The 57,671-nt window shown below is 72.5% G+C and carries 41 protein-coding genes and 1 tRNA gene (2 of these 42 only partly in view); 27 read left to right on the top strand and 15 right to left on the bottom strand.

Features of this window, described 5'->3' with window-relative positions; genetic code table 11:
• Window positions 1-384, top strand: partial view of a DUF4118 domain-containing protein gene (locus HD601_RS21100; protein ID WP_184825174.1) — the 3' portion only. 360 nt of this gene lie to the left of the window's left edge; the window shows 384 of its 744 coding nt (coding positions 361-744); the start codon falls outside the window, past its left edge; the stop codon is at window positions 382-384.
• Window positions 385-403: 19 nt separating this feature from the next.
• On the opposite strand, the gene HD601_RS21095 is transcribed toward HD601_RS21100, so the two are convergent.
• Together HD601_RS21095 and HD601_RS21090 are read right to left on the bottom strand one after the other, a co-directional pair.
• Window positions 404-880 carry a GNAT family N-acetyltransferase gene (locus HD601_RS21095; protein ID WP_184825172.1) on the bottom strand — a complete coding sequence of 159 codons (477 nt, stop codon included), beginning with the start codon at window positions 878-880 and terminating at the stop codon, window positions 404-406.
• Window positions 881-1,236: 356 nt separating this feature from the next.
• A tRNA-Leu gene (locus HD601_RS21090) sits at window positions 1,237-1,310 on the bottom strand.
• Window positions 1,311-1,402: 92 nt separating this feature from the next.
• On the opposite strand from HD601_RS21090, the gene HD601_RS21085 reads away from it, so the two are divergent.
• The 4 genes from HD601_RS21085 (at window position 1,403) to HD601_RS21070 (ending at window position 6,555) form a co-directional block, all read left to right on the top strand.
• Entirely contained in the window at window positions 1,403-1,999 is a 597-nt protein-coding gene (locus HD601_RS21085; protein WP_184830101.1) for an ANTAR domain-containing response regulator, read from the top strand.
• A gap of 1 nt (window position 2,000) precedes the next feature.
• On the top strand, window positions 2,001-3,158 hold the full coding sequence (locus tag HD601_RS21080) for an ABC transporter substrate-binding protein (RefSeq protein WP_184825170.1): 1,158 nt from the start codon (window positions 2,001-2,003) through the stop codon (window positions 3,156-3,158).
• A 146-nt stretch (window positions 3,159-3,304) separates the two neighbouring features.
• Window positions 3,305-4,585: an ABC transporter substrate-binding protein gene (locus HD601_RS21075; protein ID WP_184825169.1), complete on the top strand. Its 1,281-nt coding sequence runs from the start codon at window positions 3,305-3,307 to the stop codon at window positions 4,583-4,585.
• Window positions 4,586-4,827: 242 nt separating this feature from the next.
• Window positions 4,828-6,555, top strand: a complete 1,728-nt coding sequence (locus tag HD601_RS21070) for an amidohydrolase (RefSeq protein WP_184825167.1) — start codon at window positions 4,828-4,830, stop codon at window positions 6,553-6,555.
• Window positions 6,556-6,735: 180 nt separating this feature from the next.
• On the opposite strand, the gene HD601_RS21065 is transcribed toward HD601_RS21070, so the two are convergent.
• The 6 genes from HD601_RS21065 to HD601_RS21040 all read right to left on the bottom strand — a co-directional run bounded on the left by HD601_RS21065 (window position 6,736) and on the right by HD601_RS21040 (window position 12,389).
• On the bottom strand, window positions 6,736-7,521 hold the full coding sequence (locus HD601_RS21065; protein WP_184825165.1) for an ABC transporter ATP-binding protein: 786 nt from the start codon (window positions 7,519-7,521) through the stop codon (window positions 6,736-6,738).
• On the bottom strand, window positions 7,518-8,561 hold the full coding sequence (locus HD601_RS21060; RefSeq protein WP_184825163.1) for an ATP-binding cassette domain-containing protein: 1,044 nt from the start codon (window positions 8,559-8,561) through the stop codon (window positions 7,518-7,520). Before HD601_RS21060 ends, HD601_RS21065 begins: the two co-directional genes overlap by 4 nt.
• Window positions 8,551-9,540, bottom strand: a complete 990-nt coding sequence (locus HD601_RS21055; RefSeq protein ID WP_184825161.1) for a branched-chain amino acid ABC transporter permease — start codon at window positions 9,538-9,540, stop codon at window positions 8,551-8,553. The genes HD601_RS21060 and HD601_RS21055 overlap by 11 nt, the downstream gene beginning before the upstream one ends.
• Window positions 9,541-9,559: 19 nt before the next feature.
• Complete coding sequence (locus HD601_RS21050; protein WP_184825159.1) at window positions 9,560-10,945, bottom strand: ABC transporter permease subunit; 1,386 nt, start codon at window positions 10,943-10,945, stop codon at window positions 9,560-9,562.
• 182 nt (window positions 10,946-11,127) lie between these two features.
• Window positions 11,128-11,877 (bottom strand): DUF554 domain-containing protein, encoded by a 750-nt coding sequence (locus HD601_RS21045; RefSeq protein WP_184825157.1) that lies wholly within the window; start codon window positions 11,875-11,877, stop codon window positions 11,128-11,130.
• Between the two features lie 8 nt (window positions 11,878-11,885).
• Entirely contained in the window at window positions 11,886-12,389 is a 504-nt protein-coding gene (locus HD601_RS21040) for a PaaI family thioesterase (RefSeq protein WP_184825155.1), read from the bottom strand.
• A 61-nt stretch (window positions 12,390-12,450) separates the two neighbouring features.
• On the opposite strand from HD601_RS21040, the gene polA reads away from it, so the two are divergent.
• Together polA and HD601_RS21030 are read left to right on the top strand one after the other, a co-directional pair.
• Complete coding sequence (gene polA, locus HD601_RS21035) at window positions 12,451-15,141, top strand: DNA polymerase I (protein ID WP_221441175.1); 2,691 nt, start codon at window positions 12,451-12,453, stop codon at window positions 15,139-15,141.
• Window positions 15,142-15,281: 140 nt separating this feature from the next.
• Window positions 15,282-16,913: a lytic murein transglycosylase gene (locus HD601_RS21030; RefSeq protein WP_184825153.1), complete on the top strand. Its 1,632-nt coding sequence runs from the start codon at window positions 15,282-15,284 to the stop codon at window positions 16,911-16,913.
• Window positions 16,914-17,321: 408 nt separating this feature from the next.
• On the opposite strand, the gene HD601_RS21025 is transcribed toward HD601_RS21030, so the two are convergent.
• Window positions 17,322-18,584 (bottom strand): lipopolysaccharide biosynthesis protein, encoded by a 1,263-nt coding sequence (locus tag HD601_RS21025; protein WP_184825151.1) that lies wholly within the window; start codon window positions 18,582-18,584, stop codon window positions 17,322-17,324.
• 183 nt (window positions 18,585-18,767) lie between these two features.
• On the opposite strand from HD601_RS21025, the gene HD601_RS21020 reads away from it, so the two are divergent.
• The 12 genes from HD601_RS21020 (at window position 18,768) to HD601_RS20965 (ending at window position 37,294) form a co-directional block, all read left to right on the top strand.
• The gene (locus HD601_RS21020; protein WP_184825149.1) at window positions 18,768-19,394 is read left to right on the top strand and encodes a hypothetical protein; all 627 of its coding nucleotides are present in this window, start codon (window positions 18,768-18,770) and stop codon (window positions 19,392-19,394) included.
• Window positions 19,391-22,204, top strand: a complete 2,814-nt coding sequence (locus HD601_RS21015) for a YhgE/Pip domain-containing protein (RefSeq protein ID WP_184825147.1) — start codon at window positions 19,391-19,393, stop codon at window positions 22,202-22,204. The genes HD601_RS21020 and HD601_RS21015 overlap by 4 nt, the downstream gene beginning before the upstream one ends.
• A 161-nt stretch (window positions 22,205-22,365) precedes the next feature.
• Window positions 22,366-24,234 (top strand): MmpA family trehalose lipid delivery protein, encoded by a 1,869-nt coding sequence (locus HD601_RS21010; RefSeq protein WP_184825145.1) that lies wholly within the window; start codon window positions 22,366-22,368, stop codon window positions 24,232-24,234.
• A 31-nt stretch (window positions 24,235-24,265) separates the two neighbouring features.
• On the top strand, window positions 24,266-24,409 hold the full coding sequence (locus HD601_RS21005; RefSeq protein WP_184825143.1) for a hypothetical protein: 144 nt from the start codon (window positions 24,266-24,268) through the stop codon (window positions 24,407-24,409).
• A 13-nt stretch (window positions 24,410-24,422) separates the two neighbouring features.
• A complete protein-coding gene (locus HD601_RS21000) occupies window positions 24,423-25,667 on the top strand; it encodes a glycosyltransferase (protein WP_221441174.1) in 1,245 nt (414 codons plus the stop codon).
• 190 nt (window positions 25,668-25,857) lie between these two features.
• Complete coding sequence (locus HD601_RS20995) at window positions 25,858-26,451, top strand: class I SAM-dependent methyltransferase (protein ID WP_246400389.1); 594 nt, start codon at window positions 25,858-25,860, stop codon at window positions 26,449-26,451.
• Window positions 26,448-31,025 (top strand): alpha-(1->3)-arabinofuranosyltransferase, encoded by a 4,578-nt coding sequence (locus HD601_RS20990; protein WP_184825139.1) that lies wholly within the window; start codon window positions 26,448-26,450, stop codon window positions 31,023-31,025. The genes HD601_RS20995 and HD601_RS20990 overlap by 4 nt, the downstream gene beginning before the upstream one ends.
• Complete coding sequence (locus HD601_RS20985; RefSeq protein ID WP_184825137.1) at window positions 30,953-31,525, top strand: type 1 glutamine amidotransferase domain-containing protein; 573 nt, start codon at window positions 30,953-30,955, stop codon at window positions 31,523-31,525. Before HD601_RS20990 ends, HD601_RS20985 begins: the two co-directional genes overlap by 73 nt.
• Window positions 31,525-32,511: a TIGR03557 family F420-dependent LLM class oxidoreductase gene (locus HD601_RS20980; RefSeq protein WP_184825135.1), complete on the top strand. Its 987-nt coding sequence runs from the start codon at window positions 31,525-31,527 to the stop codon at window positions 32,509-32,511. The genes HD601_RS20985 and HD601_RS20980 overlap by 1 nt, the downstream gene beginning before the upstream one ends.
• A gap of 153 nt (window positions 32,512-32,664) precedes the next feature.
• Window positions 32,665-34,563 carry a cell envelope lipid trafficking protein PgfA gene (gene pgfA / locus HD601_RS20975; RefSeq protein WP_184825133.1) on the top strand — a complete coding sequence of 633 codons (1,899 nt, stop codon included), beginning with the start codon at window positions 32,665-32,667 and terminating at the stop codon, window positions 34,561-34,563.
• 271 nt (window positions 34,564-34,834) lie between these two features.
• Window positions 34,835-36,388, top strand: a complete 1,554-nt coding sequence (rpsA, locus tag HD601_RS20970; protein WP_425503423.1) for a 30S ribosomal protein S1 — start codon at window positions 34,835-34,837, stop codon at window positions 36,386-36,388.
• 159 nt (window positions 36,389-36,547) lie between these two features.
• A complete protein-coding gene (locus HD601_RS20965; protein ID WP_184825128.1) occupies window positions 36,548-37,294 on the top strand; it encodes a hypothetical protein in 747 nt (248 codons plus the stop codon).
• On the opposite strand, the gene HD601_RS20960 is transcribed toward HD601_RS20965, so the two are convergent.
• Complete coding sequence (locus tag HD601_RS20960; RefSeq protein WP_184825126.1) at window positions 37,291-37,944, bottom strand: hypothetical protein; 654 nt, start codon at window positions 37,942-37,944, stop codon at window positions 37,291-37,293. The two genes, HD601_RS20965 and HD601_RS20960, sit on opposite strands and share 4 nt — an antisense overlap.
• 257 nt (window positions 37,945-38,201) lie before the next feature.
• Here HD601_RS20960 and coaE point away from each other — a divergent pair, with 257 nt between their 5' ends.
• Window positions 38,202-39,386: a dephospho-CoA kinase gene (gene coaE, locus HD601_RS20955; RefSeq protein ID WP_184825124.1), complete on the top strand. Its 1,185-nt coding sequence runs from the start codon at window positions 38,202-38,204 to the stop codon at window positions 39,384-39,386.
• Between the two features lie 79 nt (window positions 39,387-39,465).
• On the opposite strand, the gene HD601_RS20950 is transcribed toward coaE, so the two are convergent.
• Complete coding sequence (locus tag HD601_RS20950) at window positions 39,466-40,950, bottom strand: ATP-binding protein (protein ID WP_184825122.1); 1,485 nt, start codon at window positions 40,948-40,950, stop codon at window positions 39,466-39,468.
• Between the two features lie 59 nt (window positions 40,951-41,009).
• Here HD601_RS20950 and uvrB point away from each other — a divergent pair, with 59 nt between their 5' ends.
• Window positions 41,010-43,121 carry an excinuclease ABC subunit UvrB gene (uvrB, locus tag HD601_RS20945; RefSeq protein ID WP_184825120.1) on the top strand — a complete coding sequence of 704 codons (2,112 nt, stop codon included), beginning with the start codon at window positions 41,010-41,012 and terminating at the stop codon, window positions 43,119-43,121.
• A gap of 421 nt (window positions 43,122-43,542) precedes the next feature.
• Window positions 43,543-44,595, top strand: coding sequence for an IS110 family RNA-guided transposase (locus HD601_RS20940; RefSeq protein WP_184822322.1), 1,053 nt, complete (start codon window positions 43,543-43,545; stop codon window positions 44,593-44,595).
• A gap of 149 nt (window positions 44,596-44,744) precedes the next feature.
• On the opposite strand, the gene HD601_RS34965 is transcribed toward HD601_RS20940, so the two are convergent.
• Complete coding sequence (locus HD601_RS34965) at window positions 44,745-48,533, bottom strand: S8 family serine peptidase (RefSeq protein WP_184825118.1); 3,789 nt, start codon at window positions 48,531-48,533, stop codon at window positions 44,745-44,747.
• A gap of 149 nt (window positions 48,534-48,682) precedes the next feature.
• Here HD601_RS34965 and HD601_RS20930 point away from each other — a divergent pair, with 149 nt between their 5' ends.
• A complete protein-coding gene (locus tag HD601_RS20930) occupies window positions 48,683-49,642 on the top strand; it encodes a helix-turn-helix domain-containing protein (RefSeq protein WP_184825116.1) in 960 nt (319 codons plus the stop codon).
• A gap of 250 nt (window positions 49,643-49,892) precedes the next feature.
• Window positions 49,893-51,032: a TerC family protein gene (locus HD601_RS20925; RefSeq protein WP_184830098.1), complete on the top strand. Its 1,140-nt coding sequence runs from the start codon at window positions 49,893-49,895 to the stop codon at window positions 51,030-51,032.
• Window positions 51,033-51,241: 209 nt separating this feature from the next.
• Here HD601_RS20925 and HD601_RS20920 read toward each other — a convergent pair whose 3' ends face one another.
• On the bottom strand, window positions 51,242-51,901 hold the full coding sequence (locus tag HD601_RS20920; protein WP_184825114.1) for an MBL fold metallo-hydrolase: 660 nt from the start codon (window positions 51,899-51,901) through the stop codon (window positions 51,242-51,244).
• A gap of 10 nt (window positions 51,902-51,911) precedes the next feature.
• The gene (locus HD601_RS20915) at window positions 51,912-52,664 is read right to left on the bottom strand and encodes a maleylpyruvate isomerase family mycothiol-dependent enzyme (RefSeq protein ID WP_221441171.1); all 753 of its coding nucleotides are present in this window, start codon (window positions 52,662-52,664) and stop codon (window positions 51,912-51,914) included.
• Window positions 52,665-52,848: 184 nt separating this feature from the next.
• Between HD601_RS20915 and uvrA the strand changes: the two genes are divergently transcribed.
• Together uvrA and HD601_RS20905 are read left to right on the top strand one after the other, a co-directional pair.
• A complete protein-coding gene (gene uvrA, locus HD601_RS20910) occupies window positions 52,849-55,713 on the top strand; it encodes an excinuclease ABC subunit UvrA (RefSeq protein WP_184825112.1) in 2,865 nt (954 codons plus the stop codon).
• A gap of 71 nt (window positions 55,714-55,784) precedes the next feature.
• Entirely contained in the window at window positions 55,785-56,354 is a 570-nt protein-coding gene (locus tag HD601_RS20905) for a Rieske (2Fe-2S) protein (RefSeq protein WP_184825110.1), read from the top strand.
• Between the two features lie 243 nt (window positions 56,355-56,597).
• Here HD601_RS20905 and HD601_RS20900 read toward each other — a convergent pair whose 3' ends face one another.
• Entirely contained in the window at window positions 56,598-57,428 is an 831-nt protein-coding gene (locus HD601_RS20900; RefSeq protein ID WP_184825108.1) for a mechanosensitive ion channel family protein, read from the bottom strand.
• Between the two features lie 222 nt (window positions 57,429-57,650).
• Between HD601_RS20900 and uvrC the strand changes: the two genes are divergently transcribed.
• Window positions 57,651-57,671, top strand: partial view of an excinuclease ABC subunit UvrC gene (gene uvrC, locus HD601_RS20895; protein ID WP_184825106.1) — the 5' end (the start) only. It continues 1,977 nt past the right edge of the window; 21 of the gene's 1,998 nt are visible here — the first part of the coding sequence; the start codon lies at window positions 57,651-57,653; its stop codon lies off the right edge, out of view.

The raw sequence follows: 57,671 nt of genomic DNA, 5'->3' as shown, positions 1-57,671 counted from the left end.
TACCTGGCCGGCGTCGTGTCCTCGGCCGGGCTGGTCGCGTCCGGGTCGGCGCCGCCGTCCGCCATCGTCGAGCACGTCGCCCGGCAGATCGCGTCCGTCCTCGACGTCGACGGCGCCCGCTTCGAGCCGGGTCCGGGCCATGGCCGGGTCTACCCGCGGCTGAACCGCGACGGCTCCGTCGCCCGCGACGGCACGGTGCTCGACGTCGACACCGACGGGCTGCCGGTGCACGACGAGATCGAGCTGCCCGTGGAGTCCGGCGGCGTCGTGCGCGGCCGCTTCTACCTGACGGCGGCCACCCGGGTCAGCCGGCCCGGCCTCGAGCAGCGGCTGGTCGCTGTCACCCTGGCCGAGCAGGTCGGCGCGGTCGTCGTCACCTCCTGAGGCACCCGGGCCCGGCGGCTCAGCCGGCCAGGTCGATGACCAGGTGTGGACGGCTCCAGCCGATGCGTCCGTACGGCTCGATGACGGCGACGTCGCGCGCCCCGCAGCGCCGGTAGAACCCGGCCGACGGCGGGTGCGACACGATGTGGACGCGGGTCAGGCCCTGCGCCCGGGCGTGGGCGACGACGTCGTCGATGAGCAGCCTGCCGATGCCGAGCCCCTGGGCGGCCTCGGCGACGAACATGAAGTCGAGCTCGCCCTCGCCCGGCTCGCCCCGTCCGGGGACCTGCAGGGTCGCGAACCCGAGGATCGCGCCGTCCGGGCCGTGGGCGACGCGGGTCAGGTGCCGCCCGATGTACGCGGCATCGATGGTCTGGTTCGCGACCATCACGCGGTACTCGCCCTCGTACGCACGGGCGGTGCGCACCATGGCCGTCAGCTCCGCGGTCTCCTCGACGGTCGCGTGGGCGATCTCGATCTGCAGCGTGCTCGTCATCGGTCCGGCTCCCTCGTCATTTACTGATACCCGGTAGGGGTACCTTAGGTACGGGGGAGGGGTAGCCGCAAGAGGGGGATCGGGTCCGGCTCCACGGGTGCCGGCCAGAGCTGGGGGAGTAGCGGTCCGCTAGCCCTGGATCAGCGACCGCCACGGGCGATTCCGCGTCGCAGAGCTCACCGTAGTGGAACCCGCGCATCAGCTCGACCAGGTCGCACGCGAGGGTGACCAGTGCGATGCGGACGGCCGGCCCTATGGGCATTGGGTGCGCCGCACCCAGCCGGCCGACGTTCAGCGTCGCCACGCTGGACGGCGTATCCATGTACGCCGACAGATCCGGAAGTGAGTCACAGGGGTAGCCCGGGCGGGACTCGAACCCGCAAACAACGCATTTTGAGTGCGCCGGCTTTGCCAATTTGCCTACCGGGCCGCTCGCTCACGCTCGGTCCGTGGCGGCAGGTGCCCAGCCTACCTTCATCCGTAACATGCGCCGAGTAGGCTTCGCGGGTGACCGAAACGCCGATGCCAAGCGCTCCCGCTCGACGTGTCCTCGTGGCCGAGGACGAGTCGCTGATCCGCCTCGATCTCATCGAGATGCTGGGTGAAGAGGGCTACGAGGTGGTGGGAGAGGCCGCCGACGGTGCCAGTGCCGTCCGGCTGGCCGAGGAGCACCGCCCCGACCTCGTCGTCATGGACGTGAAGATGCCGGTGCTCGACGGCATCTCGGCCGCGGCCCGCATCGTCGAACAACGCATCGCCCCCGTGCTCATCCTCACGGCCTTCTCCCAGCGCGACCTGGTCGAGCGGGCCCGCGAGGCGGGGGCCATGGCGTACCTCGTGAAGCCGTTCAGCAAGGCCGATCTGGTGCCGGCCATCGAGATGGCGCTGTCGCGGCACGAAGAGATCACGCAGCTCGAGAACGAGGTCGCCGATCTCAACGACCGCCTCGAGACGCGCAAGCTGGTCGACCGCGCCAAGGGCATCCTGCAGACGAGGTACGGGCTGAGCGAGCCCGACGCGTTCCGGTGGATCCAGAAGGCCGCCATGGACAAGCGCACCTCCATGCGTGAGGTCGCGAAGGTCGTCCTGTCCGACTCCGAGGGTGAGCCGAAGAGCTGACATGACACGTCGCGCGGGGTGGGCCGCGCCGACGGCGGTCGCTGCACTGCTGCTCTCGTCCTGTGGCATGGTCGGCGCCCTGGGCGACGACGACGCGGGCGCGCAGACGGCGACCGTCGGCGTGCTGGTGCCGGCGAGCGGCTGGCAGCAGGCCGACGGCGAGGCGGTGCTGGCAGCGGTCCGGGCCGCGGTCGAGGAGACGGCGGGCGACGTCGGCGGCTGGACGGTCGAGGTGGTCGCCGTCGACGAGGGCGAGAAGGGCGAGGCGGCAGCCGACGCCGTCACCGAACTGGTCGACGGTGACGCGGTCGCCGTGATCGGCGGGCTGACCACGCCGGGGGTGCGGGCCGCGCAACCGGTCCTCGACGACGAGGACGTGCTGTTCGTGTCGCCGGCCGACGTCGTCCCCGAGCACACGCTCGGCGCCGACCCGACCGCGCCGCTGCGCCCGTACCGCTCCTACTTCCGCACGGCCGTGGGCGAGGAGCCGCCCGCGGCGGCGCTGGCCCGCTACGCCGTCAGCGGCCTCGGAGCCGAAGCGGTCGCCGTCGTCGACGGTGGAGACCCGGCCGAGGCACGCGCGTTCAGTGCGGCCGTCGACGACGCCGGCGGCACGGTCGTGGCCAGCGGCGCCGACGCCGCCACCGTCGTCGCGAAGGCCGAGACCGAGGGCGCGACGGCCGTCTTCGTGGCCGGCGACCACGAGGGGGCGGCGACCGTCGACCGGCAGCTCCGCGCGTCCGGGCTCGAGGCCACCCTGCTCGGGGCGACGGCACTGAGCGGCGACCCCGACGACGGCGGCGACGACGAGGACCGCCCGCGCGACGGGGCGGTCCGGGCGCAGCCGGCGCAGCTGGACGCGACGGCGGGGGTGCGGTCCGGGCGGCTGGCCGAGGACATCGGTGCCGCGCTGGGGGAGTTCGGCGCGGCCGCCTACGACGCCGGCACGGCCGTCGGGACGGTGCTGGCGCGCTGTCTGCCGCCGGCCAGCTCGGCGTCGTCGGCGCGGCGCGGCTGCCTGGGCGAGATGAGCCAGCTCGACTTCGCCGGCGCCACCGGTGAGGTCGCCTTCGACGAGTTCGGTGACCGTTCCGGGGGAAGTGTCCGGTTCAGCGTGCTGCGGGACGGAGCCTGGCAAGTCGTGGGTGTTGACGGGTGATGTCCAAGGTCACAGTGTCCTAACAAGATGATCCTGGTTGGCCACGAGTACTACGTTTGGGCCCCTGCACCGCATAAGTTGCGGGAATCATCGCAGACCAGACCGGCGCCCGGGTACGGCGGCCGGCTCGGCGAAGGAGAAATCTCATGACCCGCACATCGCGACTGTGGCGGTCTCTTGCCGTCGCCGGAGCGGCCTCGCTCATCCTGGCCGCTTGCGGTGGCGACGACGACGGCGGTTCGGACGAGGAGTCGCCCGCGGCCGGCGGCGACGGCGGCACGGCCACCAGCGACGAGCCCCTGAAGCTTGGCACGCTGCTCCCCGAGACGGGCAACCTCGCCTTCCTCGGCCCGCCCGAGTTCGCCGGCGTCGACCTCGCCATCTCGGAGATCAACGAGGCCGGAGGCGTGCTGGGCCACGACGTCGAGGTCACGCACACCGACTCCAGCGACGCGAGCAACTCCGCCGTCACGCAGCAGTCCACGGACTCGCTGCTCAACGAGGGCGTGGCCGCCATCATCGGCGCCGCGTCGTCCGGCGTGTCGTTCACGGTGCTCGACCGCATCGTCCAGGACGAGACCATCATGTTCTCGCCCGCCAACACCTCGCCCGACTTCACCACCTACGAGGACGACGGCCTGTACTTCCGTACCGCGCCGTCCGACGTGCTGCAGGGCCAGGTCCTCGGCGACACCATCCTCGGCGACGGCCACGCCAACGTCGCGATCATGAACCTCGACGACTCGTACGGCAACGGCCTCGCGCAGTACCTCACCGAGACCATCGAGAGCGGCGGTGGCACCGTCGCCGCGAGCATCGTCTACGACCCGCAGGCCTCGAACTACACCTCCGAGGTCGGCCAGGTCGCGGCGGCGGCACCGGACGCGATCGCGCTCATCGGGTTCGAGGAGACGGTCACGATCATCCCCGAGCTCGTCACCCAGGGCATCGGCCCGCAGACGATCCCGCTGTACTTCGTCGACGGCAACCTGTCCAACTACGGTGCCGACCTGCCGCCGGGCACGCTCGACGGCAGCAAGGGCACGCTCCCCGGTGCCGACACCGCGGGTGAGTTCCAGGAGCGCATGCTCGAGATCAACCCCGAACTCGAGGACTTCAGCTACGGCCCGGAGTCCTACGACGCGACGATGCTGCTCGCGCTGGCGTCCATCCAGGCCGGGTCGGTCGAGAGCCGCGAGATCGCCGACAACCTGATCGAGGTCTCGAGCGGCGGCACCGCCTGCACCGGCTTCCAGGAGTGCGCGGACCTGCTGGCCGACGGCGAGGACATCGACTACCAGGGCGCCTCGGGCCCGGTCGAGTTCACCGACGCCGGCGACCCCGGGACGGCCACGATCGGCGTCTACCAGTACGGCGCGGACAACACGTACACGAACCTCGAGTACGTCGAGCGCACGATGTCGTAGTCCGCACCACCTGGTCCACCTGACGAAGGCCCCGCCGGGCTGTCTGGCGGGGCCTTCGCGCGTCCCGGCGCAGGTGGGAGGTGGTGTGGATCACCGCGTGATACGACCGTTGACATTTTATACATCGCTCTTGTACGTTCCTCGTTCAAGGCGCCGAATCATCCCAAGCTCGACACTTGACACATTTCCTGTCTGTGTGCGACTGCGATTGTCGTGCGCCGAGTGTGCGGGAGTGATGCGCCATGTGCGACACCGACCACAACGAGCCCGTCCACCATCACCAGCTCAGCCGCCGCCAAGCGATCGGCATCGGCGCCGCGGCGGCCGCAGCTGCCGCCGTCGTGCCCGGTCTGACCGGACGGCAGGCCGCCTACGCCGCCGAAGAGGTGAGCCCGGAGAACTACGAGGCACCGACCGGCCTGGCCATGGACAGCAACGCCAAGGCCACCGCGCTCGACCACATCGACCGCAACGCCGACGCCGTCACCGGCCTCAACGACACCATCTGGGAGTACGCCGAGCCGTCGCTGGCCGAGTGGAACTCCGCGCTGGCCGAGGCGCAGTTCCTCGAGCGCAACGGCTTCCGTATCCAGTGGGCGGTCGGCGGCATGCCGACGACGTTCGTGGCGACCTACCGCAACGGCACCGGCAGTCCGGTGGTCGGGTTCAGCGGCGAGTACGACGCGCTGCCCGGCGTCTCGCAGAAGAAGGGCTCCACCGAGCACGACCCCGTCTACCTGGACGACCCGTACACGCCGAACTACGGGTACGGCCACGGCTGCGGGCACTCCGCGCTGGGCGCCGCGGCCGCCGGCGCCGCTGTCGCGGTGGCGCACGCGCTGCGCCGGCACCGCCTCGACGGCACTGTCAAGTTCTTCGGCTCGACGGCCGAGGAGCAGCTGGTCGGCAAGTCCTTCGACGTCATGAAGGGCGTCTACGACGGCTGCGACGTCTTCGTCGACTGGCACCCCGGCCGCAACACCAGCACCGGGTTCGGCTCCAACAATGCGCTGAATGCCATGGCGTTCAACTTCAGCGGCACCCACGGCCACGGCGGCAGCCCGCTGGGCAACAAGAACGCGCAGAACGCCGTCCGCGCCCTGACGATGCTCACCGACATGCTGCGCGAGCACCACGTGGCGCCGTCGGGCCGCATCCACCACGCGATCCGGCACTCGGCCGAGGCGCCCAACGTGCACGCCGCCCTGGCCGGCGCCTGGTACTACGTCCGCGAGGCGACGCCCGAGCGGGTGTCGATCCTCGCCGACAAGGTGGCCGACTGCGCGCGGGCGGCGGGGCTGGCCATGCGCATGGAGGTGCACGAGCGCACCGTCGCGAACATCTGGAACATGCTCCCGAACAAGCGCGGCGCCGAGCTCGTCCACGACAACATGGTCCAGATCGGCGCGCCCGAGTTCACCGAGGAGGACCAGGCGTACGGCAAGGGCCTGCAGGCCGCGGCCGGCATCGCGCAGAACGGCTACAGCACCGGCGTCGCGACGCTGCGCCCGCCCGGCGAGACCTTCCTCGGCGGCGGCTCCACCGACGTCTCCGACATCAGCTGGATCATCCCCACGCTGAGCCTCGGCACCCCGGTCAGCCCGTCCGGCACCGCCAACCACAGCTGGCTCACGACGGGGTCGACGGTGTCGCATGCCGGTCACGTGGCGCTCCTGGCCGCCACCCGCTACCTCGCCGCCGTCGCCGTCGACCTGTTCACCCAGCCCGCGCTGGTGGCGGAGATCAAGGAGGAGCACGCGGCGCGGACGGCGAACGTCCAGTGGGCGAGCCTGCTGCCCGCCGACTTCCAGCCGCCCGCCATCCAGCCGCCGGACTGGTTCCTGCGCCGCACCGGCCAGAAGTGGCCGAACTCGCACATCACCTGGCCGCCGGAGCGCATCGTCGGCCACACCCAATGGGAGAGCCTCGGCCCGGCCATCCCACCAGGCAACGTCCAGCCCTACGAGTGACGACGACTCCGGCTGGGGCCCGCCCGGGGTTGCGGGCGGCCCCAGCCGGTCGCCGGTCCGGCTTGGCACGCCCGCGGTGACCCCTTGGCACGCTGGGGCGTCGTTGTCGTGCCCGATTCGTCCCGTTCTCGACGACGCCCAGGCGTGCCAAGGCGCGCGCGTCCTACGCGAGCGAAACCGTCAGGCGCGGGCGAGCGATCCGAGGTAGAGCTCGATGACCTTGGGGTCGTTGATCAGCTCGCGACCCGTGCCGGTATAGGCGTTGCGGCCCTGGTCCAGGACGTAGCCGCGGTGGCAGATCTGCAGGCAGCGACGCGCGTTCTGCTCGACGATGACCACGGAGACGCCGGCCTTGTTGATCTCGCGGGTGCGGATGAACACCTCGTCCTGCAGGACGGGGGAGAGGCCGGCGGACGGCTCGTCGAGGAGGACGACGCTGGGGTCGGCCATCAGGGCCCGCCCCATGGCCACCATCTGCCGCTCGCCGCCGGACAGCGAGCCGGCCCGCTGCTTGCGGCGGTCGCCGAGGGCGGGGAACAGGTCGGTGACCCAGGCGAACCGCTCGGCGAACCGCTTCGGGGCCTGGTAGACGCCCATCTCGAGGTTCTCTTCGACCGTCAGGCCGGGGAAGACGTTGTTCGTCTGCGGCACGAAGCTGACACCGCGCGACACCAGCTGGTTGGCCGGCAGGTTGGTGATGTCCTCGCCCTTGAGCTGCACTGTGCCCGAGCGCACGCGGATCAGCCCGAACAACGCCTTCAGCAGGGTCGACTTGCCGGCGCCGTTGGGGCCGATGATGCCGACGATCTCGCCCTGCTTGCAGTAGAGATCGCTGCCGTTGAGGATGTTGACGCCCTCGACATAGCCGGCGACGACCTCGTCGGCACGCAGGACGGCGCCCTCGGCACCCGCGAGGTGGGCGGAGCGGTCGGCCTCGTGCGTGCTCTGACCCTGGCTCTGGCTCATCGTCCGTCCTTCGTCTCGGCCGGCTCCTCCGCGGGAGCGTCCGCCGGCTTCTCGGCCTCGGGCGCCGCGACCTCGTCATCCGACGGCGACCGCGTCACCTCGGCGCCGTCGCCGCTCAGTTCGGCCTCGGCCGCCGCCGTCAGCGCGCCGCTCTCGAACTCCTGCTCCAGCTCCGCCAGCGACTGGTCGTGGTGGGCGCCGAGGTAGGCGTCGATGACGCGGGGGTCGGACATGACGGTCTCGGGAGGGCCCTCGGCCAGGATCTTGCCCTGGCCCATGACCACCACCCAGTCGGCGATGTCGCGGACCATGTCCATGTCGTGCTCGACGAACAGCACCGTCATGCCCTGCTCGCGCAGGTTGGAGACGTGCTGCAGCAGCGACTGGGTGAGGGCGGGGTTGACCCCGGCCATGGGCTCGTCGAGCATGACGAGCTCGGGCCCCACCATGAGGGCGCGGGCCATCTCGAGCAGCTTGCGCTGGCCGCCGGAGAGCGAGCCGGCGAAGTCGTCGCGCTTGGTGTCGAGCTTGAACCGGGTCAGCAGGTCCTCGGCCCGCTCGGTGATGTCCTTCTCCTGCGAGCGCCAGGTGAACGGCAGCATGGCGCGCCAGAAGCTCTCGCCGCGCTGCCCGGTGGCGCCGAGGCGCATGTTCTCGATGACCGTCAGCTTCGAGAGCGCCTTGGTCAGCTGGAACGTGCGCACCATGCCGGCCCGGGCCACCTTGAACGGCGGGGTGCCGTGCAGGGAGCGGCCGTTGAACGACCACGACCCGGAGTTGGGCCGGTCGAACCCGGTGAGCAGGTTGAAGAACGTCGTCTTGCCGGCGCCGTTGGGCCCGATGAGCGCGGTGATGGAGCCGCGCTGGATCTCGACGTGGTCGACGTCGACGGCGAGCAGGCCGCCGAAGTGCCGCTTGACGTCGTCGGCGACGAGGATGGGGTCGGGCTTCTTGGCTCCGGGCTCGCGCGGGACATCGGCGAAGGCGGCCACGGCCGCCTCGCGCTTCGCGGTCAAGGAGCTCACGTTGTCATCGGGCATCGAGCGCGATCTCCCTCCGGTCGCCGAGAATGCCTTGCGGGCGGAACACCAGCAGGAGTATCAGGACGACGCCGGTCAACATGAATCGTACGGCGCCGGTGTCGTTGGCATCCATCAGCCAGTCCGGGATGTAGCCCTCGCTGATGGCGCCGCGCAGCGCCAGGTCGATGAACTGGAACGAGAACCAGACGATGGCAGCGCCCAGGACTGGGCCGAACACCGTCGCCGCCCCGCCGAGGATGAGGATGGCGTAGGCGAAGAACGTGAAGTTGGTGGCGTAGACGTCCGGCTGCATGGCGCCCTGGAACAGGGAGTACACGATGCCGGCGAGCGCGCCCATGACGCCGCCGATGACCAGCGACTGCATCTTGTAGGCGTAGACGTTCTTGCCGAGGCTGCGCACGGCGTCCTCGTCCTCGCGGATGCCCTTGAGCACCCGGCCCCACGGGCTGCGCATGAGCAGGAAGACCACCAGCGTGCAGATGGCCACCAGGACCCAGCCGACCGCCAGCACCCACAGCACCCGCTCGCGGAACTCGAACGGGCCGAGCTCGAGCGGTTCGGTGAACGGGTTGAGGTCGTAGAAGGCGTTGCTGAAGCCGGTGATGCCGTCGGAGCCGCCGAACACGTCGCGGCCCCACGCCGACCGGCCGACCAGGCGGACGATCTCGGACGCCGCGATGGTGACGATGGCGAGGTAGTCGGCCCGCAGCCGCAGCGTCGGGATGCCCAGCAGCAGCGCGAGGACGACGGCGCCGCCGATGCCGACCACCAATCCGAGCCAGAAGGACATGTCGTACGTGGTGACGATGACGGCGATGCCGTAGCCGCCGACCGCGGCGAAGGCGGCCTGGCCGAAGTTCAGCAGGCCGGTGTAGCCGAACTGCACGTTGATGCCGATGGCGGCGAGCGCGAACACGATCGCCTGGACACCGATGAGCTCGCGGAGCGAGAGCTCGAAGATGCTTCCCCAGTCCATGGTCGTTTCTCCTTCCGCCTCAGCCGACCCGCTCGCGGCGGCCCAGGATGCCCTGGGGCCGGAACAGAAGGATCAGGATGAGGACGACCAGCACGCCGGCCGTCTTGAGTTCCGATGGGACCACGTACGAGGAGACCTCGATGAACACGCCGACGACCAGTGCGCCGACCATGGCGCCCCAGGCGGTACCGAGCCCGCCGAGGACGGTGGCGGCGAACACCAGCAGCAGGACGCGCATGCCCATGAGGTAGTCGACGCCCTGGATCATGCCGAAGAAGATGCCCGACAGGCCGGCCAGCGCGGTGCCGACGGTCCAGACCGTGGTGATGACGCGGTCGACGTTGATGCCGGACGCGGCGGCCAGGGCGGGGTTGTCGGCGACGGCGCGGATGGCCTTGCCCATGCGGGTCTGGGTGAGCGCGAGCGCGACACCGGCCAGCAGGACCAGGCAGACGCCCATGATGACGAGGTCGCGGGTGGTGACGAAGACCGGGCCGATCGAGATCGGGTCCTGGTAGGTGTACTGGTCGTACGTCTCGCGGCCGCCGCCGATGATGAACTGCGTCAGATAGCGCAGGATCAGCGACACGCCGATGGAGATGATCATCAGCGCGATGAGGCCGGTCGGTTTCTTCCGCAGTGGTCTCCAGAAGCCGCGGTCCTGACCCCACCCGAAGATGCCGCTGAACACCGTCGCGACGAGGGCCGCCAGCAGCACCGGCATGCCGGCCTGGTTGAGCAGCAGCGCCGCGACCGCGCCGAACAGGATGAGCTCGCCGTGGGCGAAGTTCGTGAGGCCGGTGGTGCCGAAGACCAGCGACAGCCCCAGGCCGGCCAGGCCGAGGATGAGGCCGAACCGCACGCCGCTGACGAGCAGCTGCAGGAACTGGTTGTTGCCGGCCGTGGCGGTGACGTCGTCGCCGGCCTCGGACTCGGCCCCGCCGCCGGACTCGGTGCCCGCACCGGGCGCCTCGCCCTGCTCGTCCTCGGAGGGGGCGGTCTCGGACGGGGCCGGTTGCTCACCGCCGGATCCGCCGCCGCCCTCGGGCGCGCCGACGCGGAACAGCACGACCTTGCGCTGCTGCGGGTTGACGGTGGTCTCGATGGTGTCGCGGGCGACGCCGGGCGCCGCCGACGGGAGCGTGGCGGCGTCGAGCACCACGCTGTAGTCGCCCGGGCCGGGCACCGGGACCTCCCACGTGCCGTCGGCGGCCGTGGTCGCGGTGCCGACCTCCTCGCCGTCGGCGGAGGAGACCGTGATGGTGACGCCCTCGACCGGCGCGTCCTGGTACGTCAGCGTGCCGTGCACCGTCTCGCCGCTGCCCTGGGCCACCGCGGGGGCGGCGAGCAGGACGGCGGCCAGGACAGCGAGCAGCGCTCCCAGAGATCTGGCCAGCTTCTGCACGTGTGGTGTACCTCCCGCTCCCAGGACCGGCCTCCGGACGTGTGGCAGCCACACGTCAGAACGGTCGTTCGATCGTCAGACGTTCGTGCCGGAGCATAACTCGCTTCTGGGACGTCTCCGCGGCTACGGGCGCGCCGAGTCCGGACCGATACCACATCGCGACGTTCGGCCATTCCCGCACGTCAGGACTGAATCGCGGCGACAATACTGACAAGTAGTGGCGCCACGATCAGCGCGGGCAGCAGGTCACCGACCGGAAGCGGCTTCATCCGCAGCAGCCGCAGGGCGACGCCGACGAGGAGCAGACCTCCGGTCGCTGTGATGGCGGACACGTACGCGTCGCCGAGCAGGCTCCCGGCCACCACGCCGACGAGGGTGAGCAGTCCCTGGACGACGCCGACGGCGAGCGCGGAGGCCATGACGCCCCACCCGAACGACGCCGCGAACGCGACCGCGGCGAACCCGTCCATGGTCGACTTCAGCGCCAGCTGGTCGTAGCCGAGCCCCATGCCGTCGGACAACGAGCCCAGGATGGTCAGCGGACCCACGCAGAACAGCAGCGACGTGCTGACGAAGCCCTCGACGAAGCGCCGCCGGGCCTCGCCGTCGCCGTCGCGCGACAGACGACGCTGAAGCCCGCCACCCAGGTCCTCGAGGCGCGCCTCGATCCGCAGCAGCGAGCCCGCGATGCCGCCGATGAGCAGCGCGCCCAGCACCACCAGCACCGTGGCGGAGTCGCCGACCTCACGGGCGAACCCGTCGTCGAGGACGGCGGCCGCCGAGATCGCCGCGATGAGCAGCGTGACCAGGCCGAGCGCGTCGGTGACGACGTCGCGGGTGCGCTGGGGGAGCCGGTGGCCGACGAGCAGGCCCACGGCCGAGCCGGCGACGACGGTGACGATGTTGAGGACGGTGCCGAAGCCGGGGAACATCGACGGCGTCAGCCCGCCGAGGGCGCGGCGCCAGGAGCGCCCGTCCCCGGCAGCACGCCGTCGCCGCCGCCGGGTGCGGGGCGCAGGAAGCAGGTGAGCCGTGCGGTGCAGACGCGGACGCCGTCGTCGCCCGTGATGGCGATCTCGTAGCTGGCGGCGCCGCGGCCGCGGTGCAGGGGAGTGGCGACGGCGGTGACGTGCCCCTCGCGGACGCCCCGGTGGTGGGTGGCGTTGATGTCGACGCCGACGGCGATGCGGTCCGGGTAGCCGTGCAGCATGGCCGCGACCGAGCCGACGCTCTCGGCGAGCACGCAGGACGCTCCGCCGTGCAGCAGGCCGTACGGCTGGGTGTTGCCGGCGACGGGCATCCGCGCGACCACACGCTCGGGGCGCACCTCGACGTACTCGATGCCCATGCGCTCGTCGAGCGGCGCCCTCGGCAGCAGCTTCAGGATGGTGGCCTGGTCGTCGTAGTCGACGGCGGGCGCGCCGCCGTCCGCCCGTTCGGTCATGGCCGGACGATATCTCCCCGGTCTCTGCGACATTGTCGGGACCGGCTACTAGGGTTACCGCGTGGTTGCCGCTGCCGATACTCCCCGCCTGTTGCTCCTCGACGGTCACTCCCTGGCCTATCGGGCGTTCTACGCGCTCAAGGACGCCAATCTCGTCACGACCACGGGTCAGCACACCGAGGGTGTGTACGGCTTCACGTCCATGCTCATCAACGTGCTGCGCGACGAGGCGCCTACGCACGTGGCGGTGGCCTTCGACGTCTCGCGCAAGACGTTCCGCAGCGAGGCCTTCCCCGAGTACAAGGCCAACCGCAGCAAGTCGCCCGAGGAGTTCAGCGGCCAGCTCGACCTCGTCAAAGAGGTGCTGACGGCGCTGCGCATCCCGTACGTCGAGAAGGACAACTACGAGGCCGACGACGTCATCGCCACGCTGGCCACCATGGCCGAGAAGGACGGCATCGACGTCTCCATCTGCACCGGCGACCGCGACGCCTTCCAGCTGGTCAGCGACCGCGTGACAGTGCTCTACCCGCGCCGCGGCGTGTCCGACCTCTCCCGCATGACGCCCGAGTCGGTGCTCGAGAAGTACGGCCTCACCCCGGCGCAGTACCCCGACTTCGCGGCGCTGCGCGGCGACCCGTCGGACAACCTCCCCAACATCCCCAGCGTGGGCGAGAAGACCGCCGTCAAGTGGGTGGTCGAGTTCGGCGACCTCAACCAGCTCGTGGAACGGGTCGACGAGGTCAAGGGCAAGGCCGGCGACGCGCTGCGGGCGCACCTCGGCCAGGTCCTCACCAACCGCCAGCTCACCGAGCTGGTCCGCGACGTCCCGATCGACGTCCGCATCGACGACCTCACCCGGCAGACGTGGGACCGCGAGGCCGTCCACCAGCTCTTCGACACCCTGCAGTTCCGGGTGCTGCGCGACCGCCTCTACGAGTACCTCGAGCCCGACACCGCGCCCGAGGCCGAAGAGGGCTTCGACATCGACGCGGTGCACCTGGGCTCCGGCGAGGTGGCCGGCTGGTTGGCTGAGCACCTCGGAACCGGGCGCGCTGGGGTCTCGGTGCGCGGCCACTGGTCGCGGGGCACGGGCGAGATCACCGAGGTCGCGGTCGCCACCACCGACGGCGCCGGCGCCTGGTTCGAGCCGTCCGGCCTCACGCCCGAGGACGACGCCGCAGTCGCGGCGTGGCTGGCCGACCCCGCCCGCGGCAAGGTCATGCACGACTCCAAGGGCCCCATGCACGCGCTGGCGGCCCGCGGCTGGCCGCTCTCGGGGCTGTCGGCCGACACCGAGCTGGTGGCGTTCCTGGCGCTGCCCGGCCAGCGCTCGTACAACCTCGCCGACCTCGTGCTGCGCTTCCTGCACCGCGAGCTGCGGGCCGAGGACACCGGCGGCGCCGTGCAGCTCTCGCTCGACGGCGGCGACGAGAAACAGCTGGGCGAGGACGAGACCGTCCGGGCCCGCGCCGTCCTCGACCTCGCCGCCGCGCTCGAGGCCGAGCTGGACAAGAAGGGCGGCCGCACCCTGCTGCAAGAGGTCGAACTGCCGCTGGTCGGCGTACTGGCCGGCATGGAGCGGGCCGGCATCGCCGTCGACGTCGACCACCTGCAGTCGCTCGAGTCCGAGTTCGCCGGCAACGTCGCCCAGGCCACCGAGGACGCCTACGACGCCATCGGCCGCCGCGACGTCAACCTCGGCTCGCCCAAGCAGCTGCAGGCCATCCTCTTCGACGACCTCGCCATGCCGAAGACGAAGCGCACCAAGACCGGCTACACCACCGACGCCGACTCCCTGGCCGAGCTGTACGCCAAGACCGAGCACCCGTTCCTCGCGGCGCTGCTGCGCCACCGCGACGCCTCGAAGCTGCGGGTCACCGTCGAGGGCCTGCTCAACTCCGTCTCCGACGACGGCCGCATCCACACCACGTTCGTGCAGACCATCGCGGCCACCGGGCGGCTGTCGTCCACCGACCCGAACCTGCAGAACATCCCCATCCGCACCGACGAGGGCCGGCGCATCCGCGAGGCGTTCGTGGTCGGCGCCGGCTGCGAGGCGCTGCTCAGCGCCGACTACAGCCAGATCGAGATGCGCATCATGGCGCACCTCTCCGACGACCAGGCGCTCATCGAGGCGTTCGCGTCGGGCATGGACTTCCACTCCGTCACCGCGTCGCGGGTGTTCGACGTCCCGGCCGACGAGGTCAGCGGCGGCCAGCGGGCCAAGATCAAGGCGATGAACTACGGCCTGGCCTACGGCCTGTCGTCGTTCGGGCTGTCGCGGCAGCTGACCATCCCGGTCGCCGAGGCGCAGGGCCTCATGGACGAGTACTTCGAGACGTTCGGCGGCGTCCGCGACTACCTCAGCGAGGTGGTCGAGCGCGCCCGCATGGTCGGCTGGACCGAGACCATGCTCGGCCGACGCCGTTATCTCCCTGACCTCACCAGCGAGAACCGGCAGCGCCGCGAGATGGCCGAGCGCATGGCCCTCAACGCGCCCATCCAGGGGTCCGCGGCCGACATCGTGAAGGTCGCCATGCTCCGCGTCGACCAGGCGCTGACGGCCGAGAAGCTCCAGTCGCGCATGCTGCTGCAGGTGCACGACGAGCTCGTCCTCGAGATCGCCGACGGCGAGCGCGAGCAGGTCGAGGAGCTGGTGCGCCGCGAGATGGGCGCGGCCTATCCGCTGCGCGTGCCGCTCGACGTCTCCATCGGAATCGGGCGAACCTGGCACGAGGCGGGCCACTGACTCCTCCGTGTAAACCACACGTTGGTCATCTGTTTGCATTGTGGGGTAGACCGAACGGACGATCGCATGCGAGGCTCGTACGGACGTCGTGAGAACGGGAGCCCGCTTTGCGACCTGTGTTCCGTGCCGCCGGAGCGGTCGTGGCTACGTCCGGGGTGCTCTGCCTCGGGGGAGCGGCGGGTTTACCGGGTCCGAGTGAGCTGGTCGCCTCGTCGGAGTACCCCGACGAGGGCGGGCCGGACGACATCTACCACGGCCGCGGCGACGCCATCATCTCCAGCGACCCGACCGACGGTCAGGCCTCTGTCACGGTGGTCGTCGACAATGCAGCGCAGGCCGCCGGCTTCGTGGTCCCGTCGTCGCCGTCGCCGGGGGTCGTGACGCAGACCCTCGCCAGTGGCCTGGGCATTCCGGGCATGGTCCTCGAGGCCTACCAGAGCGCCGCGGCGAAGATGACGCTTCAGAACCCCAGTTGCGGCATCCGCTGGGAGATCCTCGCGGGCATCGGCAAGATCGAGTCCGGGCACGCCAACGGCGGCCAGGTCGCGGCCAACGGCGACGTCGTGCCGCGTATCGTCGGCCCCGCCCTCGACGGCAACGGCTTCGCCGCCATCGGCGACAGCGACGGCGGCCGCTGGGACGGCGACACCGTCTGGGACCGCGCCGTCGGGCCCATGCAGTTCATCCCCGGCACCTGGAAGACCTACGGCGTCGACGGCAACGGCGACAGCGTCGTCGACCCCCACAACATCTTCGACGCCACCCTCGCGGCGGCCGAGTACCTGTGCGCCAGCGGCGAGAACCTCGCGACCGATCCCGGCCTGCGGGCCGCGCTGTTCCGCTACAACCCGTCCACCGCCTACGTGAACAACGTCATGGCGTGGATCCGGTCCTACGACAACGGCAGCGGCTACGTCACCGAGACCCCCGGTCCCGGCCCGGCCGGCCCGCCGCCGCCCCCGCCGTCCAGCGACGCGCCCAACCCGACCGGCTCGCCGAGCCCGACGCCGCCCGGCACCACGCCGCCCGACCCCGAGCCCACCACGCCGCCGGTCAAGCCGCCGACGAAGCCCCCGACGAAGCCCCCGGTGTTCACCCCGCCGCCGGGCGACGAGGGCGGCACCGACGGCGGCGACGCCACGGGTGACGTCGGGACCGACGGTGGCGACGCGACCGGTGATGTCGGCACGGACGGTGGCGATGCGACCGGTGATGTCGGGACCGACGGTGGCGACGCGACCGGTGATGTCGGGACCGACGGTGGCGACGCGACCGGTGATGTCGGGACCGACGGTGGCGACGCGACCGGTGATGTCGGCACGGACGGTGGCGACGCCACGGGTGATGTCGGGACCGACGGTGGCGACGCGACCGGTGATGTCGGCACCGATGGCGGCGACGCGACCGGCGCTGACACGGGCACCGACACCGGAGCGGAGACCGGCGCCGACACGGGCGCCGAGACCGGCGCTGACACCGGGGCCGAGGCCGGCACCGAAGGCGGCACCGAGTCGCCGACGGAAGAGCCGACGGAGGACCCGACCGAGCCGCCGTCCGAGGACCCCGACGGCGAGTGCCCCACCGGCGTCGACCCGGCGACCGCTGAGGCCGACCCCGACTGCACGCCGTCCGACCCGCCCACGGCGACCGAGGAGCCGACCCCGACCGACTCGCCGTCGCCGACCTCGGCCGAGACGCCCAACACCGCCTCGCCGACGCCTCGGGTCACCAGCCAGCGCCGCCGCTGGTTCCGGCCGGCCGGCCGCCGCTGACACCGTCACACCCGATCCGCCGCGCTTCCTCCGTCAGCCGACGGGGGACGCGCGCGGCGTTTCGCCCCGGACTTCGATAGCGCCAGCCGACTTCACCAGCCGGAACCGCCCTCGATGGTGCCAACCGTCTTCAATAGCGCCAGCCGTCTTCGATGGGCTGAGCCGTCCTCTGCGCCCCGTACGGCCCGCCGAGGACGGCTGGCGCTAGTGAAGTCGGCCGGCGCTATCGAAGACGGTTGGCGCTACTGCGTGTCTGGCGGATCTTCGGCGGCGCGACCGCTGACGGCATCGCAACGGTGTGAGATCACTGCGCTGAGTGGGTGAGGAAACTGTTGTCACAGCGACAGCAGCGCCACACGGACCACGCGGGGTACTGAAGACTGTCTACGCCATCGAGGACGGTTGGCGCTAGTGAAGGGGGCTGGCGGCGGCGTCGGCGGCCTCGGGCGGCGTCGTGCCGGTGCGGGTCGAGCGGGATCCGGCGCCCAACCGCTCGCGGCCGAGCCCCCACAGGACGATCAGCGCGGCCGCGACCAGCCCCGGCACCAGCACGCCCGCCAGCGACGACGCCCACACCTCGACGACCAGCACGTATGCCGCCAGCGCGGCCCACAGCACCCCCGTCGTCCACCGGTCGCGGCGAGCCAGGTGCGCGTAGACCAGCAGGTGCGCCAGCGCGTACAGCGCCCCGAGCCCGGCGAACCCGGCCACCCACGGCACGACCTCGTCATAGGACGGACCGGCGACAACCGACACCGCCACCCCCGCCAGCAGCCAGCTCAGCCCGGTCAGGGCCACCCCGCAGCCGGCCACAGCCGCCACCCCCAACGAGACCGCGGACCGGCGCCGGGCGGGGTCGGCCAGCGCCGGGAAGGCGAGCATCGGGACGAACTGCGGCAGCCAGAAGGCGATCTTGGTGAAGATCGAGCCGGCCGCGTACAGGCCGCTGGCCTCGGGGGACAGGACGTGCCGGGCGAGGATCACGTCGATGTTGGTCAGCACGACGAACCCGAGCAGCATGGCGCCCGACGACAGCGTCGCCCGCGCCGCGAACCCGCCGCGCAGCGACAGCAGCGCCGACCCGGCCGGCCGGGCGACGAACCAGGCCACGACGCCGGCCGCCACGAATCCCAGCGCGATCCCGATCAGCGCCGAGGTCGCCGTCGGGTCCAGGGCCATGCCGACCAGGCCGCCGCCGACCCGCAGCGCGGCCTGGATCGTCACCAGCGCGGCAAGCGGCCCGAACCGCTCCTGCCCCTGGATGATCCCGAGCGAGGGCGCCGTCGCCGTCAGCGCCGCGATCGCGACCGCCGCCGCGACGGCCGGCAGGGCCGACGGCAGCTGCAGCACCGACTCCGCGACCGGGCTCAGCGCCGTCAGGGCGACCCCGATGACGACGGCGAGGATCAGGCCGGACCGCACCGCGGGCGCGACCGGCCGCCCGGTCGCCGCAGCGCGCGCCGTCGTCGCCTGGACCGCCAGTGCCGCGACGTTCCCGACGATGATCAGCGCGAGCAGGGCGCTGAACGCGCCGAACTCGTGCGGTCCGAGGCTGCGCGCGGCCGCGACCGTCAGGGCATACCCGAGGAGGTTGCCCACGCTGGTGCCGACGGCGAGCAGCCCGGCTGAGCTGCGCCCGGCACCGAGCAGGCGGCTGGCGAGCTGAGGCACGCGCCCTATGCTGCCAGGCCGCCACCCGCGCCCGGTCCCGGATGTGGGGACCGGTCCGATTCGGCGAGAAAGTCCTTGCTTGACCAAATTAATCACTGAAAACGCTGGCGTGAATTGTTACTGGCTGGTAGGAAGTCTCCTCATGATGCACGGCGGCCGCGGACGTCCGCCGGGAAGGAAGCGATGAGGGGCTATTTCCTGCCGGGACTGTTCCTGGCCGTGGCGACCGGCGTGCTGGTCTGGGGCGGCGAGTGGCTCGGCCTCGAACTGCAGCACGTCGCCCTGCTCGGAGCCGCGCTCGGCGGCGCCACCGGCGTGGTCCCGGACCGCGCGCCGTGGGAGCGGGCGGCCGGCCTGCTGGCCGGCGCCGTGCTGGCGTGGGTCGGCTACGCGCTGCGGGCCGCCTGGCTGCCGGACACCTCCGCGGGCCGCGGCGTCGCCGCCATGCTGGTGGTGCTCGCCTGCCTGCTCGTCGCGTTCCTCACGTCCGGCCGGCTGCCGCTGTGGTCGTTCCTCATCGGGGCGGCGGCGGTCGTCGGCGCCTACGAGGTCGCCTACACCGCCGCGCCGCCGGAGTTCGTCGAGACCTCCCCGACGGCGCTGACGACGGTGCTGCTGGCGGCCGCGTTCGGCTTCCTCGCCACGGTCTTCCTCGGCAACACCATCGAGGACGAGCGCGAGCGGGAGCGCGGCCGGTACGCGCCCGGCGGCGACGACAACTTCGCCGGCAACGGCGACCAGCGCGGCGTCGCCGACACCGACGCCGAGTCCGGCCGGCGCAGCCCGTTCTGGGAAGGGGCGCTGCGATGAGCCACCGCTCCTTGGTGACCCGGACCACGGGCGCCGCGATCGGCGCCCTGGTGCTCGGCCTCGTCGCCGCGCCCCTCGCGGCCGCCGACGTCGACGTGACGAACACCGAGACCGTGCAGGTCTACCTCGAGGCCGACGGCGGCGTCGACAGCGCCCGCGTCTACGACCAGCTCGACCTCACCGGCTCCGGCACGGTCCAGTTGCGCAACCCCGTCACCACCGACGGCCTGCGCAACCTCGACGGCTTCGGCGACACCGACACCGAGGACGGCGAGGCGGTGCTCGAGGCCGACGTCGACGGCGACCAGCGGCGGCGGACGGTGTCGGACTTCGCCGGCGACCTGCCGCTGTCGGTGTCGGTCGAGTACCGGCTCGACGGCGAGGTCGTCGACGCCGGGGACGTGGTGGGGGAGTCCGGTGAGCTCGAGGTCCGCTACCGCGTCGTCAACGAGACCGGCGAGACGCGCGAGATCGAGTACGACGACGGCACCGGCACCATGGTCACGGCCCAGGAGGAGGTCTTCGTCCCCATGGTCGGGACGATGACGACCACGCTGCCGCCGTCGTTCACGAGCGTCAGTTCCGGCGAGGCGAACATGGGCGGCGACGGCCGGGGCGGCACCCGCCTGACCTACGCGCTGACGCTGTTCCCGCCCATCGGCTCGGCGGAGCAGGAGTTCGGCTACACCGCGATCATCGACGACGGCGTCATCCCGCGGGCCACGCTGTCCGCGCTGCCGGTGTCGCCGCTGGACAGCCCCACGTACGCGACCGGTGTCGCCGGCTACGAGGGCGGCATCGAGTCCGGCACCGCGCTCACCGAGGGCGCACTGACCATCGACGAGAACCTGCTGCGGCTGCGCGACGGCGCGGCGGACCTGCTCGGCGGGCTGATCCAGCTGCGCAACGGCGCCCAGGAGCTCAGCACCGGGCTGTCCGACGAGGCCGCACCGGGCGCCCGCGAGCTGGCCGACGGCCTGCAGGACCAGTTGGCGCCGGGGGCCGAGGAGTTGCGGGCCGGCGCGAACGAGTTCTACCAGGGCGTCAACGGCGAGCTCGCGCCCGGCGCGGCGCAGCTGTCCGAGGGCGCCGGCGTGCTGGCCGACGGCCTGGCGTCGCGGCTGGTCCCCGGCGCGGGACAACTGGCCGACGGGGGAGCGGAGCTCGCCGAGGGGCTGCAGGGCCGGCTCGCGCCGGGCGCCACGCAGCTCGCCGACGGCGCGTCCGACGCCGCCGACGGGGCCGGGCAACTGGCCGAGGGCCTCGAGACCGCGGGCGACCGCGCGCCGGAGCTCATCGGCGGGCTCGAGCAGGTCGGCTCCGGCCTCGACCGCGTCGACACCGGCCTCACCCGCCTGTACGACGGCATCGGCGGTGTGCCCGACCAGGCCCAGCCGCTGCTCGACGGCATCGACCGGCTTCGCGCCGGCATCGGCGACACCGACGAGGAGGGGACGCTGCTCGGCGGCCTGCAGACGATCCGCCGCGGCCTGGAGACCCAGGCCGTCCCGGCGCTGCAGCAGATGGCCGAGGGCGTCTACCACGAGTCCGCCTCCGAGCCGGGCGCGTACCAGCGGCTCGGCTGCGCCGTCGTCGTCCTGCAGGACATCAAGGACCGCAAGACCAGCGGGTTCGGCCCGCCCTGCTACGACGCCGCGCAGGCGGCGCTGCTGAACGCGGGCCGCCCGGTCCTCGGGTACCAGGTCGACACCATCACCGACCAGGTGCTGGACGGCCTGCGCACCCAGCTGGCCGACGGCCGCAGCAGCCTGGCCAACCCGGACGACCCCATGGACCAGGACACCCTCTACGGCGGGCTCAACAGCCTGGAGGCCGCGCTCACGAGCGACGACGGGGTCCTGCGCGGGCTGGTGCGGCTGCAGTGCGGGCTGTCGAGCGAGGCGCTCGACGCGTGTCCCGACGACCCCGGCCTGCTGGAGGGCCTGCAGCTGCTCGACGACGGTGTCGGCCAGCTGGTCAGCGGCGTGGTCGGGTCGGTGCAGGGCGGCATCGGCCAGCCCGACGACACCCCGGAGGACGAGACCCTGCGCGGCGGCGTCAACGGCCTCAGCGACGGCGTCGACCAGATCATCGCCGGCGGCAACGCGCTGGTCGCGGGGCTGATGCAGCTCACCGACGGCGCTCACCAGCTGCACGACGGCAACCTGCGGATCTCCGACGGCGCCGACGAGCTGGCCGCCGGGGCGCTCGACGCCGCCGACGGTGCCGGACGGATCGCCGAAGGCGCGGGCCAGCTCGAGGACGGCGCCCGCGACGCCGCCGACGGCGCCGGGCAGATCGAGGACGGCGCCGGCCGGCTCTCCGAGGGCGCCCAGGACGCCGCCGACGGGGCGGGCCAGATCGCCGACGGCGCAGGTCAGCTGGCCGACGGCGCCGACGAGGCCGCCGTCGGGGCCGGGGTCCTGGCCACCGGCCTCGAGACCGCCGCCGACGGGTCGGTGCAGATCTACGACGGCCTGCTGCAGGCCGCCGAGGGTGCGCCGCAGCTCGTCGACGGCGCCGAGCGGCTGTCCACCGAGGGCGCCTCGGAGCTGGCCGACGCCGGGCAGGCGACCGCCGCCGACTTCGGCACCCGGTACGCCCTGCTCGAGGCCGGCGCCGACCGCGCCAAGAACGAGCCGCTGGTCAACGGCGCGCCCGCCGGGGCCACGTTGAAGACGGCGTTCACGTACGAGATCCCTGAGGTCAGCGGCGAGGGCGGGCGCAACGTCACCCGCGGCGTCGTCGCCCTCGGCGTGTTCGCGGCCGCTGCCGCCGCGGCGACCTTCCTGCGCGGCCGCCGCACCTGATCCCGTCGGGGCGGCCGCCCACCCCCCGGCCGGCCGCCCCGACGGCGATCCACCACCCCCGCAACTCGAATGGGGGGTGGACCTGGGCGAATCGGCCGTACGGCCGAGCGCTGCCGGTTATGCTCGCGACAGGCCAGGTGGATCTTGCGGGAGGGGTTGGTGTGAGCGCCCCGCAACGCGACCTCCCGGTGACGTCGCGCACGATCCCAGCCCAACGACCGCCCCAGCGCGCCGCGACGCTGGACGCTCCGCCCGACAGCGGCGCACGGCACCGGCGGGCGCACCGCGGTGATTGGATCCTGCTGACGTGGTGCGTGCTGCTGACGGCGGTCGTGCTGGGTCCGCTGGCCCGCCCCGGCTACGTGCTCTCCTATGACATGGTGGCCGTGCCGGACCAGGCGCTGCTGCCGTCGTCGGTGGGGCTGAGCAGCGCCATGCCGCGCGCCGTCCCGCTCGACGCCGCCGTCGCGCTGCTCGACAGCACGCTGACCGGCCAGGTGCTGCAGAAGCTCGCGCTCGCCGGCATCGTCCTCGCCGCGGCGCTCGGCGCCGGGCTGGCGCTGCCGAAGGTGCGCACCGGCACCCGGCTGGTCGCGGCGTCGGTCTTCACCTGGAACGCCTACGTCTTCGAGCGGCTGGTCATCGGGCACTGGCCGACGCTGATCGCCTACGCCGCGCTGCCGTGGCTGCTGATCCTCGGCCGCCGGGTCCGGCAGGGCCGCACGACGGCGTTGGCGCCCGGTCTGCTCGTGGTGGCGGTCGCCTCGCTGACGCCGACCGGCGGGCTGCTGGCGGGGGCGCTGTTCGGCGTCCTGGTGCTGGCCCCGGGCGGCCGGCACACCCGGCTGGTCCGGGTCGTCAGCACGACCGCCGTCCTCGCGCTGCAGGCGCCGTGGGTGGTCCCGTCGGTCCTGCGCCCCGACGCCGCCGTGTCCGACCCGGCCGGCGTCGCCGCGTTCGCCGCGGCCAGCGACTCGCCGCTCGGGCTGGCCGGCAGCGTCCTCACGCTCGGCGGCATCTGGAACGACGGCGCCGTCCCCGGCAGCCGCGCGCTGCCGTCGGCGCTGGTCCTGACGGCGGTGCTGCTGGTCCTCGCTGTGCTCGGGGCGACGGAGCTGCGCCGGCACCTGGGCCGGGCCGAGCTCGCGGTGCTGGGCGGCCTGGCCGCCGTCGGCCTCGTCGTCGCGTTCAGCAGCGCCCTGCCCGGCGGCGACGCCGTCCTCGAGTGGCTGGTGTCCGAGGTGCCCGGCGGCGGGCTGATCCGCGACGGGCAGAAGTTCCTCGCCTGGTACGCCCTGCTGGTCGCGCTGGCCGCGGCCGCCGGCGCCGCCAGGCTGGCCCGCGCCGCCACGAACCGGCACACCGCCGTCGCCGTCACGCTGGTCGCCGCCCTGGTGCCGGTCGCGGCGCTGCCCGACCTCGCCTGGGGCGCGGCCGGACGGCTGGAGCCGTCGCGCTATCCGGCCGAGTGGTCCGACGTCCGCGCCACCCTCCGCGACGCGAGCGCCGACGCCGATGGCGCCGGTGGCGCCGACGGCGACCTCGTGATCCTCCCGTACCAGCCGTTCCGCCGGTTCCCGTGGGCCGGCAACCGGACGGTGCTCGACCCCGCCCCGCGCTTCCTCGGCGTCGAGGCCGTCGTGCCCGACGCGCTGCCCGTCGGGGGCGCCGTCATCGCGGGGGAGGACCGCCGGGCCGCGGAGGTCGCCGCGGCGCTTGACGACCCCGACTCCGACGCGCGCCGCGCCGCCCTCGCCGCCCTCGGCGTCGGCTGGGTCGCCGTCGAGCGGGACACGCCGGGCGCGCTTCCGGACGGACTGGTCGAATCGCTCGAATCGGTTGAAACCAACGGAACTCTCGATCTCTACCGCATTCCGGGTGAGATCGGAACCTGGACCCGAATTCCGCCCGCTCCACCGGTCATCGTCGCCGATATCGTCTTTTCGGTCATTCTCGTAGGCGCATCGGCTGATGTTGCCCGGAACGCCTTCTTGCGGCGACGCCGGTCGTTACGCTCACAGGTGTCGTGATTTCCGCACCGCTCGAGGAGTACCAGAGTTCATGGGCAATTTCGGAGGCGTTGTCGCCGCCATTGTCGGCGTGGTGCTCGCCGGCCTGACCGTCGTCACCGCGGTGAATGTGAGCCAGCCGGATGACGCGAACGACGTCAGCCATGAAGAACTGATCAACTACGACGACAACTGAACAGCGTTCAGTCGTGCATTCCCCGGAGACCCTGGTCGAACCGCGCCCTCTGAAGGTCGTGCTGCTCAACTGGCGCGACACCACTCACCCCGAGGGCGGCGGCTCGGAACGGTACGTGGAGAACGTCGCCGCCGGCCTGGCAGCCGCCGGGCACGAGGTCACGTTCTTCTGTGCGGCCCATCCGGGCGCGCCGAAGGTGGAGCGGCGCGACGGCTACCGGATCGTCCGGCGCGGCGGGAAGTTCACCGTCTACGCGCATGCGGTCCGGATGCTGGCCAGCGGGGCACTCGGGCGGCCCGACGTCGTCGTCGACGTGCAGAACGGCATTCCGTTCTGGAGCCGCCTGGCCGTCCGGTGCCCCGTGGTCGTCCTGGTCCACCACGTCCACCGCGAGCAGTGGGGGGTCGTCTACGGCCCCGCCTCGGCCCGGCTGGGCTGGTGGCTGGAGTCCCGGCTCGCGCCTCGCGTGTACCGGCGCTCCCGGTACGTCACCGTCTCGGAGATCACCCGGACGGAACTCGCCGCGCTCGGGGTCGGTCCCGAGCGAGTGGACGTCGTCCACAACGGCACCGCCGCAGCACCTGCGACGACGGCGCGGCGGGCGGAGACGCCCCGCATCTGCGTCCTCGGCCGCCTGGTGCCGCACAAGCGGGTCGAACACGCCCTGCGGGTCGCGGCCCGGCTCCGTCCGAGCCGGCCCGACCTGCGGGTCAGCGTCATCGGCGACGGCTGGTGGGCCCCTCGGCTGCGCCGGACGGCGGCCGAGCTCGGCGTCGAGGACATCACCGAGTTCCAGGGCTTCGTCGACGAGAGGGCCAAGCACGACGAGCTGGCGCGCAGCTGGCTCATGCTGGCGCCGTCGGTGAAGGAGGGCTGGGGGCTCACCGTCGTCGAGGCCGCCCAGCACCAGGTCCCGACCATCGGCTACCGGTCCGCCGGCGGCCTGGCCGAGTCGATCGTCGACGGCGCCACCGGGCTGCTCGCCGACGACCTCGACGAGCTGACCGCGGCCACCGAGGAGCTGCTGGCCGACGGCGTCCGCAGGCAGGCGCTCGGGCGGGCCGCCGCCGCCCGCGCCGCCACGTTCACGTGGGAGCAGACGGTCCGCTCGTGGGACGCGCTGCTGCGCCGCACCGTCGCCGAAGAGGCCCTGGAGCGCTCGGCCCAGCGGGTCGCCGCGATCACGGCCGGCGAGCCGCTGGATCCGCACCGAGTGCCCGTTCCGGCCCACGCCGGGCTGTTCTTCCGCCAATCGTGACGATTCGGCAGAACTGCGCCGGCGAATCGGGTACTTTTCCGACGTGCTCCTCTCCGAAAGCCGCGACCGCGCGACGCTGAATCGTTCGGTCCGGCTCTTTCGGGCATTTCTCGCCGAGCAGCGCGACCCCGACCATTTCTATGGCGTACTGGCCGCTGACTCCGTTGCGCAATTGTCCGAATATGCCGATTTGCGCGGATCGCTGGTCCTCGACGTCGGTGGCGGCCCGGGGTATTTCCGCGACGCGTTCCGCGGCGCGGGCGCCCGCTACATCTCCGTCGACAGCGACCTCGGCGAGCTGTCCGCCCGCGGCCGGCCCGAGCCGGGCGCCGTCATGGGCAGCGGCATGGCCCTGCCGATCCGCGACGGCGCCGCCGACGTCTGCTACTCGTCCAACGTCCTCGAGCACGTCCCGGACCCGTGGACCATGGGCGAGGAGATGCTGCGGGTGACCCGTCCCGGCGGCATCGTGTTCCTGTCGTTCACCGTCTGGCTGTCGCCGTGGGGCGGGCACGAGACCGCGCCCTGGCACTACCTCGGCGGCGAGTCCGCGGCGCGCCGGTACGCCCGGCGCACCGGCCACGACCCGAAGAATCGCTACGGCACCAGCCTGTTCCCGGTCTCGGTCTCCGACGCGCTGCTCTGGGCGCGGCACACCCCCAGCGGCGAGCTGGTCGAGGCGTTCCCGCGCTACCACCCGTGGTGGGCGCGCGGCCTCGTGCGCGTGCCGGGCCTGCGCGAGCTGGCGACGTGGAACCTCGCGGTGGTGCTGCGCCGCCGATGACAGCCCACCGCAGCAGGGCGCCGCGCCGCCTGCCCGCATGGCGGGCGTACCTGGTCGTGTGTTGCCTGGGCCTGGTCGCCCTGGCCTTCCGGCAGGCGCCGGGGCAGATCGTCCCGGACACCAAGCTCGACCTCACCGCCGACCCCGCCGGGTTCCTGCAGCGCGCCCTGCACCTGTGGGAGCCGGCCGCCGCGTTCGGACAGCTGCAGAACCAGGCCTACGGCTACCTGTGGCCCATGGGCCCGCTGCACCTGGCCGGCGACCTCGCCGGGCTGCCCGCCTGGGTGGTGCAGCGGCTGTGGTGGTCGCTGATCCTGGTCGCGGCGTTCCTCGGCGTGGTCAAGCTGGCCGGCGAGATGGGCATCGGGCGGACGTGGACCCGGCTGCTCGGCGGCATGGTGTACGCGCTGGCGCCGCGGATCCTGGTGTCGCTCGGTGCGGTGTCGGTCGAGGCCTGGCCGACGGCGCTCGCCCCGTGGGCGCTCATCCCGCTGGTGCGGGCCTGGCGCGGCGGACCCGTCGTCCGGAACGCGGCGCTGTCGGCGCTCGCCGTCCTGTGCATGGGCGGGGTGAACGCGGCCGCCACCGCTGCCGCCGTCGTCCCCGCCGGGCTCTGGCTGCTGCTGGCGTCGCACTGGCCCGGTCGGTGGCGGTTCGCGGCGTGGTGGGTGGGCTGCTGCGCTGCCGTGACGGTGTGGTGGTGGGTGCCGCTGCTGTTGCTGGGGTCGCACAGCCCGCCGTTCCTCGACTGGATCGAGACGGCCGGCAACACCACCCAGCACACGTCGCTGATCGAGGTGCTGCGCGGCAACGACCACTGGCTGTCCTACCTGGCGGTGGCCGGTGGGCCGCAGTGGCCGGCCGGCTGGCTGCTGGCCAGCGAGCCGGTGCTGATCCTGCACACGGTGCTCATCGCGGCCATCGGGCTGGGCGGGCTGGCGCGACGGGACATGCCCGGCCGGCGGGTGTTCCTGACGGCGGCCGTGCTCGGCCTGGCGCTGGTGTCGGCGGGCTACGTCGGCGCGGCGGCCGGGCCGCTGGCGGCGACGGTGCGCGAGCTGCTCGACGGGCCGCTGGCGCCGTTCCGCAACGTGCACAAGTTCGACGTCGTGCTGCGGCTGCCTCTCGCGCTGGGGCTGGCGCACGCGCTGGCGTCGCTTCGGGTCCCGGCGATCTCGGTCCGCCGGTTCAGCGCGCTGGTCGTCGGGCTGTCGCTGGTGGTCATCGCCGGGGTGGCGACGCCGGCTCTGGCCGGGCGGCTGCCGCAGGCCGGGTCGTATGACGCCGTTCCGGACTACTGGCACGACGCCTCGGCCTGGCTCGACGACCACGCCGGCACCGGCCGCGCGCTGCTGGTGCCCGGCGCGTCGTTCGGCGAGTACACATGGGGCGCCCCGCGCGACGAGCCGCTGCAGGCCCTCGGCGACACCCCGTGGGCGGTGCGCGACTCCGTCCCGCTGTCGTCGGCGGGGAACATCCGGCTGCTCGACGCCGTCGAGACCCGCATCGCGGCCGGCGAGGGCGGCGCCGGCGTCGTCGAGGCGCTGCGCCGCGCGGGCGTCACCCACCTCGTCGTCCGCAACGACCTCGACCGGTCCCGCACCGACGCCCCGCGCCCGGCGCTCGTGCACCAGGCCGTCGCCGACCTCCCCGGCGCGGAGCGCGTGGCGACGTTCGGCCCGCAGGTCGGCGCCGACGACGATCCCTCCTCCGCCTCGGACTCGCGCCTCGACGTCGAGTACCCGGCGATCGAGATCTACGCCGTCGCCGACCCCGAGACCGAGGAGCACCGCGTCCGCGCCTACCCGCTGGACGGCTCGGTGCGGATGTCCGGCGGGCCGGAGTCGCTGCTGACGGCCGGCGACGCGGGCGTGCTCGACGGCCGCGCGGTGTTCGTGGCCGGCGACGGCGCCGGGATCGCCGACCCGCACCCGGTCCCCGTCGTCACCGACGGCCTGCGCCGCCGCGCCGTCTGGTTCGGCGCCAGCCGCGACAACACCACCGAGACGCTGCGGGCAGGCGACGACGGCGGGTTGGGCCGGGTCGTGCGCGACTTCCTACCGTCGCCCGAGGCGCGCTCCTCAGGTGAGGGCGCGAATGAGATGGACGACGCGGCCCGCGAGACGGTCGCCGTCGTCGACGGGATCGAGTCCGTGACCGCCTCGTCGGCCGGGTCCGACCCGCGCGCCACCATGGCGCGCGGCGCCGAGAACTCGCCTTGGGCCGCCGTCGACGGCGACACCGGTACCAGCTGGGTGTCGGGGGAGTACGGCAGCGCCGTCGGCCAGTGGCTGGAGCTGCGCTTCGACGAGCCGCGCGACGTCACGTCGGTGGAGCTGACGCCGCTCGCCGGCGGCCCGGTCAGCGCGCCGATGCGGCGGGTCGCCGTCCAGACCGACACCGGCGTCCTCGAGAGCGACCTGAGCCCCAGCGGCGCGCAGGTGCTCGCCGTCCCGTCCGGAGAGACCAGCACGCTGCGGGTCACCGTCGTCGCCGTCGGCGAGGGCACCGTCAGCGGCGTCGGCATCCGCGAGCTCACCGTTCCCGGCCTCGACGTGACCCGGACGCTGCGGGTCCCGTCGGTGTCCGGGGCCGACCTCGGCGGCGGCGTCGACGGGGACCCCGCGCCCGCGACGCTGGTCTTCGCGGCCGCCGACGGACGGCGTGGCGAGTGCGTCGCGACCCGCTCCGGCGACAGCCGGGTCGACCGGTGCGCCCGGCAGCTGGCCCGGCCCGGGGAGGAGAACGGCGCGCTGCGCCGGCGGGTCGAGCTCGCCGCCGCCGCGGACTACGAGGCGGAGCTGACCGCGCGGCCGCGGCCCGGCCGGACGCTGGAGGAGCTGATCGACGCCGACCTCGCGATGGTCGCGACGGCCAGCTCGCGCGCGGTGTCCGACCCGCTCGGCCGGCCCCAGGCCGCCGTCGACCACGACCCCGGCACCGGCTGGGTGGCCGCTCCCGACGACGACGCCCCGACGCTGACCCTCACCTGGGGGCCGCGGCGCACGATCGAGGGGCTGCGACTCGAGGTGGAGCCATGGCTGGCGGCGTCGCGGCCGAGCCTGGTCGAGGTGCGGGCCGGCGACGCGCGGTTCCAGGCGAGCGTCGACGGCGACGGCACCGTCACGTTCCCCGAGCCGGTGCGCACCGACGAGCTCAGCGTCCAGATCGTCGAGGTCGCGGAGGTCGAGGACCGCGACCCGTCGTTCGGGCTGCGCTCGGTGCTCCCCGCCGGCCTCTCCGAGGTGCGCGTCCTCGGCGCCGACGACCTGCGGCTGCCGGTCGATGAGGCGCGCGAGGTCACCATCGCGTGCGGCGACGGCCCCGCGCTGGTGGTCGACGGCGAGCCGGTGACGACCCGCATCGTCACCACCGCCGGCGACCTCCTGCACGGACGGCGGCTCGAGGTGCGGCCGTGCGGCGACGGCCGCGGTCCCGTCGCGCTGGACGAGGGGACGCACGACGTCGTCTTCGCGACCAGCGCCGGGGTGCGGCCGGAGTCGGTGACGCTGCGGCCGGCGACGGAGCCGCCCGCGGCGCCGTCCGGGCTCGACATCACCGTCCAGACCTGGGACGCGACGGATCGCGAGGTCGTCGTCCCGGCCCGCGAGGAGCCCGCCGTCCTCGCCGTCGCCGAGAACCTCAACACCGGCTGGGAGGCGACGCTGAACGGCGAGTCCCTCGAGGCGGTCCGGCTGGACGGCTGGTCGCAGGGGTTCGTGCTGCCGGTCGGCGCCGCCGGGGTGGTGCGGCTGAGCTACGCGCCCGACCGGCCGTACCAGTGGGCGCTGCTGGCCGGGCTGGGCGCCGTCCTGCTGGTCGGCGTGCTTGCCTGGCGCGGTACCCGGGTACCGCCGCTGCCGCCGTCGCCGTCGCCCGTGCCCGCCCAGCGGGTGTCGTCGGACGCCGTCGGGGCGCCCGCCTATGTGGGCCGCCGGGCCCGCCGGACGGTCCCGCTCGGGGCGGAGGAGGAGCCGCCGCGACCGGCGTTGCGGCCGCCCGTCCCCGCCCGGCCGCTGGCCCGGCACCGGCGGCAGCGCGCCGCGCCCGTGATCGTGCTCGGCGCGGCGGTGCTGTTCCTGCTGGGCGGCCCGGCGGGACTGGCGGCCGCCGCCGTCGGCGCCGTCGTCCTGCTCGCCGGACCGGGCCGGCCCTGGCTGACCCGCCTCGCGCCCGGGCTGGCCGCGGGCGCCGTCCTGCTCGCCGGGTTCGTGGTCGCGCTGCGGCCCTGGCCCGGCCCGGACCCGGGCGCCCACTCGGCTCTGGCGCAGGGGCTCGTGCTCGTAGGGGTGGCGCTCGCCGTCATCGGCTCCGTGGCCTGGCAGCGAGCGGGCTCCGTCCCCGAGGGCGGCGACGAGTACGTGACCATCGACGCGATGTTCGACCCCTCCGCGAACGGCTCCGGAAACGGCTCCGGGAACGGCTCCGCGAATGGCTCCGGACCGGCCGGGTACCGGCCGAAGGTCAGGACACCGGAGCCCGAGAGTGGGAGGGAAGCCTCATGGCCGAGCGAATCGACGGCGCGAGGGTCGCGGTCCTCGTCGCGAACGAAGGGGTCGAGCAGGTCGAGCTGACCGAGCCGTGGACGGCGATCGAGAACGCCGGCGGACACCCGTCGCTGATCGCGCCGCAGCCCGGCGAGGTACAGGCCTTCAACCACCTCGACAAGGCCGACACGTTCCAGGTCGACCGCGCCGTGGGCGAGGCGAACCCGGACGACTACGACGCGCTCATGCTGCCCGGCGGGGTGGCGAACCCGGACCAGTTGCGGACCTCGCCCGAGGCCGTCGCGTTCGTGCGGGCGATGTTTGCCGCGGGCAAGCCGGTCGCGGCGATCTGCCACGCCCCGTGGACGCTGGTCGAGGCCGGCGTCGTCAGCGGCCGCACGCTGACGTCGTGGCCCAGCCTGCGGACCGACCTGCGCAACGCCGGCGCCACCTGGGTCGACGAGGAGGTCGTCACCGACCAGGGCCTGGTCACCAGCCGCAAGCCCGACGACCTTCCCGCCTTCTGCGCGAAGATGGTCGAGGAGTTCGCCGAGGGCCGGCACGCCGCCCAGGCCTCGTCGGTCTGATGCCGTCGCAGTACTGGGTCCAGCTCGCCACCGAGCAGTTCGGCCCGTCGTCGCTGGTCGACCAGGCGCAGGCGGCCGAGCGGGCCGGCTTCGACGCCGTCAACCTCAGCGACCATTACCAGCCGTGGTGGGAGCCGGGGGAGTCGCCGCAGGCCTGGGTCGTGCTCGGCGCCATCGCGCACGCGACGGCGCGGATCCCGCTGGGCACCGGCGTGACGGCGCCGGTGTTCCGGTACAACCCGGCCGTCGTGGCGCAGGCGTTCGCGACGCTCGAGTCGCTGGCGCCCGGGCGAGCCTTCCTCGGCCTCGGGTCCGGCGAGAGTCTCAACGAGACGCCGTGCGGAATGAACTGGCCGCCGCCGGACGAGCAGCTGGACCGGCTGGGCGAGGCGCTGGCGATCATCACCGGGCTGTTGGACGGTGAGCGGGTGGAGTTCGAGGGGCAGTGGTTCCGCACCGTCGGCGCCGTCCTGCACACCCGGCCGTCGCGGCGGGTGCCCGTGTACGTGTCCGCGTTCGGCTCGCAGGCGGCCGGGCTGGCCGCGCGGTTCGGGGACGGCCTGTGGACGCTGGCGGACCCGGAGCAGGCGCCGTCGGTCATCGACGCCTACCGCGGTGCCTGCGACGACCTCGGCAAGGAACCGGGCGAGATCATCCTGCAGGCCGGGTTCTCCTGGGCTCCCGACGACTCGGCCGCGTTCGAGGCCGCGCGGGTCTGGAAGGGCGCCCAGCCACCCGACCACTATTCCGACGACTGGCACGACCCCGACGCCATGTACCGGCACGGCGAGGAGACCGTCTCCGACGAGGAGTTCGCGGCCGCCTACATCCTGTCGTCGGACCCGTCGGCGCACGTCGAGCGCATCCGCGAGGTCGAGCGGCTCGGCGCGACGGTGGTGTGCCTGCAGAACGCGTCCGGTGCGGCGCCGGTCGAGGCACTGGGGGTCTACGGGGAGCGGGTGCTTCCGGCGCTGCGGGGCGGGTGAGCTGCGAACTTCCGGCCCGATGTTGCCGAGTGGCATGCACGGGCCGGGATCGGAGGGTAGTTTCACGGGGAGCCCCTGTGCCGCCCCGGGGCCGCGCCCGGCGGTGGCCGCACGTGGCGACGCGGAGACCCCGATTCCGAGGAAGGCTTGTCCATGCGGCGCAGTATCGGCCTGGTCCTGGTGGGCCTGGGCGTGTTGATGTTGGTACTCGCGCCGCTGTCCCGCTGGTACGCCTACCCGAGGCTGGCGGTCGTCCCCAACGACGTCGCCGAGCGGGTGTCGACGGGGTCCGACGTCACCGTCCTCGACCTCGGCGCCGTCGTGCGGCAGGAGGCCGAGGTCGAGCGGGTCACCGACGTGCGCTCCGTGCGCCGCATCATTCCCGACCAGGGCGAGAGCAGCGGCGACACCGCCGTCTGGGACACCAGCGTCACCAACTTCGACGCGCTCGGCGAGGGTGCGACCCCCGAGGAGAACGTCCTCTCGTACTACGAGGAGCGGGTCGCCTTCGACCGCCACTCGTCGGAGTCCGTCGACGGCAACGACCAGTACTACACGCCCACCGGCGAGCGCGCCGACCGCGTCGAGGTCGACCACGAGGGCTACTACTTCAAGCTCCCCTTCGGGGTCGAGCAGCGGTCGTACCCGTTCTGGGACTCCACGATCCAAGAGACCCGGCCCATGGAGTTCCAGAGCGAGACCACCCTCGAGGGCCTGCCGGTCTACGTGTTCCAGCAGGTCATCGAGCCGACGCCGGTGTCGGCGCTCGAGATCCCGGGCGCGCTGTTCGGTCAGGCCGGGTCCATCGTCGCCGACCGCATCTACAGCACCACCCGCACCCTCTGGGTCGAGCCGCAGACCGGCGCGATCATCAAGGGCCAGGAGGAGCAGGACTCCTACCTCGACTTCGAGGGCACCCGCGGCCCGACCATCGTCCAGGGCACGCTCGCCTACACCGGCGAGCAGGTCACCGCCAACGTCGACGAGTACGCCTCCAGCGCCGAACAGCTCGAGCTCGCCCGCGACACCATCCCCGTCTCGGCCGCGGCCGCCGGCGGCGTGCTGATGATCCTCGGGCTGGTGCTCGCCCGGCGCCGCTCCTACGACGGCAAGCGCCGTGCGCCCCTTCCCGAGGACGACGGTGTCAGCGGCGGCTTCGGCGGTGGTGGCTCCGTCGCTGGTGCTGGGCGGGAGGCCGGGATCGTCGCCGGGTCGACGGTGATGAGCCGGGCCGCCGAGGAGCAGCTCGCCCGCCAGCGGCCGCAGACCCGCAGCCCCGAGCCGGTCCGCTCCTACGAGCCGCCGCGGGTCGCCCCCTACGAGGCGCCCCGCTACGACGACGTCTACACGCGCCGCCAGCTCGGTGAGCCGGTCGCCGGCTCGAACCGCGACGAGGCGGCAGTTCAGCGCCAGTACGAACCGCGGACGCCGCAGTACGCGCAGCCCGCCGAGTCCGTCGTCGAGGAGACGCCGGCCGCTCCCTCGGCCGCGTCCGCCGCGGACCCGGCCGAGGCGACCGGCAAGCCGCGCACCCGCGCCGACCGGATCGCCGCCGCCATGGCCGAGCCGGCGGCGCCCGCCGCCCCGGCCGCCCAGCCGCCCGCGACGCCGCCGACTGAGCAGGCGGGGGAGCAGCCGCCCGCCGGTGAGCCCAAGCCGCTGCCGCGCCGGCCGCAGGCGTCCGCCGTCCGGCCGCCCGTGGGCCGTCCGCACGTGCAGCCGGTCGTCGAACCCACCCAGCGCGACGCCGCGCTCGAGCGCACCCGCTCCGACCTCGCCCGGCTCGAGCAGGCCCGCGCGGAGCTGGCCCGGTTCGCCGAGGAGCACCCCGACCTCGCCGGAGACGCCGCGGCGACCCCCGACTCGGCCGCCACGTCGACGCCGTCGGCCCCCGAACCCGCCCCCGAACTCGCCCCCGAGCGGCGGCCCGCCGCCGAGTCCCGGCCCGCCACGCCCGCGCAGTCCGGCCGCCGCCGCGCCCGCGACGACGACGGCCTGTTCGACGAGTTCGACGAGGACGGCCAGTCCGCGGGCAGCCTGCACCGCTACTGACACCGGGCGCGACCTGGGTCGATATCAGGATCCGCGGTTTCGCCCGGCGAAGAGTATTCTGGGTTGACCGACCGGACGGTGGCTCGTCCACCCGCGACCCCATAGCCGAATTCGCCGGCGTGATCAACTCGCGACCTTCCGCCGATTGACCCTGGTCGTTGCGGACAGGTAATCTGTGTGTGCGCTGTGGGCCTGTGCGACCTCGGACGGAGCAGGCTCGCGCTCGTTACTGTCGGTTGGCGGCACAGGGGTAATCAGGACCTGGTCGGTGATGGCACAGCGATCCAAGGGTCCTGGCGCGCGAAGCTACCACCGAACCTTGTCCGGAGTCCCCTTCCACATGACGAGCAGCATCGAGGCCGAGACGCCTACCTCGACGGCCCCCAGGACGACCACGCAGGTCGCCGTCAACGACATCGGGTCCGAGGAAGCCTTCCTCGCCGCGATCGACGAGACCATCAAGTACTTCAATGACGGCGATATCGTTTCCGGTACCGTCGTCAAGGTCGACCGGGACGAAGTCCTACTCGACATCGGCTACAAGACCGAGGGTGTCATTCCCTCGCGCGAGCTTTCCATCAAGCACGACGTCGACCCCTCCGAGGTCGTGTCGGTCGGTGACGACGTCGAGGCCCTCGTCCTGCAGAAGGAGGACAAGGAAGGCCGCCTGATCCTGTCCAAGAAGCGCGCGCAGTACGAGCGTGCCTGGGGCAAGATCGAGGAGATCAAGGAGGCCGACGGCGTCGTTTCCGGCACCGTCATCGAGGTCGTCAAGGGCGGCCTCATCCTCGACATCGGTCTCCGTGGCTTCCTGCCCGCCTCGCTGGTCGAGATGCGCCGGGTCCGCGACCTCCAGCCGTACGTCGGCAAGGAGATCGAGGCCAAGATCATCGAGCTGGACAAGAACCGCAACAACGTGGTCCTGTCCCGCCGGGCGTGGCTCGAGCAGACCCAGTCCGAGGTCCGGTCGACCTTCCTGCAGACGCTGCAGAAGGGCCAGATCCGCTCCGGCGTGGTCTCCTCGATCGTCAACTTCGGTGCGTTCGTCGACCTCGGCGGCGTCGACGGTCTGGTGCACGTCTCGGAGCTCTCCTGGAAGCACATCGACCACCCGTCCGAGGTGGTCGAGGTCGGCCAGGAGGTCACCGTCGAGGTGCTCGACGTCGACATGGACCGCGAGCGCGTCTCGCTGTCGCTCAAGGCCACCCTCGAGGACCCGTGGCAGCAGTTCGCCCGGATCCACCAGATCGGCCAGATCGTGCCCGGCAAGGTCACCAAGCTCGTCCCGTTCGGCGCGTTCGTCCGCGTCGAGGACGGCATCGAGGGCCTCGTGCACATCTCCGAGCTGGCCGAGCGCCACGTCGAGGTGCCCGAGCAGGTCGTCACGGTCGGCAAGGACGTCATGGTCAAGGTCATCGACATCGACCTCGAGCGTCGCCGCATCTCGCTGTCGCTGAAGCAGGCCAACGAGGGCGACACCGCCGCGCACGTCAGCGAGCACTTCGACCCGACGCTGTACGGCATGGCGGCCGACTACGACGCCGAGGGGAACTACAAGTACCCCGAGGGCTTCGACCCCGAGACCAACGACTGGCTCGAGGGCTACGAGAAGCAGCGCGAGGAGTGGGAGCGGCAGTACGCCGAGGCCCACGCCCGCTGGGAAGCGCACAAGACGCAGATCGAGAGCGCGCAGGAGGCCGACGCCGAGGCGAAGGCCGACAACCCGTCCTCGTACTCCTCGGGCAGCACCGAGGAGGAGGGCCCCGGCACGCTGGCGTCCGACGAGGCGCTGCAGGCGCTGCGCGAGAAGCTCACCGGCAACTGAGCCACTCGCTCACGCACTGACGCTCGGCACGCGAGCCCCGCACCCACACCGGGTGCGGGGCTCGCCGCATGTCCGGGGGCCCGACGGCGGCGGCGCGGGTTACCGTGTGCTCGCCGGGCGAGCCCGGCGGAACCCGGTCCGGAGCGTGAGGAGACGGTGATGACGAGCCTTGACCGCCGCCGTGCCGTGCCGGCCAAGGTCGCGCTGGCCGCGGCCGTGCCGCTGGTCCTCCTGCTGGCCGGCTGCTCCAACGGGGGCGAGCCCGAGGTGCCGGTCGTGCCGACGTCGGGGGAGCCGACCGACGGCGACGGCACCGAGGCGGCCGGTGACCCGACCGCGTCGCCGTCGTCCACCACGGGCGTTCCCGAGCTGTGCAGCGAGCTCGCCAGCGCCGGCGACATCGCGCAGATCCTGCAGGTGCCCATCCAGGGCGAGACCGTCCGCGTCTACAACGACGAGTTCCTGCCCGACTCCGGCCGCACCGGCCGGCTGACCTGCAGCTACGGCGTCCCCGAGGTGCCCGAGGGGCAGACGCCGCCGCCCACGCCGCCGCCGGTGCCGCTCGAGATCGCCGTCAGCGGCTACACGGACGCCGAGACCGCCGCCGGCCGCATCGAGTCCACCGTCGACAGCGCCCAGGCCGCCGCGGCCACCGTCACCGCCCAGCCGGTCGCCGGCCGCGACGGGTTCCTGCTGTCCGACCCGGCGGACGTCTCGTTCGTGGTCGCCGACGACGTCCGCACCTACGTCATCACGCTGCTCCACGGCGTGGTCCCGGCGGCCGCGGAGCCGGTCGTGCTGGTGAACCTGGCCGCGCACCTGCTGGGCGGCGAGCCGGCCGCGACGACGACCCCGGGCGCTTCACCGGCCCCGACCCCGGGCGGGTCCGCCACACCGACTCCCTAGGGCTCCTTCGGGCCCGGCGCCGCCGGGAAGCGGGGCTCGTAGCGGTGCAGGAACCGCCGGTACTGGCGTCGGCCGATCTCGGCCATGACCGCCAGGTGGACCAGCCCGCCGGCCACGCCGACCAGCGCGACCGCCACCGTCGCGCCACCCAGCGCGTCGGTGACCAGCGCGCACAGGACGCCCGCGACGATCGCGTTGACCGCCGAGACGAACAGCGCCGCACTGCCCAGCACCTGGCTGAGGTTGCGGCGGACGATCATGCCGTAGGTGCGGTCGATCCCGGCGAGGTCGTCGGTGGACCCCGCCACCAGGTAGGTCTCGACGCCCGGGTCGAGCGCGACGTACGCCGCCCGCAGCCGGTTCATCCCCAGGACCAGCGCCAGGTCGTCCGTCGAGGCGTTGTACACGCGAACGGCGGTCAGCGTGCCGAGCAGCAGCACGATCGCGGCCAGCCCGATCGCCAGCCCCTGGAAGGTCGGCCCGAAGCCGGACGCCTGCGCCACGAGCGCCAGCGCCACGATCGCCGCCGACGACACCGTCAGGTGGATCGTGATGCGGCCCATCACCTCGGCCCACGTCTGGCTGCGGGTCGCGAGCAGACTCCAGTGCTCGGTGGCCAGGAGTTGCGCCCGGACGCTCCCCGGCTGCATCGGCCCGCTCGTGGACTGCGAAGGCAGCTTCATCACCATGGCGACCCCTGGTCCACATGATCCTCGCCGGGACCGCCGCCCGCTAGGGGTGCCTGACGGATCTTCGGCGGCGCGGATCGACGCCCAGAAACCGACCGGCTGCGTTGTCGTCGTCGTCCGATGGCACCGCATCGACCTCCTCCTCCTCCTTGCTGGATCGGTCCCTGGACGGCGTCCGCATCCACCACTATCCGTCAGGCATCCCCTAGGGTCGTGGGGTGCTGAGAGTGGGCCTGACGGGCGGGATCGGGGCGGGCAAGTCGGTGGTGGCGCGCCGCCTCGCCGAGCGGGGCGCGACGGTGATCGACGCCGACCTGCTGGCGCGCGAGGTGGTCGAGCCGGGGACTCCCGGGCTGGCCGCCGTCGCCGCGGAGTTCGGGCCGGAGGTGCTGACGCCCGACGGAGCCCTCGACCGGCCCGCGCTGGGGAAGGTCGTGTTCGGCGACGAGGACCGGCGGCGGGCGCTCAACGCCATCGTCCACCCGCTGGTCGGACGGCGGCGGCAGGAGCTGGTCGCGGCCGCCGGGCCGGACGCCGTCGTCGTCGAGGACATCCCGCTGCTGGTCGAGAACGGCTACGAGACCGGGTTCCCGCTGGTCGTGGTCGTGCACGCGCCCGAGGACGAGCGGCTGCGGCGGCTGGTCGACGACCGCGGCATGACGCCGGCCGACGCGCTGGCCCGCATCCGGGCGCAGGCGACGGACGAGCAGCGGCGCGCGGCGGCGGACGTCTGGATCGACAACTCCGGGGCTCTTGTGGATACCGAGGCCGCTGTCGACGCCCTGTGGACGGAGCGGCTGGCGCCGTTCGAGGCGCACCTGCGCGCCGGGACCCGCGCGCCGCGGCCGCCGCACGCCGTCATCGCGGACCCCGACCCCGCATGGGCCGAGCAGGCCCGGCGGCTACTGGACCGGATCCGGCGCCTCGCGGGGGACCGGCTGATCCGCGCCGACCACCACGGCTCGACGTCGGTGCCCGGGCTGCCGGCGAAGGACGTCGTCGACGTGCAGCTGGTCGTCGCCGACCTCGAGACGGCGGGGTCGCTGGCCGGCGGGCTGGCCGAGGCCGGGCTGGTGCGGCTGCCGGACCGCTGGTGGGACGTCGACCGTGACGGCGTCGAGCGCGACAAGGCCCTGGCCTGCAACGCCGACCCCGGCCGTGCCGTCAACTGCCACGTCCGCCCCGTCACCTCGCCGACCTGGCGCGACGCCCTGCTGCTGCGCGACTGGCTGCGGGCCCACCCCGACGCCGTCGCCGAGTACGCGGCCCTGAAGCGCGACCTCGCCGCGCAGCCGCACGACACCATCGACCAGTACGCCGAGCGCAAGACCCCCTGGATCAACGCCGCCCTCGCCCGCGCCGACGCCTGGGCCGAGCGGACCGCCTGGCACCCCTCGGAATGATCACGTTCAGCACGAGATCTCGTGCCGGACTACGCCTGCGATCGTGGTGCGGCGCGGGGAATCGTGGTGATGTCCTAGGTCAGGGGAGCGGGCGGTAGAACCCGCCGCGCCGCCCCGGCGGTGCGAGCCCGGGACGCGGGCCGCCACCACCCGCCCGGCCGAAGCTGCCGCCGTCGTCGACGGAGCCGTCGCCGCTGCCGAGCAGGCTCCGGGTCAGCACCTCGGCGTCGCCGAGCAGCTCGTCCAGCGCGACGGACAGGTCGGCGTCGCCCGGCGCGTGACCCTCATCTGCCGCCGTCAGCACCGCCCGGCGCATGAGCTCCTTCGCGAACGACGCCGTCGTCCCCTCGGACCGCGCGGCCGCCTCGTCCAGCGCCGACGGCGTGAACGGCAGGTCGCGCGCGTAGAGCCGGTTCAGCCGTCGCCGCGACGCCTCGTCGGGCAGCGGGATCTCGACGGCGAGGTCGACCCGGCCGGGCCGCTGGGCCAGCGCCGGTTCGAGCAGGTCGGCGCGGTTGGTGGTGAGCACGAACGCGACGTCGGCGTCGTCGGCCAGCCCGTCGAGCGCGTCGAGCACCTCGAAGAGCAGCGGCTGCGGGCCGGAGGAGAACGTGCGGTCCTCGGCGACGAGGTCGCAGTCCTCGAGCACCACGACGGCGGGCTCCAGCGCGCGGGCGGTCTCGGCCGCGGCGTGGACGAGCTGCAGGGACGACCCGGACAGCACGATCACCGTCGTGCCGGGGCTGACCGCCATGAGGTACTTGACGGTGTGCGTCTTGCCCGTGCCGGGCGGGCCGAAGAGCAGGACGCCGCGCTTGAGGTGCTGCCCGGCCGCGGCGAGGGCGGCGCGGTGCCGGGCGACGCCGGTGAGGTGCCGCTCGACCTTCGCCAGCAGGCCGTCGGGCAGCACGACGTCGTCGGGCCGAAGCTCCGGACGGGGCAGGAACGTGACGGAGCCGTTGCTGGCGCCGAACTCGCTGGTCGTGAACGTGACGACCTGCCCGCGCAGCACACTGTGCTCGGCCATGAGCCGGCGCAGCTCGTCGAACAGGGCGGGGACGACGGTGTCGGCCGCGGCCAGCACCTCGAGCTCGGGGTGCTCGCGCCCGAAGTGCGGCTGCGGCGCGCGCTGCAGGACGGCGACCGGGACGCCGTCGTACGTGAAGAGGTGCAGCCCGAACGAGACCACCTGACGGCTGGTGTCGGGGCCGACGGGCACGCGGGCGTAGTCGACCGGGCCGACGGGGAACTGACGGCGGCCGGCGTACTCGACGATCTCGGCCAGCGACGAGTGCCGCCGCTGCTGACCGCCGCCGATGCCGAGCAGCCGCCGTCCGCCGTGCCGCCGAGCGAGCTGCTCGAGCGCGACGTCGGCATCGGTGTAGCGCACCGTCGAGATGCGCTCGCCCACCACGGGCAGCGACCGCGGCGGCACGCCCAGGTGCCGTTCGAGGACGGGGAGCAGCGGCTCGCCGCCGGTGTCGCCGTCGGACCCGGCCTGGTGCACGACGTCCTGGAGGAAGGTGTGGAACGTGGTGAGGAACCTGCGGGTCTCGTCGTCCATCGCTGTGAGCGTAGCGGGAGGCTCGGACTCTGTCGGTGCGACCGCATACTCTCGATGTCATGCGTGCGGCAAGTGAGATCACCCGGACGGTGGCCCCGTTCAAGGTCGTCAGCGAGTGGGAGCCCTCGGGCGACCAGCCGGCGGCCATCGCCGAGCTCGAACGGCGCATCCGCCAAGGCGACAAGGACACCGTCCTGCTCGGTGCCACCGGTACGGGCAAGAGCGCCACCACCGCCTGGCTCATCGAGAAGCTGCAGCGACCCACGCTGGTCATGGTCCCGAACAAGACGCTGGCCGCCCAGTTCGCCAACGAGCTGCGCGAGATGTTCCCCAACAACGCGGTCGAGTACTTCGTCTCGTACTACGACTACTACCAGCCCGAGGCGTACGTCCCGCAGAGCGACACCTACATCGAGAAGGACTCCTCCATCAACGAGGAGGTCGAGCGGCTGCGGCACTCGGCCACGTGGTCGCTGCTCACCCGGCGCGACGTCATCGTGGTGGCGACGGTGTCCTGCATCTACGGCCTGGGCTCGGCCGACGAGTACCTCCACCGCATGGTGCACCTCAAGGTCGGCGACGAACGCAACCGAGAGGGCCTGCTGCGGGAGCTGGTCGACGTCCAGTACACCCGCAACGACCAGAACCTCACCCGCGGCACGTTCCGGGTGCGCGGCGACACCCTCGAGATCATCCCGATGTACGAGGAGCTGGCGCTGCGGGTCGAGTTCTTCGGCGACGAGATCGAGCGCATCATGACCATGCACCCGCTCACCGGCGAGGTCATGCGCGAGGAGCAGGAGACCTACGTCGCCCCGGCCACCCACTACGTGTCCGGCCGCGACCGCATGGAGCGGGCCATCCGCGGCATCGAAGCCGAGCTCGAGGAGCGACTGGCCGAGTTCGAGCGGCAGGGCAAGCTGCTCGAGGCGCAGCGGCTGCGCATGCGCACCACCTACGACATCGAGATGATGCGAGAGGTCGGCTTCACGTCCGGCATCGAGAACTACTCGCTGCACATGGACGGCCGCGAGCCCGGGTCGGCGCCCAACTGCCTGCTCGACTACTTCCCCGAGGACTTCCTGCTGGTCATCGACGAGTCACACGTCACGGTGCCGCAGATCGGCGGCATGTACGAGGGCGACATGAGCCGCAAGCGCACGCTCGTCGACCACGGGTTCCGGCTGCCCAGCGCCATGGACAACCGGCCGCTGCGGTTCGAGGAGTTCCTCCAGCGCATCGGCCAGACGATGTACCTGTCGGCCACACCCGGCCCGTACGAGATGGACAAGGTCGACTCCGTCGTCGAGCAGATCATCCGCCCGACCGGCCTGGTCGACCCCGAGGTGGTCGTCAAGTCCACCAAGGGCCAGATCGACGACCTCATCCACGAGATCCGCACACGGGTCGAGCGCGACGAGCGCGTCCTGGTCACCACGCTGACCAAGAAGATGGCCGAGGACCTCACCGACTACCTGCTCGAACGCGGCGTCCAGGTGCGCTACCTGCACAGCGAGGTCGACACCCTGCGCCGCATCGAGCTGCTGCGCGAGCTGCGCATGGGCGAGTTCGACGTGCTCGTCGGCATCAACCTGCTCCGCGAGGGCCTCGACCTCCCCGAGGTGTCGCTGGTCAGCATCCTCGACGCCGACAAGGAGGGGTTCCTCCGCTCCGGCACGTCGCTCATCCAGACCATCGGCCGCGCGGCCCGCAACGTGTCCGGCCAGGTCCACATGTACGCCGACACCATCACGCCGTCCATGCAGAACGCGATCGAAGAGACCAACCGCCGGCGCGAGAAGCAGATCGCCTACAACCGCGAACACGGCATCGACCCCACCCCGCTGCGCAAGCGCATCAGCGACATCACCCAGATGCTGGCCCGCGAGGACGCCGACACCGAGGCGCTCATCGGCGGCTCCGGCCGCGCCGCCAGCCGGGGCAAGTCGCCGGTGCCGGGGGTCCGGGCCAGCGTCGGCAGCGTCGGCAAGCACGCCGCCGACCTCGCCGGCATGCCCGCGGCCGACCTCGCCGGCCTCATCCAGCAGCTCAGCGACCAGATGCACGCCGCCGCGGCGGAGCTGCAGTTCGAGCTGGCCGCCCGCCTGCGCGACGAGATCTCCGAGCTCAAGCGCGAGCTGCGCGGCATGCACGAAGCCGGCGTCGGCTGACCCATCCGCCGAGCCCGTCCGCCGGCCGGAAGCGCCGGGCCGGGCGGCCCCGGCCTCGGCCTCAGCCGACGACGATCGGCGCAGCACAGAACCATATTGATCATGGAGAAGGGCGGCTCTCCGGCGCCCCGGAAGCCTACCTTCTCCATGATCTCTCTGTCAGGATCGGTTGTGCCGGGGTGCTGCTCGACGGGGCGGTGTGCCGGTGTGGGCGCTGGGTGACTCATCCATGATCTGTCCCGGCTGGTGGCCGGTGGCTTGGTGTTGACCTGTCCATGGTGCTCACAAGGGGGCGAGGGCCCGGCCGGGAGTGACTTGATAGAAGCCTGGGGTTCACGGCCCCAAGAGAGGTATGTCCACCCGGTCCGGGTCCTCGCGACACGTTGCCCGTCACAGGCTTGCGAGCAGAAACGGACACCTCATGGTGACAGTGGGGATCGACCCGCACAAGCAGACCCACACCGCGGTGATCATCGACGAAGCGGGCCGGCGGGTCGGGACGCCGCTGACCGTCGACGATGATCCGTCTTCGGTCGCGAAACTGCTGGCCTGGGCCGGGCGGCGCGCCGCCGGCCGGGCGGTGACGTGGGCGATCGAGGACGGCCGCGCCCTGGCGCGGCGCCTGGCGTCGGCGCTGGTTGCGGCCGGGCAGGTGGTGGTGTGGGTGCCGGTCCGGTTGATGGTCGCCGAACGCCACCACACCGGCCCGCGGGGCAAGTCCGACCCGCTCGACGCGCTCGCCGTCGCCAAGGCCGCACTGAACCCGGACAACGCCCGCTACCTGGCCACCCACCGTGTCGACGACCCCGGCGCACAGCTGGCGCCGCTGGTCGAGCACCGCGACCAGCTGGTCGGCGAACGGACCCGGCTGATCAACACCATGCGCTGGCGGCTGCACCAACTCGCCCCGGGCCTGGAACCGACGACGCTGACCACCCTCAAGGCGCCCCGCGAGCTGGCCGCCCGGCTCGAGGAGTTCCCCGACACCCCGCTGCGGCGAGTACTGCTGGCCAACTGCCACCGCCTCGAGACCCTCACCAGCGACATCAACGAACTCACCCGCGAACTAGGCGAACACACCCGCCGCGTCTGCCCGAACCTGCTCGCCATCCCCGGCGTCGGGCCCGTCGTGGCAGCAACCATCCTGGCCGAGCTCGGCGACCCCACCCGCATCCGCAACGGCGCCGCGCTGGCCCGCCTGGCCGGCACCGCCCCGATCCCGGTCTGGAGCTCCGACACCGAACGACACCGCCTGGACCGCGGCGGCAACCGACGCCTGAACAGAGCCCTCCACACCATCGCCAGAACCCAAGCCCGAAGCCACCGCCCGGCTCAAGCATTGATCGCCAAACACCAGGACACGAAGGGCAAACGCGGCGCGATACGAGTGCTCAAACGCCACCTCACCAACGTCATCCACCGCGCACTCCGCCACGACATCCCACCCACGACCTGCCAACCATCAGCAGCTTGACATAGAAGCGTCAACAACCGGCTGGCGGCCCGTCGCCGCCGCAGCCGGAGTCTGTCGGTGAGCGCCCGTAAGGTGGGTCCCCACCCAGTCAGGGCGGGGACCCATCCCACCGGGCGGGAGACACCTCGTCGTCAGAGCGGATCCAGCCCTCAGTCGAGGGTGTAGGCGCGCAGCACCACCTGCTCGATCCGCCCGCCGTCGCCGTCCCAGGCCGAGACCCGCAGCGACAGGTGGGTCGCGTCGGCGGGCACCCGGCTGATCACGGCGCGGAACTCGCCGCCGCCGCGCGGCACCACCCGCGCGGGCTGCCAGCTGACGCCGTCGTCGAACGACACCGACACGGAGGCACCGGCCACCGGCGCCACGCCCACGGCACCGGGCTGGTGTCCGACGGTCAGGTCGACGAACTGGGCGCCCGGCTTCGCCGCCACGTTCAGCAGCGACACGTTGACGCCGTAGCCGACGGTCAGCAGGGGGAGTGTCGTCGGCGCATCGACGGTCGACGATGGCACGGTCCACGCCGTCGAGGTCGCCGTCGATGCCAGCCACCACGGGGCCGACCGGGCCACGTCCAGCTCGATCCGCAGCGACGACGAGTCCGCCGGCACCGGGAACGTCCCGACCGCCTGACCACCCGACGCCACCTCGGCACCGTCCGCGATCAGCCGGAACGCCGGTGTGTCCACGGACGGCACCAGGCCGCCGTAGTGACCCGCGCCGTCCGTCCATTCCAGCAACCGCAGCGACACCTCGTCGCCCGACCGGTAGGCCGCCGCGCTCGACGCCCCGAAGTCGACCGGCAGCACGCCCGGCGCCAGCACCTGCCGGAACCACGCGTCGGACACCCGCTCGCCGTCGCCCGCGTACGTCCGCGGCGCCGACAGCATGGGGAAGCCGAACGGATCGGCGTCCGTCGATGCGCCGTACGCGTACTGCGCCCACGACGTGTCGCCGCCCGACACGTACTCGACCCGTGACTGCGGCGCGGTCGTCCGGCGCAGGAAGCCGAACGAGAACGCGTCCCACGGGCGCCACTTGTGCCGCAGCTCGCCGATGCCCTGTCCCGGAACGTGGCTGTGGTAGTCGACGTCGACGCGGGTGGTGTTCGACGCGTCGACGACGTAGTCCAGCGACGGCGGCACGACGTCCTCCTCGACCAGCACGAGGTCGTAGAGGTACGGGCTGACCTTGATCGCCGACACCGCCGCCGTCACCGGGCCCTGGTCCAGCAGCGCGAGCAGTGCCTCGCCCTCGGAGCGGGTTATCGCCATCGTCGGCACCGTCGACGGGTCGCCGCCGATGGTCAGCGCGCCGGACACGTTGTTGAAGATCATCACCAGCTTCGCCCCGGCGGCCTCGGCGTTGCGCATCTTCTCGAGGAAGGTGATCTCGCCCCGCTGGATCAGCGCGATGCCACCGTCCACGTCCACACCCTCGAAGTCCGCCGGCCGGCCCAGCCCGGCGTACACGATCGGCAGCTCGAACTCACCGTCCAGCAGCGCCGAGTTCAGCACGTAGGTCGCCTCGATCGGCCGCTCGACGGGCGTCAGCGTGCGCACCTGGATCAGCGGCGCCACCAGTGAGTACTGCGTGTAGTACTCGAAGTCGCCGACGGTGACCGGCTCGGTCGGGGAGGCGAAGGAGTCCTGAGCGCCGACGGAGAACGAGTGCGCGTAGGACTTGCCCCACGGGTCCGAGCGCCACCACGCGAGCATCGTGTTCGTCGCCTCGACCGGGTCGGGCGCCGACACCTCGATGGGGACGGTGTCGCGGGCGTCCAGGGTGACCGATGTGTCGCCCGCGACGACGAACTCCGGCGCGAACACCGCCGCCGTCTCCGTCGTGAACACGTGCGGCTCGTCGTAGGTGAACACGTAGCCCATGGCCGCGTACCGGCCCGGCGGCACCCGCAGCGTCGCCGCGCCGTCGACGAACCCGACGCTCGTCGCCGCGAAGACCGACGTGTCGTCGACGTTGACCACGTCGACCAGGCTGATGCCGCCGGCCGGGCGGCCGTCGCGGGCGATCCCGCGGACCGTGAGGTCGTAGCGCTCGGACTCCTTGTGGAAGCCCAGCGCGGTCCGCACGCTCACGCCGCCAGGCCCCGTCGCGACCAGCCTGCCGCCGTACAGGCCGTAGTCGCCGGCCGCGGGGTCGACGGTGACGGCGGCATCGGCCGTCCCGCCGGCCGGGACGGTCACCGTCGGCGCGCCGAGTGTGACCATGCCGGGCGCGGGCGCCGCCCCGTCCTCGTCCGTCACCGATGCCGCGAGCGACAGGACCACGGGGGCGGAGCCGGTGTTGTGGTAGGTGACCGTCCGGGTAACCGGCTGCGCGTCGTCCTGCGGGTACGGGAAGTAGCCGGCGTCCAGCGGCCCGGTCGTCGCGACCACCTGCTGCGACGTGGCGCGGGCGAGGTCGATGCGCCCCGTGCCCTGCTCGTAGACGGTCAGCGCCTCGTTCGGCGACGTCGTCGACGCGAGTGCCGCCTTGAGGTCCGGCCCGGTCCACTCCGGCCGCTGCTGCGCCAGCAGCGCCGCCGCGCCCGCGACGTGCGGAGTCGCCATCGAGGTGCCGTCCAGCGCCAGGTAGTCGTCGCCGACCGGGGTGCCGATGACGGCGCCGGCCGCCCGCGCCGCGATGATCCCGACGCCCGGCGCCGTCACGTCCGGCTTGAGCGCGAAGTCGCCGGCGCGCGGGCCGCGCGACGAGAAGCCGGCCAGCCCGTTCTGCTTGTCGACGGCGCCGACGGTGAGTGCGCTGGTGGCCGCGCCCGGGGTCGTGACGGTGCCGTCGCCCGGCCCGTCGTTGCCGGCGGCGATGACGAACAGCGCGCCGGACTCCGCGCTGAGCTCGTTCACCGCCTGGCTGGCCGGGTCGGTGCCGTCGGTGTAGCCGCCGCGCACGCCCAGGCTGAGGTTGACGACGTCGGCGCCGTTGTCGACCGCCCACTCCATGCCGGCGATGACCTCGGACATCGGGCCGGAGCCGCCGTCGTCGAGCACCTTGACGTTCATGAGGTCGGCCTCGTAGGCGATGCCGCGGCGCTGCCCGTCCGACGCCGCGCCGGTGCCGGCCACGATCGACGCGACGTGGGTGCCGTGCCCGTACCGGTCGGTCGTGCTGTCCGAGACGCTGAAGTTCGCCTCGGCGACGACCTTGCCGGCCAGGTCCGGGTGGGTGCTGTCGATGCCGGTGTCGAGGACGGCGACCGTGACGCCGTCGCCGGTGAACCCGGCCGCCCAGGCCTCCGGCGCGCCGACCTGCGGGGCGCTGTCCTCGTCGACGGTGCTCATGGTCTGGTCCAGCCAGATCTTCTCGACCCCGGCGAGCGGGCCGGCGGCCGCGGCGGCCGTCCGGGCGGCGGGGGAGTCCATGGGCCGGGCGCCGGTCAGCGCGTCCGCGAGCGCCGCGGCGGCGTCCTTGTCGACGTCGGCGGCGACGGCCCCGATCGACTCCAGCGAGTCGGTGGGCGTGACGGCGGGCAGCTGCGGTCCCGCAATGCCGCGAGCGGCGGCCGCAGCCGACGCCGTCGCCTCCACGATGACCGGCAGCACGTCGCTGCTCGCGTCGTCGTAACCCTGCCCGATCAGCGCCGTGACGTCGAACAACGCGCGATCCAGCAGGTCCGGGACCAGCGGCGCGACGTCGGCCGGGACGACGTACAGATGCCCGTCGATCTCCTGCTCGTGGAAGCCGGGCACGGTCCCGTCGGCCCGGGCCGCGGGGTCGACGGTGGCCGCCGCCCGCCCGTCGGCCGCGGTCGTGACGTGCACGCGGTCGCCGGTGATCAGCGTGACGGTGACCCCGCCGGCGGGCACGGCGAGCGGTGGAGACTCCGCCGGACCGGCGGGTTCGGCGGTCGCGGCAGGGATCACCTGCGCGACCAGACCGGTGAGGACGACGGCGGCCGTGGCCGCTCTCCAGGACCTGCGCAACGCTCTGCCCTCCGGGGATACGGGGCGACGTGGGGGTGCGGTGTCCGGATCGTGCACAAGTTTCACGGAACGTGACAAGGGTTATGCTTTGGCGAAAATCCGTCAGTGGCAGGTTTTGGCCAGCGGTCTCGACCCTGCGGGAGCCGCGCATGCTGGAACAGCTCGGCCTCAGCGACGAGGAGCAGACCGTCTACCTCGCCCTGCTGGAGCGCGCCCGGCCGGCGACGGCGGCAGCTCTCGGACCGGCGGGCGTGCCCCCCGACGTCATCGAGAAGATCCTCGACGCGCTCGAGCTGCGCGGCCTGGCCGACCGTGTGCCGGGGGAGCCTCCGACGTACCGCCTGGTCGACCCCGCGCTGGCGTTCGCCGACACCCTGGCGGCCCGCGAGCGCGACCTGCAGCGCAGCCGCGCCCTGGTCGACGAGCTCGCCGTCACGCACCGCCGCCGCCACGACGCCGTCGAGCCCGGCGACCTCGTCGAGATCGTCACCGGCTCCGACGCGACCGCGCGCCGCCTCGTCGACGTCTACAGCAGCGCCCGCACGCAGGTCAGAGCCATGGAGCGGCCGCCCTACGGCGTCGTCAACAGCGAGCCGAACCCCATCGAGGTCGAGCTGCTTCGGGCCGGCGTCCGCCACCGCGTCCTCTACGAGCAGAGCGCCGTCGATCTGCCCGGCCGGCTGGCCGACCTCATCGGCGGTATCGCGGCGGGCGAGGAGGCCCGGGTCGCGCCGACGCTGCCGGCCCGCATGCTGCTCATCGACGACCGGTACGCCATGCTCCCGGCCAAGGCCGGCGCGCTCATCACCGACCAGCTGCTCGTCGTGCACCCCAGCGGGCTGCTCGACGTCCTGGCCGAGGTGTTCGAGGAGACCTGGCTGCGCGCGATGCCGCTGCGGCTGGCGCCCAGCGACCAGGACGGCCAGGTCGACGACGACCGCGTCATCCTGAACCTGCTGGCCGCCGGGCTGACGGAGCAGTCGATCGCCAGGCACGTCGGCGCCAGCCAGCGCACCGTCCAGCGGCGCATCCGCGAGATCAGCGGCCGGCTCGGAGCCCGGACCCGGTTCCAGGCCGGGCTGCAGGCCGCTCGCAACGGCGTGCTCTGAGCATGGCCCGGGATTCACCGGGTACTCGCCGGGATGGACGGCGAATTGCGTTGGTGGGCGGGGCTGTGAAATATACTGGGATCAGCGTGGAGGGGAGTAATCCCGACGCGGTGGCATCGTCATCACGGATGCTCCCTACACCAGGGGCGTCCCGGTGCCGTCGGCCCGGTGAACCCGGGCGGAAGAGACCTCCGGTTGCGCACAGCGTCCGCTGTGCGGTCAGCTCACCGGAGAGGACTCTGTCTTCGTGTTGAACCTGCCCGTCTGGTTCGAGATCGGCACGTTCGTCGTGCTGATCCTGCTGCTCGTGCTCGATCTCCTGATCGTCACGCGCCGCCCGCACGCCCCGTCCATCCGCGAGGCCAGCCTGTGGGTGGCCTTCTATGTCGGCCTGGCGGTGGTCTTTGGCATCGTCCTGGGCTTCGTCGGCCACGGCCAGGCCTCCGGCGAGTTCTTCGCCGGCTGGCTCACCGAGTACAGCCTCAGTGTCGACAACCTGTTCATCTTCGTCATCATCATGGCCCAGTTCCGGGTGCCCCGGCAGTTCCAGCAGTCGGTGCTGATGTTCGGCATCCTGACGGCCATCGTGCTGCGCGGCGTGTTCATCCTGCTCGGCGCGGCACTGATCAACCAGTTCGCCTGGGTGTTCTACATCTTCGGCGCGTTCCTCGTGTACACCGCCGTCAAGCTGGCCAACCAGCAGGTCCACCACGAGGAGCACGACGACGAGTACGAGAACGCGTTCGTCCGCCGCGCCCAGAAGGTGCTGCCGATGACGCAGGAGTACCACGGCATCAAGCTGCGCATCCGCGAGAACGGCAAGCGGCTCTACACGCCGATGCTCATCGTCTTCCTGTCCATCGCCTCGGCCGACCTGCTGTTCGCCGTCGACTCCATCCCGGCGATCTTCGGCCTCACCCAAGAGGCGTTCATCGTCTTCACGGCGAACATCTTCGCGCTCATGGGGCTGCGGCAGCTCTACTTCCTCATCGGCGGACTGCTCCAGAAGCTCGTCTACCTGTCCGCCGGCCTCGCCGTCATCCTCGCCTTCATCGGCGTGAAGCTGGTGCTGCACGCGCTGCACGAGAACAACCTGCCGTTCATCAACGGCGGCGAGCCGTTCCACAACGTGCCCGAGGTGCCCATCTGGCTGTCCCTGACGGTCATCCTCAGCACCCTGGTCGTGACGACGATCCTCAGCCTGCTGAAATCGCGCAGCGACGAGCGCAAGGCCGCCCAGGCCGGTGCCCTGGCCGCGGGCCCGGGTGCGGGTTCGGCCTCGGGCTCGGGTTCGCCCTCGGCCGAGGTCTCCGAGTCACCGTCGTCCGCGGACGACGCCGCTGCCACGGCCGACGAGGTCGACGGTCAGCGGGTCGACGACCACCGCTGACGCCTCATCGTGGGGGGACGGTGGCCCCGGTGTTCGCGCCGGGGCCACCGTCCCCTTTCGCCGTCCGGCCGGCTGCTCGTGGCGGGCGGTGACGCCCGGGGATCCGGCTCACGCTCCGGAATCCGACGCTTGCGGCCCGGATGTGGCCGCCATCCGCCGGTTTCCGAGGCGTCCGCCGGTTTCCCGAGCGTGCGTCGGTTGACCGGGGCTCACCAGCCGCGGGCGCGCCACTCCGCGAGGTGGGGGCGCTCGGCGCCGAGGGTCGTGTCGTCGCCGTGGCCGGGGTAGACCCAGGTCTCGTCGGGCAACCGGTCGAAGAGCTTGTGCTCCACGTCGTCGACGAGCGACGTGAAGTCGGCGGGCGAGGTCGTCTTGCCCACTCCGCCGGGGAACAGCGAGTCGCCGGTCCACAGGTGCGGCGGACCGGTGGGGTCGTCGTACAGCAGGGCGATGCTGCCGGGGGTGTGGCCCACCAGGTGAATGACCTCGACCTCGGCGGAGCCGAACCGCAGCCGGTCGCCGTCGCGCACCGGATGCGTCGTGGGCACCGGGATCGCGGGGGCGTCGTCCTCGTGGGCGACGGTGACAGCCCCGGTCTCCGCCGCCACCGACTCCAACGCGCCCCAGTGGTCGCGGTGGCGGTGCGTCGTCACCACGTAGCGCACCGGCCCCTCGCCACACAGCTGCAACACCCGCACAGGCTCGGCGGCGGCGTCGACCAGCAGCTCGTCGCCGGAGAAGCGGCAGCGCAGGACGTAGGTGTTGTTGTCCCACGCCCCGCCCACGGACGCCTTGGTGACGACCAGCCCGGCCAGCTCGTGCACCGCTGGGACGCCGCCCGGCCGCACGTGCCCCGAGTACACCGTCACGACGACGCCGTCACAGCCAGGCCGGCAGCGCGGGCAGCCCGCCCGGCGGCTGCACCCGCAGCCCGGCGCCGGGGGAGCGGCCGGTCAGCCAGCCGAGCAGCTCGGCCGGGCCGCCGGCGACGGTGACCGGGGCGTCCGGGCCCAGGTGCTCGACCCCGCCGCCGTCGACCTCGAGAGCGATGGCCGGGACGTCGTCGCGGCGGCCGAAGGCGCGCACCGTCTCGTCCAGCGCCCGCCGTACGAAGGCGCTGGGCCAGTGGCCGGGCTCGTAGCCGGCGTCGAGGTCGACGTGGTGGATCTCGAGCTCGCGCAGCCGCAGCCACAGCACCCGCCGTCCGGGCAGCGGCTCGCCGGTGGCGGCGAACCCGCGGCGGACCTGGCGCTCCCAGCCGTCGTCGGGCATCTCCATGACGGCGCGGACGAACCGGTCGGCCGAGACGTGGAGGTCGTCGACCACCTCGGCGGGCGAGCGGGCGACGCCGGCCTGGATGTCGGCGTCGCGGGCCTCGAGGCTGGGATACATCGGGTTCTCGCGGCCGGTGCGCGCCCAGGACAGCAGGTTGGACAGCGCGTCGGCGTTGCGGGCCACATGCGTGAGGACGTGGGCGCGGGTCCAGCCGGGACATAGACTGGGTGCGGTCAGGTCAGCGTCGTCCAGCGCGGCGGCCGTGGCGATGAGTCGCTCGGTCGCGGCGGTCACCGGTCCGGCGGCGGGAGAGTCGCCGGAATCGTGGGACATCGGTTCGGCGTTCACGGTGGGCACGCCTTCGAACCTAGTCCTCATCGGCCGACGGGGCGACTGTGTTGGCCGGTCCGGGCCGGTCCGGCCGCACGAGCAACGCAATGACGCCGACCTTGTCGGACCCGCCCCCTACGATGCAACCAACCGCACCTCTGTCCGTCCGTCCACAGCTCGAACTCGCCGATACCGGAGTCCACGGGGCCTCATGACCGAACGAACCGCCGCCCGTACCAGCGACCGCCTGGTGGTCCGCGGGGCACGGGAGCACAACCTCAAAGACGTCTCCCTCGACCTCCCGCGCGACGCACTCATCGTGTTCACCGGGTTGTCCGGGTCGGGGAAGTCCAGCCTGGCCTTCGACACGATCTTCGCCGAGGGCCAGCGCCGCTACGTCGAGTCGCTCTCGGCCTACGCCCGCCAGTTCCTGGGGCAGATGGACAAGCCCGATGTCGACTTCATCGAGGGGTTGTCGCCGGCGGTCTCCATCGACCAGAAGTCGACGTCGCGCAACCCGCGGTCGACGGTGGGCACCATCACCGAGGTCTACGACTACCTGCGCCTGCTCTACGCCCGCGCCGGACACCCGCACTGTCCCGAGTGCGGCCGTCCCATCGGCCGGCAGACGCCGCAGTCCATCGTCGACCAGGTGCTCGATCTCGAGGACGGCGCCCGCTTCCAGGTGCTGGCTCCGGTCATCCGCGAGCGCAAGGGCGAGTACGCCGACCTCTTCCGCACGCTGCAGTCGCAGGGCTACTCCCGCGCGCGCATCGACGGGACGGTGTACCAGCTCACCGAGGTCCCCAAGCTGAAGAAGCAGGAGAAGCACACCATCGAGGTGGTGGTCGACCGGCTGGCGGTCAAGGAGTCCGCCAAGCGCCGGCTCACCGACTCCGTCGAGACGGCGCTGCGGCTGTCCGGCGGCCTGGTCACCCTCGACTTCGTCGACCTGCCCGAGGACGACGAGCACCGCGAGCGGGTCTACTCCGAGCACCTGTACTGCCCGTACGACGAGCTCTCGTTCGAAGAGCTCGAGCCGCGGTCGTTCTCGTTCAACTCGCCGTTCGGCGCGTGCCCCGAGTGCACCGGCCTGGGCACCCGCATGGAGGTCGACGACGAGCTGGTCGTCCCCGACCCCTCCAAGAGCCTCGACGACGGTGCGCTGGCCCCGTGGGCGCCGGGCACGACGTCGGAGTACTTCGACCGGCTGGTCACGGCGCTGGCCGACGCCCTCGGCTTCCGCACCGACGTCCCGTTCGAGAAGCTGCCCAAGAAGGCGCGCGAGGCCGTCCTGCAGGGCCACCCCGAGCAGGTGCACGTCCGCTACCGCAACCGCTACGGCCGCGAGCGCTCCTACTACACCTCCTACGAGGGCGTCGTCCCGTGGGTGCGCCGCCGCTACGCCGAGGCCGAGTCCGACGCCAGCCGCGAGCGGTTCGAGGGCTTCATGCGCGAGGTCCCGTGCCCGGCCTGCGGCGGCGCACGGCTCAAGCCGGTGGTGCTGGCCGTGACGGTGGGCGGCCGCAGCATCGCCGACGTCGCCGCGCTGCCCATCGGCGAGTGCGCCGAGTTCCTGCGCACGCTCACGTTGTCCGAGCGCGAAGAGCAGATCGCCGCCCGGGTGCTCAAGGAGGTCAACGAGCGGCTGCAGTTCCTGGTCGACGTCGGCCTGCACTACCTCAGCCTCGACCGCGCGTCGGCCACGCTGGCCGGCGGCGAGGCGCAGCGCATCCGGCTGGCCACGCAGATCGGCTCCGGGCTGGTCGGCGTGCTGTACGTGCTCGACGAGCCGTCCATCGGGCTGCACCAGCGCGACAACCACCGGCTCATCGAGACGCTCATCCGGCTGCGCGACCTCGGCAACACCCTCATCGTCGTCGAGCACGACGAAGACACCATCAAGGTGGCCGACTGGGTGGTCGACATCGGCCCCGGGGCCGGCGAGCACGGCGGCCAGGTGGTCGTCAGCGGCACCGTCGACGACCTCCTGACGCAGGAGGACTCCCTCACCGGGCAGTACCTGTCCGGAAAGAAGCGCATCGACATCCCGGCGGTCCGCCGTCCACCCACCAAGGACCGCGCCATCACCGTCGTCGGCGCGCGGGCCAACAACCTCAAGGACGTCACCGTCAAGTTCCCGCTCGGCTGCTTCGTCGCCGTCACCGGCGTCAGCGGCTCGGGCAAGTCGACGCTGGTCAACGACATCCTCTACACCGCGCTGGCCAAACAGATCTACAACGCCCGCGCGGTCCCGGGGCGGCACAAGCGCATCGAGGGCATGGCCCTGGTCGACAAGGTCGTCCACGTCGACCAATCGCCCATCGGCCGCACGCCGCGCAGCAACCCGGCCACCTACACCGGCGTGTTCGACGTCATCCGCAAGCTGTTCGCCGAGACGCAGGAGGCGAAGGTCCGCGGCTACCAGCCGGGCCGGTTCTCGTTCAACGTCAAGGGCGGGCGCTGCGAGGCCTGCACCGGCGACGGCACCATCAAGATCGAGATGAACTTCCTGCCCGACGTCTACGTGCCGTGCGAGGTCTGCCACGGCGCCCGGTACAACCGCGAGACGCTCGAGGTGCACTACAAGGGCAAGAGCATCTCCGAGGTGCTCGAGATGCCCATCGAGGAGGCGACCGAGTTCTTCGCCCCGGTCGAGCGCATCGCCCGGCACCTGCGCACCCTCAAGGAGGTCGGGCTCGGCTACGTGCGGCTCGGCCAGCCGGCGCCGACGCTGTCCGGCGGCGAGGCACAGCGGGTCAAGCTCGCCGCCGAGCTGCAGAAGCGGTCGACGGGCAAGACCATCTACGTGCTCGACGAGCCCACCACCGGCCTGCACTTCGAGGACATCCGCAAGCTCATCGGCGTGCTGCAGGGCCTGGTCGACAAGGGCAACACCGTCGTCGTCATCGAGCACAACCTCGACGTCGTCAAGACCGCCGACTGGATCGTCGACATGGGCCCCGAAGGCGGCACCGGCGGCGGCACCGTCGTGGCCACGGGCACGCCCGAGCAGGTCGCCAAGGTCGGCGCCTCGCACACCGGTGGCTTCCTCAAGGAGATCCTCGGGGTCTAGACCACGGAATCCGTTCGGCCCGCCCGCTCGTAGAAGAGGATGAGCGGGTACCCCGGACGGAGAGGCGATCGATGGCACAGCACCACACGGCACCGACCACTACCGGCGAGACCGACGGCGGCCATACCGGCTGCGGGCGGTGCGTCGGCAGGCGGACCGCGCTGATGGGCATGGGCGCCGTCGGCGTCGCGGGCCTGCTGGCGGCCTGCGGAGGCGGCGACAGCGAGCCGAGCACCAGCGGCGCGCCGCCGGCCACGGAACCGGAGGCCGAGCCCAGCGCCGAGGCCACCACGCCGGCCGAGGAACCGAGCGAGGAGCCGTCCGCGCCGCCCGAGGAGCCCGACGAGCCGGCCGCCGACGCACTGGCCAGCACGGCCGACGTCCCGGTGGGCAGCGGCTTCATCAACGACGGTGCCGGAGTCGTGGTCACCCAGCCGACCGCCGGCACGTTCCTCGGCTTCAGCGCCACCTGCACGCATCAGGGCTGCGCCGTCACCGAGATCGAGGGCGACGTCATCACCTGCCCCTGCCACGGCAGCCAGTACAGCGCCATGGACGGGTCGGTCGTGACGGGTCCGGCCACCCAGCCGCTGGCGCCGGTCGCCGTCGTCGTCCAGGGCGACCAGGTCCTCCCCGCCTGAGTCGCCTCACGCCAGGGCGGTGGGTCCGGCGGAGGGGGCGGTGGATGCTGCGCCGGCTCCGCTACGCGGCGGTGAAGCATGCCGCGGGCGCTCTTGACGCCGGCTCCACATCCACCGCCCCCTCCGCCTGGTCAGCCCGCGTCGCGTTCGCGATGCTGGCTTGGTCTGACGGGGCCGCACCCGGCCGGTGCGAACGGGGTGAACCGGCGGCCGGGTGCGGCGTCAGGGGAGCTGCGGCGGGCGTCAGACGCCCGGCCGCGGCTCCATGGGCGGTGGCTCGTCGTGGCCGAAGAGAGGCTGGCCCGACGGCGGGTCGGCCGGTGCGGCCGTGCCCGGCGCGGGGTACGCGGACGCGGAGGCCGACGCCGCCGTCCGGCCCATCGGCGGGTCGAAGGTCGACGGCGACAGCTTGGTCCACCACTCGCGGGCGGTGTTGATGCCACCGACGCCGAACGCGATCGTGGCGGCTGCGAGGATCGCGAGCGGCAGGTACTGCAGCAGCGTGTTCTCGATCTTCGACGTCACCGAGGGCGCGAAGTTCAGCGTGTCGAAGGCGGCCAGGACCCCGACCACCAGCACGCCGACGCGCACCGCGGTGCTGACCCAGCCCATGTTGCGGCTCTCGGCGAACGGCCGGACGACATTCGCCGCCCAATTCGCGATCGCGGCGGCCACGAACAGGACCAGCAGTGCCACCGCCACGAGCGGCAGATAGGCGATCAGGCCATTGAGCATCGACGTCAGTTCGTCGATTCCCAGAACCTCCGCGGCGATCTGCACGAAGATGACGAAGATGAGGAAATAGGCCACCTGGCCGATGAGCGCCACGCCGCTGGTGCCGGCCTGACGCAGGGTGTTCTCGATTCCGGCCGCCTCGGTGAGCCGGCCCGCGCCGACCTTGTTGAGGCCCGCCGTCAGCAGCCGCCGGATCAGTTTCGCGACCCAGTGGCCGACCAGCAGCAGAAGAAGCGCGACCACCAGGCGCGGCACGAAGTCGCCGATGTCGGTGCCGAGTCGGCTGAACGAGTCGCCGAGTTGGTCGACGAAATTCTCTGTACGTACAGATGTGGGCATTCCCATGCCTCCCGCCTTGTCTCGAAGTCCCCCGAAGATAGGCCCGTCAGCACGATCGTTCGCGGCGATTCCGATTTGTTCGGCTCATCGGCCGAGGGAGGTGTGAGAATTGTCGGCACATCGGCGTACATGGTGCTCGCATTGCCGGTGCACGCGGTTGTCACGCCCTGGGCGAACGCGCGCCGTGCCGACCTCGTCGGTGGCAGGTCATAGGCTGGTCCTGTGGCCGATCCGACGACGTAC

The organism is Jiangella mangrovi, assembly GCF_014204975.1.
Lineage (GTDB): Bacteria > Actinomycetota > Actinomycetes > Jiangellales > Jiangellaceae > Jiangella > Jiangella mangrovi.
Note: the sequence above shows the minus strand (reverse complement) of the source record. Positions and strands in the feature narration are given on the sequence as shown.

Coding starts and splice junctions, on each gene's coding strand:
- HD601_RS21005 (WP_184825143.1), top strand. CDS start 24,266: ATGGGCAATTTCGGAGGCGTTGTCGCCGCCATTGTCGGCGTGGTGCTC.
- uvrB (WP_184825120.1), top strand. CDS start 41,010: ATGCGTGCGGCAAGTGAGATCACCCGGACGGTGGCCCCGTTCAAGGTC.
- rpsA (WP_425503423.1), top strand. CDS start 34,835: ATGGCACAGCGATCCAAGGGTCCTGGCGCGCGAAGCTACCACCGAACC.
- HD601_RS21045 (WP_184825157.1), bottom strand. CDS start 11,877: ATGTTCCCCGGCTTCGGCACCGTCCTCAACATCGTCACCGTCGTCGCC.
- HD601_RS20980 (WP_184825135.1), top strand. CDS start 31,525: ATGCCGTCGCAGTACTGGGTCCAGCTCGCCACCGAGCAGTTCGGCCCG.
- HD601_RS20940 (WP_184822322.1), top strand. CDS start 43,543: ATGGTGACAGTGGGGATCGACCCGCACAAGCAGACCCACACCGCGGTG.
- HD601_RS21085 (WP_184830101.1), top strand. CDS start 1,403: ATGCCAAGCGCTCCCGCTCGACGTGTCCTCGTGGCCGAGGACGAGTCG.
- HD601_RS20930 (WP_184825116.1), top strand. CDS start 48,683: ATGCTGGAACAGCTCGGCCTCAGCGACGAGGAGCAGACCGTCTACCTC.
- HD601_RS20900 (WP_184825108.1), bottom strand. CDS start 57,428: ATGCCCACATCTGTACGTACAGAGAATTTCGTCGACCAACTCGGCGAC.
- HD601_RS21055 (WP_184825161.1), bottom strand. CDS start 9,540: ATGGACTGGGGAAGCATCTTCGAGCTCTCGCTCCGCGAGCTCATCGGT.
- HD601_RS21060 (WP_184825163.1), bottom strand. CDS start 8,561: ATGCCCGATGACAACGTGAGCTCCTTGACCGCGAAGCGCGAGGCGGCC.
- HD601_RS21015 (WP_184825147.1), top strand. CDS start 19,391: ATGAGCCACCGCTCCTTGGTGACCCGGACCACGGGCGCCGCGATCGGC.
- HD601_RS21065 (WP_184825165.1), bottom strand. CDS start 7,521: ATGAGCCAGAGCCAGGGTCAGAGCACGCACGAGGCCGACCGCTCCGCC.
- HD601_RS21020 (WP_184825149.1), top strand. CDS start 18,768: ATGAGGGGCTATTTCCTGCCGGGACTGTTCCTGGCCGTGGCGACCGGC.
- HD601_RS20965 (WP_184825128.1), top strand. CDS start 36,548: ATGACGAGCCTTGACCGCCGCCGTGCCGTGCCGGCCAAGGTCGCGCTG.
- HD601_RS21040 (WP_184825155.1), bottom strand. CDS start 12,389: ATGACCGAACGGGCGGACGGCGGCGCGCCCGCCGTCGACTACGACGAC.
- HD601_RS21080 (WP_184825170.1), top strand. CDS start 2,001: ATGACACGTCGCGCGGGGTGGGCCGCGCCGACGGCGGTCGCTGCACTG.
- HD601_RS20960 (WP_184825126.1), bottom strand. CDS start 37,944: ATGCAGCCGGGGAGCGTCCGGGCGCAACTCCTGGCCACCGAGCACTGG.
- HD601_RS20990 (WP_184825139.1), top strand. CDS start 26,448: ATGACAGCCCACCGCAGCAGGGCGCCGCGCCGCCTGCCCGCATGGCGG.
- HD601_RS20950 (WP_184825122.1), bottom strand. CDS start 40,950: ATGGACGACGAGACCCGCAGGTTCCTCACCACGTTCCACACCTTCCTC.
- HD601_RS20905 (WP_184825110.1), top strand. CDS start 55,785: ATGGCACAGCACCACACGGCACCGACCACTACCGGCGAGACCGACGGC.
- HD601_RS20985 (WP_184825137.1), top strand. CDS start 30,953: ATGGCCGAGCGAATCGACGGCGCGAGGGTCGCGGTCCTCGTCGCGAAC.
- HD601_RS21075 (WP_184825169.1), top strand. CDS start 3,305: ATGACCCGCACATCGCGACTGTGGCGGTCTCTTGCCGTCGCCGGAGCG.
- HD601_RS21095 (WP_184825172.1), bottom strand. CDS start 880: ATGACGAGCACGCTGCAGATCGAGATCGCCCACGCGACCGTCGAGGAG.
- uvrA (WP_184825112.1), top strand. CDS start 52,849: ATGACCGAACGAACCGCCGCCCGTACCAGCGACCGCCTGGTGGTCCGC.
- HD601_RS21070 (WP_184825167.1), top strand. CDS start 4,828: ATGTGCGACACCGACCACAACGAGCCCGTCCACCATCACCAGCTCAGC.
- pgfA (WP_184825133.1), top strand. CDS start 32,665: ATGCGGCGCAGTATCGGCCTGGTCCTGGTGGGCCTGGGCGTGTTGATG.